General features: G+C 65.2%; 50 protein-coding genes and 1 pseudogene (1 of these 51 running past the window's edge). 27 read left to right on the forward strand and 24 right to left on the reverse strand.

All coding sequences use genetic code 11. The features are described from left to right. The first annotated feature begins 127 nt into the window (after positions 1–127). The 6 genes from LJ655_RS26915 to LJ655_RS26940 all read left to right on the forward strand — a co-directional run bounded on the left by LJ655_RS26915 (position 128) and on the right by LJ655_RS26940 (position 5,703). Complete coding sequence (locus LJ655_RS26915) at positions 128–1,609, forward strand: NCS1 family nucleobase:cation symporter-1 (protein WP_230564207.1); 1,482 nt, start codon at positions 128–130, stop codon at positions 1,607–1,609. 59 nt (positions 1,610–1,668) lie between these two features. After that, the gene (locus LJ655_RS26920) at positions 1,669–2,451 is read left to right on the forward strand and encodes an aspartate/glutamate racemase family protein (protein ID WP_230564208.1); all 783 of its coding nucleotides are present in this window, start codon (positions 1,669–1,671) and stop codon (positions 2,449–2,451) included. A gap of 197 nt (positions 2,452–2,648) precedes the next feature. Next, positions 2,649–3,599, forward strand: a complete 951-nt coding sequence (gene puuE, locus LJ655_RS26925) for an allantoinase PuuE (protein WP_230564209.1) — start codon at positions 2,649–2,651, stop codon at positions 3,597–3,599. Continuing rightward, positions 3,596–4,117 (forward strand): 2-oxo-4-hydroxy-4-carboxy-5-ureidoimidazoline decarboxylase, encoded by a 522-nt coding sequence (uraD, locus tag LJ655_RS26930; RefSeq protein ID WP_230564210.1) that lies wholly within the window; start codon positions 3,596–3,598, stop codon positions 4,115–4,117. The genes puuE and uraD overlap by 4 nt, the downstream gene beginning before the upstream one ends. A gap of 66 nt (positions 4,118–4,183) precedes the next feature. Then, positions 4,184–5,194: an allantoicase gene (alc, locus tag LJ655_RS26935; protein WP_230564211.1), complete on the forward strand. Its 1,011-nt coding sequence runs from the start codon at positions 4,184–4,186 to the stop codon at positions 5,192–5,194. After that, positions 5,191–5,703 carry an ureidoglycolate lyase gene (locus LJ655_RS26940; RefSeq protein ID WP_230564212.1) on the forward strand — a complete coding sequence of 171 codons (513 nt, stop codon included), beginning with the start codon at positions 5,191–5,193 and terminating at the stop codon, positions 5,701–5,703. Before alc ends, LJ655_RS26940 begins: the two co-directional genes overlap by 4 nt. 96 nt (positions 5,704–5,799) lie before the next feature. Here the strand turns inward: LJ655_RS26940 and LJ655_RS26945 are convergent, their stop codons facing one another. From LJ655_RS26945 to uraH, 4 genes are all read right to left on the reverse strand, one after another. After that, positions 5,800–7,149, reverse strand: coding sequence for a type II toxin-antitoxin system HipA family toxin (locus tag LJ655_RS26945; RefSeq protein ID WP_230564213.1), 1,350 nt, complete (start codon positions 7,147–7,149; stop codon positions 5,800–5,802). Further along, positions 7,146–7,412: a helix-turn-helix domain-containing protein gene (locus tag LJ655_RS26950; RefSeq protein ID WP_230564214.1), complete on the reverse strand. Its 267-nt coding sequence runs from the start codon at positions 7,410–7,412 to the stop codon at positions 7,146–7,148. Before LJ655_RS26950 ends, LJ655_RS26945 begins: the two co-directional genes overlap by 4 nt. A gap of 268 nt (positions 7,413–7,680) precedes the next feature. Continuing rightward, on the reverse strand, positions 7,681–8,874 hold the full coding sequence (locus LJ655_RS26955; RefSeq protein ID WP_230564215.1) for a urate hydroxylase PuuD: 1,194 nt from the start codon (positions 8,872–8,874) through the stop codon (positions 7,681–7,683). 42 nt (positions 8,875–8,916) lie between these two features. Continuing rightward, positions 8,917–9,270 carry a hydroxyisourate hydrolase gene (gene uraH, locus LJ655_RS26960; RefSeq protein WP_230564216.1) on the reverse strand — a complete coding sequence of 118 codons (354 nt, stop codon included), beginning with the start codon at positions 9,268–9,270 and terminating at the stop codon, positions 8,917–8,919. Between the two features lie 354 nt (positions 9,271–9,624). On the opposite strand from uraH, the gene LJ655_RS26965 reads away from it, so the two are divergent. Then, positions 9,625–11,007, forward strand: coding sequence for an 8-oxoguanine deaminase (locus tag LJ655_RS26965; RefSeq protein ID WP_230564217.1), 1,383 nt, complete (start codon positions 9,625–9,627; stop codon positions 11,005–11,007). A 30-nt stretch (positions 11,008–11,037) separates the two neighbouring features. Here the strand turns inward: LJ655_RS26965 and LJ655_RS26970 are convergent, their stop codons facing one another. Next, a complete protein-coding gene (locus LJ655_RS26970) occupies positions 11,038–11,970 on the reverse strand; it encodes a LysR substrate-binding domain-containing protein (RefSeq protein ID WP_230564218.1) in 933 nt (310 codons plus the stop codon). A gap of 211 nt (positions 11,971–12,181) precedes the next feature. Here LJ655_RS26970 and LJ655_RS26975 point away from each other — a divergent pair, with 211 nt between their 5' ends. The 4 genes from LJ655_RS26975 to LJ655_RS26990 all read left to right on the forward strand — a co-directional run bounded on the left by LJ655_RS26975 (position 12,182) and on the right by LJ655_RS26990 (position 17,114). Next, positions 12,182–13,780, forward strand: coding sequence for an ABC transporter ATP-binding protein (locus LJ655_RS26975; protein WP_230564219.1), 1,599 nt, complete (start codon positions 12,182–12,184; stop codon positions 13,778–13,780). 111 nt (positions 13,781–13,891) lie between these two features. Further along, the gene (locus tag LJ655_RS26980; protein WP_230564220.1) at positions 13,892–14,998 is read left to right on the forward strand and encodes an ABC transporter permease; all 1,107 of its coding nucleotides are present in this window, start codon (positions 13,892–13,894) and stop codon (positions 14,996–14,998) included. 27 nt (positions 14,999–15,025) lie between these two features. Continuing rightward, positions 15,026–15,955 carry an ABC transporter permease gene (locus LJ655_RS26985; RefSeq protein ID WP_230564221.1) on the forward strand — a complete coding sequence of 310 codons (930 nt, stop codon included), beginning with the start codon at positions 15,026–15,028 and terminating at the stop codon, positions 15,953–15,955. Positions 15,956–16,019: 64 nt separating this feature from the next. Beyond that, positions 16,020–17,114, forward strand: a complete 1,095-nt coding sequence (locus LJ655_RS26990; RefSeq protein WP_230564222.1) for a BMP family ABC transporter substrate-binding protein — start codon at positions 16,020–16,022, stop codon at positions 17,112–17,114. 91 nt (positions 17,115–17,205) lie between these two features. Here the strand turns inward: LJ655_RS26990 and LJ655_RS26995 are convergent, their stop codons facing one another. Next, positions 17,206–17,415, reverse strand: coding sequence for a dodecin (locus LJ655_RS26995; protein WP_230564223.1), 210 nt, complete (start codon positions 17,413–17,415; stop codon positions 17,206–17,208). Between the two features lie 310 nt (positions 17,416–17,725). Here LJ655_RS26995 and LJ655_RS27000 point away from each other — a divergent pair, with 310 nt between their 5' ends. After that, complete coding sequence (locus tag LJ655_RS27000) at positions 17,726–19,318, forward strand: ABC-F family ATPase (RefSeq protein WP_230564224.1); 1,593 nt, start codon at positions 17,726–17,728, stop codon at positions 19,316–19,318. Between the two features lie 75 nt (positions 19,319–19,393). On the opposite strand, the gene LJ655_RS27005 is transcribed toward LJ655_RS27000, so the two are convergent. The 3 genes from LJ655_RS27005 to LJ655_RS27015 form a co-directional block, all read right to left on the reverse strand. Then, positions 19,394–20,167, reverse strand: a complete 774-nt coding sequence (locus tag LJ655_RS27005) for a uracil-DNA glycosylase (protein ID WP_230564225.1) — start codon at positions 20,165–20,167, stop codon at positions 19,394–19,396. A 93-nt stretch (positions 20,168–20,260) separates the two neighbouring features. Then, a complete protein-coding gene (locus LJ655_RS27010) occupies positions 20,261–20,464 on the reverse strand; it encodes a DUF1289 domain-containing protein (protein WP_230564226.1) in 204 nt (67 codons plus the stop codon). A gap of 118 nt (positions 20,465–20,582) precedes the next feature. Beyond that, a complete protein-coding gene (locus LJ655_RS27015) occupies positions 20,583–21,884 on the reverse strand; it encodes an Nramp family divalent metal transporter (RefSeq protein WP_230564227.1) in 1,302 nt (433 codons plus the stop codon). A 523-nt stretch (positions 21,885–22,407) separates the two neighbouring features. Here LJ655_RS27015 and LJ655_RS27020 point away from each other — a divergent pair. The 4 genes from LJ655_RS27020 (at position 22,408) to LJ655_RS27035 (ending at position 26,513) form a co-directional block, all read left to right on the forward strand. Then, complete coding sequence (locus LJ655_RS27020) at positions 22,408–23,508, forward strand: polyamine ABC transporter substrate-binding protein (RefSeq protein WP_230564228.1); 1,101 nt, start codon at positions 22,408–22,410, stop codon at positions 23,506–23,508. A gap of 91 nt (positions 23,509–23,599) precedes the next feature. Beyond that, a complete protein-coding gene (locus LJ655_RS27025) occupies positions 23,600–24,769 on the forward strand; it encodes an ABC transporter ATP-binding protein (protein WP_230564229.1) in 1,170 nt (389 codons plus the stop codon). After that, the gene (locus tag LJ655_RS27030) at positions 24,766–25,698 is read left to right on the forward strand and encodes an ABC transporter permease subunit (protein WP_230564230.1); all 933 of its coding nucleotides are present in this window, start codon (positions 24,766–24,768) and stop codon (positions 25,696–25,698) included. Before LJ655_RS27025 ends, LJ655_RS27030 begins: the two co-directional genes overlap by 4 nt. Continuing rightward, positions 25,695–26,513 carry an ABC transporter permease subunit gene (locus tag LJ655_RS27035; RefSeq protein WP_230564231.1) on the forward strand — a complete coding sequence of 273 codons (819 nt, stop codon included), beginning with the start codon at positions 25,695–25,697 and terminating at the stop codon, positions 26,511–26,513. Before LJ655_RS27030 ends, LJ655_RS27035 begins: the two co-directional genes overlap by 4 nt. Before the next feature lie 219 nt (positions 26,514–26,732). Here LJ655_RS27035 and LJ655_RS27040 read toward each other — a convergent pair whose 3' ends face one another. The 4 genes from LJ655_RS27040 to LJ655_RS27055 all read right to left on the reverse strand — a co-directional run bounded on the left by LJ655_RS27040 (position 26,733) and on the right by LJ655_RS27055 (position 31,519). After that, positions 26,733–28,220, reverse strand: a complete 1,488-nt coding sequence (locus LJ655_RS27040) for a flavin-containing monooxygenase (RefSeq protein ID WP_230564232.1) — start codon at positions 28,218–28,220, stop codon at positions 26,733–26,735. Between the two features lie 185 nt (positions 28,221–28,405). Further along, positions 28,406–29,590, reverse strand: coding sequence for a tetratricopeptide repeat protein (locus tag LJ655_RS27045; protein ID WP_230564233.1), 1,185 nt, complete (start codon positions 29,588–29,590; stop codon positions 28,406–28,408). 161 nt (positions 29,591–29,751) lie between these two features. Then, positions 29,752–30,432: a PspA/IM30 family protein gene (locus LJ655_RS27050; RefSeq protein WP_230564234.1), complete on the reverse strand. Its 681-nt coding sequence runs from the start codon at positions 30,430–30,432 to the stop codon at positions 29,752–29,754. A 460-nt stretch (positions 30,433–30,892) separates the two neighbouring features. Next, the gene (locus LJ655_RS27055; RefSeq protein ID WP_230564235.1) at positions 30,893–31,519 is read right to left on the reverse strand and encodes a hypothetical protein; all 627 of its coding nucleotides are present in this window, start codon (positions 31,517–31,519) and stop codon (positions 30,893–30,895) included. A 562-nt stretch (positions 31,520–32,081) separates the two neighbouring features. Here LJ655_RS27055 and LJ655_RS27060 point away from each other — a divergent pair. Continuing rightward, positions 32,082–34,583: a penicillin-binding protein 1A gene (locus LJ655_RS27060; RefSeq protein WP_230564236.1), complete on the forward strand. Its 2,502-nt coding sequence runs from the start codon at positions 32,082–32,084 to the stop codon at positions 34,581–34,583. An 86-nt stretch (positions 34,584–34,669) separates the two neighbouring features. Here the strand turns inward: LJ655_RS27060 and LJ655_RS27065 are convergent, their stop codons facing one another. The 4 genes from LJ655_RS27065 to LJ655_RS27080 form a co-directional block, all read right to left on the reverse strand. Next, entirely contained in the window at positions 34,670–34,948 is a 279-nt protein-coding gene (locus LJ655_RS27065) for a hypothetical protein (protein WP_230564237.1), read from the reverse strand. A 105-nt stretch (positions 34,949–35,053) separates the two neighbouring features. Further along, positions 35,054–36,604, reverse strand: coding sequence for an efflux transporter outer membrane subunit (locus tag LJ655_RS27070; RefSeq protein ID WP_230564238.1), 1,551 nt, complete (start codon positions 36,602–36,604; stop codon positions 35,054–35,056). A 14-nt stretch (positions 36,605–36,618) separates the two neighbouring features. Beyond that, positions 36,619–39,747 carry an efflux RND transporter permease subunit gene (locus LJ655_RS27075; protein WP_230564239.1) on the reverse strand — a complete coding sequence of 1,043 codons (3,129 nt, stop codon included), beginning with the start codon at positions 39,745–39,747 and terminating at the stop codon, positions 36,619–36,621. Then, the gene (locus LJ655_RS27080) at positions 39,744–40,892 is read right to left on the reverse strand and encodes an efflux RND transporter periplasmic adaptor subunit (protein ID WP_230564240.1); all 1,149 of its coding nucleotides are present in this window, start codon (positions 40,890–40,892) and stop codon (positions 39,744–39,746) included. Before LJ655_RS27080 ends, LJ655_RS27075 begins: the two co-directional genes overlap by 4 nt. Positions 40,893–41,109: 217 nt before the next feature. Between LJ655_RS27080 and LJ655_RS27085 the strand changes: the two genes are divergently transcribed. Then, positions 41,110–41,727, forward strand: coding sequence for a TetR/AcrR family transcriptional regulator (locus tag LJ655_RS27085; protein ID WP_230564241.1), 618 nt, complete (start codon positions 41,110–41,112; stop codon positions 41,725–41,727). Between the two features lie 78 nt (positions 41,728–41,805). Here LJ655_RS27085 and LJ655_RS27090 read toward each other — a convergent pair whose 3' ends face one another. Beyond that, entirely contained in the window at positions 41,806–42,018 is a 213-nt protein-coding gene (locus LJ655_RS27090) for a hypothetical protein (RefSeq protein WP_230564242.1), read from the reverse strand. A 269-nt stretch (positions 42,019–42,287) separates the two neighbouring features. Between LJ655_RS27090 and LJ655_RS27095 the strand changes: the two are divergent. Further along, positions 42,288–43,179, forward strand: a pseudogene (locus LJ655_RS27095) (LysR family transcriptional regulator); the annotation flags it as partial. A 197-nt stretch (positions 43,180–43,376) separates the two neighbouring features. Here LJ655_RS27095 and LJ655_RS27100 read toward each other — a convergent pair. From LJ655_RS27100 to LJ655_RS27125, 6 genes are all read right to left on the reverse strand, one after another. Then, complete coding sequence (locus LJ655_RS27100) at positions 43,377–43,607, reverse strand: DUF2795 domain-containing protein (protein ID WP_230564244.1); 231 nt, start codon at positions 43,605–43,607, stop codon at positions 43,377–43,379. A 110-nt stretch (positions 43,608–43,717) separates the two neighbouring features. Continuing rightward, positions 43,718–43,972 (reverse strand): hypothetical protein, encoded by a 255-nt coding sequence (locus tag LJ655_RS27105; protein ID WP_230564245.1) that lies wholly within the window; start codon positions 43,970–43,972, stop codon positions 43,718–43,720. A 219-nt stretch (positions 43,973–44,191) separates the two neighbouring features. After that, positions 44,192–45,529, reverse strand: coding sequence for a C45 family autoproteolytic acyltransferase/hydrolase (locus tag LJ655_RS27110; RefSeq protein ID WP_230564246.1), 1,338 nt, complete (start codon positions 45,527–45,529; stop codon positions 44,192–44,194). 157 nt (positions 45,530–45,686) lie between these two features. Beyond that, a complete protein-coding gene (locus tag LJ655_RS27115; protein WP_230564247.1) occupies positions 45,687–47,420 on the reverse strand; it encodes a ClcB-like voltage-gated chloride channel protein in 1,734 nt (577 codons plus the stop codon). Positions 47,421–47,532: 112 nt separating this feature from the next. Continuing rightward, complete coding sequence (locus tag LJ655_RS27120) at positions 47,533–48,270, reverse strand: glutathione S-transferase (RefSeq protein ID WP_230564248.1); 738 nt, start codon at positions 48,268–48,270, stop codon at positions 47,533–47,535. Between the two features lie 202 nt (positions 48,271–48,472). Beyond that, the gene (locus LJ655_RS27125) at positions 48,473–49,549 is read right to left on the reverse strand and encodes a YeiH family protein (protein WP_230564249.1); all 1,077 of its coding nucleotides are present in this window, start codon (positions 49,547–49,549) and stop codon (positions 48,473–48,475) included. Between the two features lie 125 nt (positions 49,550–49,674). On the opposite strand from LJ655_RS27125, the gene LJ655_RS27130 reads away from it, so the two are divergent. From LJ655_RS27130 to LJ655_RS27165, 8 genes are all read left to right on the forward strand, one after another. Beyond that, positions 49,675–50,568: a LysR family transcriptional regulator gene (locus tag LJ655_RS27130; RefSeq protein ID WP_230564250.1), complete on the forward strand. Its 894-nt coding sequence runs from the start codon at positions 49,675–49,677 to the stop codon at positions 50,566–50,568. Between the two features lie 161 nt (positions 50,569–50,729). Then, positions 50,730–51,524: a sugar phosphate isomerase/epimerase family protein gene (locus LJ655_RS27135; RefSeq protein ID WP_230564251.1), complete on the forward strand. Its 795-nt coding sequence runs from the start codon at positions 50,730–50,732 to the stop codon at positions 51,522–51,524. A 58-nt stretch (positions 51,525–51,582) separates the two neighbouring features. Beyond that, positions 51,583–52,566, forward strand: coding sequence for a sugar kinase (locus LJ655_RS27140; protein ID WP_230564252.1), 984 nt, complete (start codon positions 51,583–51,585; stop codon positions 52,564–52,566). A 108-nt stretch (positions 52,567–52,674) separates the two neighbouring features. After that, positions 52,675–53,964 carry an MFS transporter gene (locus LJ655_RS27145; RefSeq protein ID WP_230564253.1) on the forward strand — a complete coding sequence of 430 codons (1,290 nt, stop codon included), beginning with the start codon at positions 52,675–52,677 and terminating at the stop codon, positions 53,962–53,964. Further along, positions 53,964–54,929 carry a 2-hydroxyacid dehydrogenase gene (locus tag LJ655_RS27150; RefSeq protein ID WP_230564254.1) on the forward strand — a complete coding sequence of 322 codons (966 nt, stop codon included), beginning with the start codon at positions 53,964–53,966 and terminating at the stop codon, positions 54,927–54,929. The genes LJ655_RS27145 and LJ655_RS27150 overlap by 1 nt, the downstream gene beginning before the upstream one ends. 68 nt (positions 54,930–54,997) lie before the next feature. Beyond that, positions 54,998–56,086, forward strand: coding sequence for a LacI family DNA-binding transcriptional regulator (locus tag LJ655_RS27155; protein WP_230564255.1), 1,089 nt, complete (start codon positions 54,998–55,000; stop codon positions 56,084–56,086). 97 nt (positions 56,087–56,183) lie between these two features. Continuing rightward, the gene (locus LJ655_RS27160; RefSeq protein WP_230564256.1) at positions 56,184–57,083 is read left to right on the forward strand and encodes a YhfC family intramembrane metalloprotease; all 900 of its coding nucleotides are present in this window, start codon (positions 56,184–56,186) and stop codon (positions 57,081–57,083) included. Positions 57,084–57,182: 99 nt separating this feature from the next. Continuing rightward, positions 57,183–57,278 carry the beginning of a DUF3022 domain-containing protein gene (locus LJ655_RS27165; RefSeq protein WP_230564257.1) on the forward strand. 270 nt of this gene lie beyond the right edge of the window, so only the first 96 of its 366 coding nucleotides appear in the window; the start codon lies at positions 57,183–57,185; its stop codon lies off the right edge, out of view.

Raw genomic sequence — 57,278 nt, forward strand, 5'->3', positions numbered from 1 at the left:
AGCGGATTTCATAGGGGCCCGCAGCCGCAGCACCGACTGCAACAAGGCCGGATATAGAGCTGCAGCCCATCCTGTCTGTCGGAACACACGAAAACTGTTGCAAACGGGACGCGTTCATATAGGAATCATGGCTCAGTTAAGTGCAGCGCCAGGCAGTCATCCCATCTCCAGCTACCCGGACGGTACGACGCAAGCCGATCCATCGATGCCGGCCGGCTACAGCGAGCGGCTCTACAACGCAGACCTTGCGCCGCTACGCGCGCAGAACTGGACCGCGTACAACATTTTCGCGTTCTGGATGTCGGACGTGCATAGCGTCGGCGGCTATGTGTTCGCGGGGAGTCTCTTCGCGCTCGGCCTGACGAGCTGGCAGGTGCTGGTGTCGCTGCTCGTCGGCATCACGCTGGTGAACGTGCTGTGCAACCTGATCGTGAAGCCGAGCCGGTTGAACGGCGTGCCGTACCCGGTCGCGTGCCGTGCGACCTTCGGCGTGCTGGGCGCGAACGTGCCCGCGGTGATCCGCGGCCTGATCGCGGTCGCCTGGTATGGCATTCAGACGTATCTCGCGTCGAGCGCGCTCGTGATCGTCGTGCTGAAGTTCATGCCGCAATTGATGCCGTATGCGGACGTGCACCGGCATGGCCTGCTCGGTCTGTCGACGCTCGGCTGGGCCGGTTTCATGCTGCTGTGGGTGCTGCAGGCGCTGGTGTTCTGGCACGGCATGGAGACCATCAAGAAGTTCATCGATTTCGCCGGGCCGGCCGTCTACGTCGTGATGTTCATTCTCGCCGGCTACATGGTGTATCGCGCGGGTTGGCGCAACATCGGCATCAATCTCGGTGGCGTCAAATATCACGGCATGGAAGTGGTGCCGGTGATGATTACGGCGATCTCGCTGGTGGTGTCGTACTTCTCCGGACCGATGCTCAATTTCGGTGACTTCTCGCGCTACGGCAAGAGCTTTCGCAGCGTCAAGAGCGGCAATTTCTGGGGCCTGCCGGTCAACTTCCTCGCGTTCTCGCTCGTCACGGTGATCACGACCGCGGCCACGCTGCCGGTGTTCGGCGAACTGATCACGGACCCGGTCGAGACGGTGGGCCGCATCGACTACCCGCTGGCGGTGATTCTCGGCGCGCTGACCTTCACGATCGCGACGATCGGCATCAACATCGTCGCGAACTTCGTGTCGCCGGCCTTCGACTTCTCGAACGTGGCGCCGGGCCTGATCAGCTGGCGCGCGGGCGGCATGCTCGCGGCGGTCGCGTCGGTGTTCATTACGCCGTGGAATCTGTTCAACAATCCGGCCGTGATCCACTACACGCTCGACGTGCTCGGCAGCTTCATCGGACCTTTGTACGGGGTCCTGATCGTCGACTTCTACCTCGTGAAGCGTCAGAGGATCGTACTCGACGATCTGTACACGGTCGCCCCGAGCGGCTCGTACTGGTATCGCAACGGTGTCAACTATCGCGCGGTGGCCGCGCTGTTGCCGGCCGCGCTGATCGCGGTGATCTGCGTGATGGTGCCGGGACTCGACGGCCTGGCGAATTTTTCATGGTTCATCGGTGCGGGACTTGGCGCGTTGTTTTATTGGCTGCTCGCACGCTGAGGCGCGCCGGGTTTTCGCAAGCTTTCGCCGCTGCAAAAACGAGTCGAACAGGAGTCGCCATGCGTATCAAGCTGATCAATCCGAACACGACGCGCCGCATGACCGAGGCGATGGGGCGCTGCGCGCGCGAAGTCGCCGCACCCGGCACCGAAGTGGTCGCCGTCAATCCGACGATGGGCCCGCCGTCGATCGAAGGCTATTACGACGAAGCGCTCGCCACGCCCGGTCTGCTCGCCGAAGTCGCGGCGGGCGAGCGGGAAGGCTGCCACGGCTACGTGATCGCGTGCTTCGGCGACCCTGGTCTCTATGCGGCTCGCGAACTCGCGCGCGGCCCGGTGATCGGCATTGCCGAGGCGGCGATGCATGCGGCGAGCGTGCTTGCCCCGGGCTTCTCGGTCGTGACGACGCTCGCGCGCACCTGCGGGATGGCCTGGCATCTGGCCGAGCGCTACGGCATGAAGCGCTTCTGCCGCAACGTGCGTGCGACCGACGTCGCCGTGCTCGATCTCGACAAGCCAGGCTCGGCGGCGCGCCGCATCATTCTCGACGAATGCCGGCGCGCGCTCGCCGAGGACGGCTCGGACGCGATCGTGCTCGGTTGCGCGGGCATGGCCGAACTGTGCGCGGAGATCGAGGACGCACTCGGCGCGCCGGTGATCGAAGGCGTGACGGCGGCCGTCAAATGGACCGAGGCGCTGGTCGCGCTGCGTCTCGCGACGGCCAAGCGCGGCGACTACGCGCGGCCGCTCGCGAAGCGCTACGACGGCGCGCTCGCGCCGTTCAGCCCCGGCGCGCCGCGGGTAAACGCCGAGTCGTCGGACTCGCACATACACTCGGCGTAACACGCACTATCTGCCCGGCCGTATGGGCGCGCCGGGGTGTTTTCGCTACACTGGCTCAACTCGGTGCGGCGGCTTCGGCCAACGCCGGAGCCGCCGTTCGAACGCTTGCACGAGCCGATCCCGCCGCCGTTGCCGAGCGCTTGTGAGCCCGAGCTGCAAGCGAATTCCTGGTCCCGTCATTACGCATCCGTCAAACCATGCCACTCGACCCGAACTACCCACGCGATCTGATCGGCTACGGCCGCCACCCGGTGCAGGCGAACTGGCCGGGGCGAGCGCGTGTCGCGGTGCAATTCGTTCTCAACTACGAAGAGGGCGGCGAAAACTGCGTGCTGCATGGCGATGCCGCTTCCGAGCAGTTTCTGTCGGAGATCGTCGGCGCGGCGGCGTATCCGGCGCGGCACATGAGCATGGAGTCGATCTACGAATACGGCTCGCGCGCGGGCGTGTGGCGCATCCTGCGCGAATTCGAAAGGCGCGACCTGCCGCTGACGGTGTTCGGCGTCGGCATGGCGATCGAGCGGAATCCCGACGTCGCGCAAGCGTTCGTCGCGCTCGGGCATGAGATCGCGTGCCACGGCTACCGCTGGATTCACTATCAGAACATGTCGCCGGAACAGGAAGCGGAGCACATGCGCCTCGGCATGCAGGCGATCGAGCGCGTGACCGGTGTGCGGCCGCTCGGCTGGTACACCGGCCGCGACAGTCCGAACACGCATCGGCTGGTCGCCGAATACGGCGGCTTCCTCTATGACTCCGACTACTACGGCGACGACCTGCCGTTCTGGATGGACGTCGAAGTATCGGGCGGCAAGACCGTGCCGCAACTGATCGTGCCGTACACGCTCGACACCAACGACATGCGTTTCGCCACCCCGCAGGGCTTCAACGCCGCGGACCACTTCTTCACCTACCTGCGCGATGCTTTCGACGTGCTGTACGAAGAGGGCGACGAAGTGCCGAAGATGATGTCGATCGGCATGCACTGCCGGCTGCTTGGGCGGCCGGGGCGTTTTCGCGCGCTGCAGCGCTTTCTCGATCACATCGAGCGGCACGATAGCGTGTGGGTGTCGCGGCGCGTCGATATCGCGCGGCACTGGCACGCAACTCATCCTTACCGGCAAGACAGCCGCGAGGCTGCCGCATGAAGGCGATGCAATACACCCTCGATCAACTGAACGGCATCTCGGGCGACGCGTTCGTCGCGGCGCTGTCGGGCATCTTCGAGCACTCGCCGTGGGTCGCCGAAGCCGCGGCGCGCGAGCGACCGTTTGCGAGCGTCGACGAACTGCATAGACGGATGTCGCAGATCGTCGAAGCGGCGGGCGAGGACAAGCAGCTCGCGCTGATCAACGCGCACCCGGAGCTGGCCGGCAAGGCGGCGGTGCGCGGTGAGCTGACCGCTGAATCGACGCGCGAGCAAAGCGGCGCGGGTCTTGCGCAATGCACCCAGGAAGAGTTCGACAAGCTGCATGAATTGAACCGCGCGTATCGCGAGAAATTCGGCTTTCCGTTTATTCTCGCGGTGCGCGGCTACGACCGCCACGGCATCATCGCGAACTTCGAATCGCGCGTGAACAATAGCCGTGCCGACGAAATGCGCGCGAACCTCGATCAGATCTATCGCATTGCACGCTTGCGGCTCGACGACCTGATCGGCGTGTGAGGCGCGCAGCGTCAGGCAGCGAGCCGCACCATTTTTCCGCACCAATCGATCTCAAGGACGACCAGGATGGCACTTCCGATTCTCGACCCCAACGCACCGGAATTTACGCGCCGTTACGTGAATCTGGCGGACCCGCGTCTGGGCGCGCAGGCGCTCGAGGCCAGCGACGAATTCTTCGCGCCGAAGGACCGCATGCTGAATCCGGAACCGGCCGTCTTCATTCCGGGCAAGTACGACGACAACGGCAAGTGGATGGACGGCTGGGAAACGCGCCGCAAGCGCACGACCGGCTACGACTGGTGCATCGTCAAGCTCGCGCGGCCGGGCGTGATCAAGGGGCTCGACCTCGACACGAGCCACTTCACCGGCAATTTCCCGCCGGCGGCGTCGGTGGAAGCGGCACGCATCGTCGATGGCGTGCCGAACCAGGCGACGCAATGGACCGAGATCGTGCCGTCGACCACGTTGCAGGGCAATAGCCATCACTACCTCGAAGTCGGCGACACGGGCGCGTACACGCATCTGCGCGTGAACATCTATCCGGACGGCGGCATCGCGCGTCTGCGCGTGTACGGTCAGCCGCAGGTCGACTGGGCCGGCGCGAGCCGCGCCGAGCTGTTCGATCTCGCCGCGATGGAAAACGGCGCGTATCTGGTCGGCGCGAACAACCAGCACTTCGGCGCGGCCTCGACGCTGCTGATGCCGGGCCGCGGCGTGAACATGGGCGATGGCTGGGAAACGCGCCGTCGCCGGGAGCCGGGCAACGACTGGGCGATCATCGCGCTCGCGCAGCCGGGCGTGATCCGCAAGATCGAAGTCGACACCGCGCACTTCAAGGGCAACTATCCGGATCGCTGTTCGATCCAGGCCGCGTATGTGAAGGGGGGGACCGACAGCTCGCTCGTCACGCAGGCGATGTTCTGGCCGGTGCTGCTCGGCGAACAGAAACTGCAGATGGACAAGCAGCATTTCTTCGAAAGCGAGCTCGCGGCGCTCGGGCCCGTTACGCATGTGCGCTTCAACATCTATCCGGACGGCGGCGTGTCGCGTCTGCGGCTGTGGGGTACGCTCGAATGAAAGCGCTCGCGATCGAACCGCTGACGAAGGAAGCATTCGCCGCATTCGGCGACGTGATCGAACTCGAAGGCGCGCAGCAGATTCCGATCAATCTGGGCACGACGATCCGCTACCACGACCTCGCGAAAATCGACGTCACCGACGAGCACGGCCGCACGCTCGTCAATCTGTTTCGTGGCCAGCCGCGCACGCTGCCGTTCGAAGTGAAGATGCTCGAGCGTCATCCGCTCGGCAGCCAGGCGTTCGTGCCGCTGAACGACAAGCCGTACCTGGTCGTCGTCGCGCCCGCGGGCGAGCTCGACGCGACGCGGATCCGTGCATTCGTCACGAGCGGCTGGCAGGGTGTCAACTACGCGAAAGGCGTGTGGCACCATCCGCTGATTGTGTTGGGCGAAGTGAGCGACTTTGTCGTCGTCGATCGTGGCGGCGAGGGGCTCAATCTGGACGAGCGGGATCTGGCCGAGCCGCTCTGGCTCACGGAAGATGCGTTGAGCGCAGTGGCGGTTTGATGGTCATGCAGCTGCCGGGTGGCCGGTAGCGTCGCGAGGTTGACGAGAAAAGCCGGCGATGCCGGTTACGGCGCGGGCTTTTGGCATGGGTACCGCTCAGTTTCTCCTGCCGAGCAGCGGCGAATGCCCGATGACCTGCCTTGAGCGTTCGGGAGGCTCAGGTGCCGAAAATCCCGCTGCTTCGATCGCTGGCTTGAGCCCCTTGAATTGCAGGCTTTTCTTCGGCGAGCGCAGCGCTGTCATACCGTCGTCCCACGCATGCAGCATCTGCTTGGCGACCGTGCGCCACTGCGGTTCGTTGCGTGCCGCCTCGATCAATTCATGGCCCACGCCGACAGCCGAGTCGCACAGCGCTTCGACCATCTGCCCGTATTGCCGCGGCGCGATGCCCATGCGGGTGTTGAAAAATCGTTCCAGCGCTTTACCGGCTGCCCAGGTTTTCCGGCCGTCGATCGGCAAGCCCGGCGGATTGGCGGCGAAGCGCGGATAAGCCTGCGTCGTCACGACATCGTAGACGGGCGTGAACGCCACATCGTCGACCGACGTATAGAACAGGGCGACGTTCTTGGTGTGGCAGTCCGCGTTGCGCACGACGTAGTTGGTGAGCAGTTGCCAGCAGAGTTGCTGGAGTTGCTCCCGTATGGTGTCGCGATCGAGCAGATAGGCCCGGGCCGCGTTGAGCATTTTCTCGCTGGTCGAATTGTATTTCTCGTGCGGCGGCAAACCGAGCAGGCCGCACAGGTCTTCGACGCCGTACGCCGGCACCCCTTGCGCATCGACATCGAAGCGCTCGACGATCAGCGCACGGCCATCGTCCGACATCTGCGTGCGCGCGACGGGCGCCACTCCTAGTCGCTCCAGCACACGCATGGAATAGAACTCGTTGAAGCCGAGAAAAGGCGTATTGTCGTCCGAACCTTTGACGATGTGACGGCTCGTTCGAAGCGTCGGCTTGCCGAGTTGCACCGGTGTCGATGCGTCGGGCGCCTGCTTCTCCGGCGCGATGAACTTGGGCACGACGCCCGAAATAGCCGCTCTAGCGTATTCACGGACGAGTTGCGCGAAATGCTCGGCGGAGTTGTCGCCGTGCAGGATGTCCTGAACGTCGAGCGCCTGGAGCTCCGTGCCCGGCGCGACACCTTCCGGCGTGACGGTGACCCGGCCAATACCCATCGAGCCCACGACGGCGAGCAGCGAGAGATCGGTTCCGTCGAGCAGCGGCCCGAATTGCTCGCGGATCAGATTCAGCAGATAGCCCTCGGGCAGGTTCTGGCGGAAAAACGGATGCAGGTCGCGCGGCCAGCGCCAGGCCTCTTCGCGCACCGGCATCGTCAGACTGACGAAGTCGGCCGCGCTCGCCTCGCGGTTGTATTTGAGGACATAGTCATCGCGCTCACGAAACAACGTCGCGACGTTTTTGCCCAGTACCTGAACGTCGAGCTTCATGGCTGCGCGTCCGGTCTGCGCTGCTCGGCGAGGATGTCCTCGAGCGTGCGCCCATGCCCGTGCGCGACGAACTTGAGGTCGTAACCGGCGGCTTCGAGCAGGCGCACGAGCACGGACACGCTCATGTCATTTTTCGCGAGCGTCTCCATGCGCGCGACGGTCGTGCGGGCAACCCCCGCGCGGCGCGCCAGTTCTTCCTGCGACAGTTTGCTGTCGCGGCGTACGGTTTTGAGCATGTCCGAGACATCGGCGAGGTTGGTCATTTGTAGCCTCAGGGCATCAAATCCAGCAAATATGGGAATATTGTAGCCCAACAGGCGCAAAGAGATTAATTGTTTTTGTGCCTCTGGGGCTACGATGGGCGCGTCATCGACTATTTTTGTAGCTCACGGGATACAAAATCACGCAAACGTTCGATTGGCTCCGCACGCCGCAATCCCCAACACTGACGGGCTTGCCGCTCACGCGACAAGCCCGCTTCACGTTCCAACCTCTACCTCGGCGCCGGCTCCGTCATTCCGGCAGCGTTCCTTACTTCGCCGCACCGCCCTCGAACCACGCGGCAATCTTCATTCGCTCGTCGTCGGTCATATGCGTGACGTTGCCGAGCGGCATCGCCTTCAGCGTGACGGCCTGCTGATAGATGCGCTGCGCGTTCTGCGAGATTTCGTCAGGCGTATCCATCAGCACGCCGGCCGGTGCGCTGCCCATCAACGTCGGATGCGCGGAGTGGCAGGCCACGCAGCGCTGCTGCAGCACCGGCGCGATGTCGGCAACCTTCAGCGCCGGCGCGTTGGCGGCTTGCGCCTGCGGCACCACCGGTCGCGGCATCGTCCACACGAGCGCGGCGCACATCAGCGCGACGCCGGCTAGCGGCAGATACCACAGCACCTGGCCGCGATGGCGCATCACGAAGAACTGACGGATCAGCGCACCGGCCAGCATGATGACGACGAGCACCGCCCAGTTGTACGGATGCGTGTAGGTCATCGCGTAGTGGTTCGACAGCATCGCGAACACGACCGGCAACGTGAAATACGTGTTGTGCACCGAGCGCTGCTTGCCGCGCTTGCCATAGATCGGGTTCGGCGTGTCGCCCTTGAGCATCGCCTCGACCATCTTGCGCTGGCCCGGAATGATCACGAAGAACACGTTGGCCGACATGATCGTCGCGAGCATCGCGCCCATGATCAGATACGCCGCGCGGCCCGCGAAGATATGGCAGGCGAGATACGCCGCGATCAGCACGTAAACGCCGACGCAGAGGCCGAGCAGCCGGTCGCGCGCGCCGAGAATCCGGCACAGCGAGTCGTAGACGATCCAGCCGGCCGCGAGGAAACCGATTGCCGATGCGATGGCGACCACAGGCCCCATGTCGAGCACGTTCCTGTCGATCAGATAGGTGCTCGGCGAGAACAGATACAGCACGGTAAAGAGACCGAAGCCCGACAACCACGTCGTGTACGACGGCCATTTCGACCAGTGCAGGTCTTCGGGCATTTCGGGCGGCGCGACCGTGTACTTCTGCATGTTGTAGAATCCGCCGCCGTGCACGTGCCACAGCTCGCCGAACACGCCGCGGCGGCGCTGGTTCGGATCGGTCGGCGGTTTCAGGCTGTTGTCGAGCGCGACGAAATAGAACGATTCGCCGATCCATGCGATCGCGGCGGTGACGTGGAACCAGCGAATCGCGAGGTTCAGCCAGTCGGTGATGAAGCATTCCATGAAACTCCTCCGCTTCTGATTCGTTGTGCGCGCGATGACGGCCTAGCTGCCCCGATACGTGCTGTAGGAAAACGGCGACACCAGCAGCGGCACGTGATAGTGCGCATTGGCATCGGCGACGCCGAAGCGCAGCACGACGAGGTCGACGAAGCGCGGCTCCGGCACCTTCATGCCGAGCGCGGCGAAGTAGTCGCCCGCGCCGAACACGAGCTCGTATTCGCCCGCGACGAGCGCGTCGCCTTCGAGCAGCGGCTCGTCGCAGCGGCCGTCGTGATTCGTGAATGTGGTTTTGACCGCGCGCCGCGTGCCGCCCGCGAGCGCGAAAAGTTCGACCTTGATGCCCGCGCCGGGACGGCCGTTCGCCGTGTCGAGCACGTGGGTAGTGAGCTTGCCCATTCGCAATTGTCCTTGTGTGAATGCGAGGAGTCGGCGGCGGCCCGATCCATGACGTTTGCGGCGGATCGAGGCTCCACGTCAGTGGCTGCATACCCGTCGGCGAATCGAAGCGAGCGCCGTGGCAGCCATTGTAAAAAGGATGCTCCGTTCAGCGCGCGAGCGATAGGCAAGATAATGGTTCGCGCATGATGGACAGCCGTTCGAAAGCCGCCCCGACTCATCGGCCGATCGTATCGGCGCCAAAAAAGCGCCACTATATTGGCGATGTGAAGTTGGGTATCGCAACCGCGCGTGTTGTCAGCGGGATTTTGGCTACCGAAGGTAAGCGCTGTGCGGGCGGAGAAACTAACGACGATGAAGGAAGCAGTGAAACAACCCGGCAAAACGATGCTCGTGAAGCATGCGGACGTGCTGGTCACGATGGATGGCGAGCGGCGCGAACTGCGCGACGCCGGCCTTTATATCGAGGACAACCGGATCGTCGCGGTCGCCCCGACGGATCAGTTGCCGCCCACGGCCGACGAGGTGCTGGACCTGCGCGGCCACCTCGTGATTCCGGGCCTCGTCAACACGCATCACCATATGTACCAGAGCCTCACGCGTGCGATTCCCGCCGCGCAGAACGCCGAGCTGTTCGGCTGGCTCACGAATCTGTACAAGGTATGGGCGAACCTGACGCCCGACATGATCGAAGTATCGACGCTGACCGCGATGGCCGAACTGCTGCTGTCCGGCTGCACGACTTCGAGCGACCATCTGTATATCTATCCGAACGGCAGCCGTCTCGACCACAGCATCGCGGCCGCGCGCAGGATCGGCATGCGCTTTCACGCGGCGCGCGGCAGTATGAGCGTGGGGCAGAAAGACGGCGGCCTGCCGCCCGATTCGGTGGTCGAGCGTGAAGCGGACATCCTGAAGGACACGCAGCGTCTGATCGAGACGTATCACGACGAGGGTCGCTATGCGATGCTGCGCGTCGTGGTGGCGCCGTGCTCGCCGTTTTCGGTGAGCCGCGACCTGATGCGCGAATCGGCGGTGCTCGCGCGCCAGTACGGCGTGTCGTTGCACACGCATCTGGCGGAGAACGTCAACGACGTCGAGTACAGCCGCGAGAAGTTCGGCATGACGCCGGCCGAGTATGCGCACGATCTCGGCTGGGTCGGCCGCGACGTGTGGCATGCCCACTGCGTGCAACTCGACGACGCGGGCATCGCGCTGTTCGCGCGCACGGGCACCGGCGTCGCGCATTGTCCGTGCTCGAACATGCGGCTCGCGTCGGGCATCGCGCCGGTCAGGCGCATGCGGCTCGCGGGCGTGCCGGTCGGGCTCGGCGTCGACGGTTCGGCGTCCAACGACGGTGCGCAGATGGTTGCCGAGGTCCGTCAGGCTCTGCTGCTGCAGCGCGTCGGTTTCGGGCCTGACGCGATGACCGCGCGCGAGGCGCTCGAAATCGCGACCCTTGGCGGCGCGCGCGTGCTCAATCGCGACGACATCGGTGCGCTCGCGCCCGGCATGGCCGCGGATTTTGTCGCGTTCGATCTGCGTGAGCCGCAGTTTGCGGGTGCGCTGCACGATCCGGTCGCGGCTCTGGTATTCTGCGCACCCTCGCAGGTCAGCTACAGCGTGATCGACGGCAAGGTGGTGGTGAAGAATGGGCAACTTGCGACCCTCGAGCTCGGGCCGGTGATCGAGCGGCATAACCGGCTTGCCCGGCAGCTTTACGAGGCGGCGGCCTGAGCGGATGAGGCATCGGCGCCGCATGGCGCCTCAGGGCTTGTCGATCAACGTCCGGGTCGCCTCGCCGACGAGACCGCGCAGCCAGCGCACTTCGTCGGAGTAATGCACGCGCTCGTGCCACAACTGGTAGTACTGCATCGGCGGAAAATCGAGCGGCGCGGGCACCACGGTCAGCGGCAGGAACTTCGCGTAGTAGTCGGCAAACAGGCGCGTCGTCGTGAAGATCAGATCGGATTTGATCAGCACGTACGGCGCGAGATTGAAGTAGGGCAGCGTGACGACCACGTGGCGCTTGAGCCGCTCGCGCGCGAGGTGAACGTCGATCGCGCCGCGCTGGCCGACCGAGTAAGGTGTCGGCGCGAGATGCGGCGCGTTCAGGTACTGGTCGAGCGTGAGCCCGCCGCGTTTGGCGAACGGATGCGTGCTGCTCATCAGGCAGACGATCTGATCGACGAACAGGTTCGACAGATGCAACTGCTCGGGCGGCTCGGGCCAGTTGCCGACGACGATGTCGAGCTTGCCGTCCTCGAGCGCGAGTTCGTAGTCGAACGCGGGGCCGAGCGAATGGAATTCGAGCGTCGCGTTCGGCGCGGCCTGGCGAAAACGTTCGACGACGGTCGGCACGAACAGTACGTTGAGGTAGTCGGGACAACCGATCCGGTAGCAGCGGATCGACGTGGCCGGATCGAAGTTGTGCTGCTGGAACCTGATGCGCTCGATCTCGCGCAGTGCGTTCTGCACCGGTTCGAGCAGGCGCAGGCCGTACTCGGTCGGCACCATGCCGGACTTGCCGCGCACGAGCAGCGGATCGCCGGTGATATCGCGCAGACGGCGCAGCGCCGCGCTGATTGCGGGTTGGGACTGGTTCAGTTTGACGGCGGCGCGCGTCACGCTGCGCTCCATCAGCAGCGTGTGCAACACGCGTAGCAGGTACGTGTCGATCGCCTCGCGTTGCTGGCTCATGGACTCTCCGGAATATATGTACTGGCTGATCGATCGGACGTAGATGCATATGCGTTCTAATATGGAAGAAAATCCGCGTCAAGGGCTGCATACCCGCGGAGCTTGTAGCGGCGTGGGTTTGCGGGAATTTTGTCAACTCGACTGAGTGGGTCGAATTAGGTATCTTCAACCGGTTGTGGTGACGGATCGTCACGAACGCATACGGAATCTCATGAGCGACACTCCACATAGCGACGGCGCGCAATTCACCGGCGGGGCGGTCCCCCGGCTCGAGCTCACGGGCATCACGAAGCAATATCCGGCCGTGCGCGCCAATGACGAGGTCACCCTCGTCGTGGCACCCGGCGAGATTCACGCGGTGCTCGGCGAGAACGGCGCGGGCAAAAGCACGCTGATGAAGATCATCTACGGCGCGGTGCGGCCCGACGCCGGCGAGATCCGCTGGGAAGGCGAGACGGTCGACATCGCGAATCCGGCGGCCGCGCGCAAGCTCGGCATCGGCATGGTGTTTCAGCACTTCTCGCTGTTCGAGACGCTCACGGTCGGCGAAAACATCGCGCTCGCGCTCGACGAACCGTTCGATCTGAAGACGTTATCCAGGCGCATTCGCGAGGTGTCGGCCGACTACGGTCTCGATATCGATCCGCAGCGGCACGTGCACAGCCTGACGGTGGGCGAGCGGCAGCGCGTCGAAATCGTGCGCTGCCTGCTGCAGAATCCGCGTCTGCTGATCATGGACGAGCCCACCTCGGTGCTGACGCCGCAGGCGGTTCGCAAGCTCTTCACCACGCTGCGCCGACTCGCCGCCGAAGGCTGCAGCATCCTCTACATCAGCCACAAGCTCGACGAAATCCAGGAACTGTGCGACACCGCGACCGTGATGCGCGGCGGCCGCGTGACCGGTCACGTGAAGCCGAAGAACGAGACGCATGCGTCGCTCGCGCAGTTGATGGTCGGCCATTCGCTGCCGGACTACACACGGCGCGAGCACAAGCCGGGCGCGGTGCAGCTCGATGTCAGGCAGCTGTCGGTCGCGAGCGACGATCCATTCGGCACGTCGTTGCGCGACGTATCGTTCAGCGTGCATGCGGGCGAGATCTTCGGCATTGCCGGGGTGTCGGGCAACGGGCAGGCCGAACTGCTCGCGGCACTGTCCGGCGAAAAACGCGCTGAAAGACGCAGCCTTCCGGCCGACGCCATCACGATCTGCGGCAAGCCCGCCGCGCGCCTCGGCGCGGGCGGACGGCGCGCGCTCGGCTTCGGCTTCGTGCCCGAAGAGCGGCTCGGCCGCGGCGCGGTGCCGGCGATGAGCCTGGCCGACAACGCGCTTTTGACCGCGCATCGGCAGGGTATGGTCAGCTCGGGCTGGATCAGGGCGGGCGCGATGCGCGCGTTCGCGAAGCGCTGCATCGATGCGTTCGACGTGCGCTGCGGCGGCCCGGACGCGCTCGCGCAAAGTCTGTCGGGCGGCAATTTGCAGAAATACATCATGGGCCGCGAAATCCTGCAGGCGCCGAAGGTGCTCGTGGTCGCGCAGCCGACGTGGGGCGTCGATGTCGGCGCGTCCGCGTTCATCCGTCAGCAACTGCTCGATCTGTCGGCGCGCGGCGTCGCGATTCTGGTGATCTCGGAGGAGCTGGAAGAGCTTTTCGATATCTGCGATCGCATCGCGGTGCTCGCGGGCGGGCGGCTCTCGCCGGTGCGCGCGACCGCTGCGACCAATGCCGAGGAAATCGGCCGCTGGATGGCGGGGCTGTTCGGCGACCGCAAGGGCGCGGCGCCCGCGGCGGACCAGCCGGCGCATGCGTGAAGCGGAGCACGGCCTGCCGCGAGCCGGCTCACCGCGCCAACAGCCAGCACGCCAACCACCCATGCGACTGCGAACCCTGAAGAACAGAAACCGAATAATCACACGCTAGCCATGATGCTTCCCTATCGACTCGAAGCCCGCACGACGCCCTCGCGCACGATGCAGCTTGCCGTGCCGCTGATCGCCGCGTTGCTGACGCTCGCGATCGGCTTCCTGATCTTCGGCCTCGTCGGCCGCGACCCGTTGCAGGCGATGCACGCGTTTTTCATCGAGCCGCTCTCCAGCATCAACGGCTGGTCCGAGCTGCTCCTGAAAGCGTCGCCGCTGTGCCTGATCGGCCTCGGCCTCGCCATTGGCTATCGCGCGAACGTGTGGAACATCGGCGCCGAAGGGCAGATGCTGCTCGGCGGCATCGCGGCGAGCGGCGTCGCGATCTATTTCGATCAGGCGAGCGGCTGGTGGATCCTGCCGACCATGATGGCAGCCGGCATCTTCGGCGGCATGGCGTGGGCCGCGATTCCCGCGTTCCTGAAGAGCCGCTTCAACACCAACGAGATCCTCGTGAGCCTGATGCTCACGTACGTCGCGACGCAACTGCTGATCTACCTCGTGAGCGGCCCCTGGCGCGATCCGCAGGGCATGAATTTCCCGCTGTCGGAGATGTTCAGCGGCGACGCGCTGTATCCGGTGCTGTACGGCGACTGGCACTGGAAATTCCTGCGCGGTACGCGCCTGAACGCCTCCGTGTTCCTCACGCTGATCGCGATTCCGCTCGTCTGGCTGTTCATGCGCAAGAGCTTCGCGGGCTACCGCATGAACGTCGGCGGACTTGCGCCGCTCGCCGCGCGTTATGCGGGATTTTCCGACACGAAAACCATCTGGACGTCGCTGCTCATCAGCGGGGGCCTCGCGGGCCTCGCCGGCATGGGCGAGATCGCCGGTCCGATCGGCCAGTTGCAGGCAACGTGGTCGCCGGGCTACGGCTTCACCGCGATCATCGTCGTATTCGTGGGGCGGTTGCATCCGCTCGGCATCGTGCTCGCGAGTCTCCTGATGGCGCTGCTGTACCTCGGCGGCGAAGCGGTGCAGACCTCGATGCAATTGCCGCAGGCGCTATCGGGCGTATTCCAGGGGTTGCTGCTGTTCTGCCTGCTCGGCGCCGACCTGTTCGTGAACTACCGCGTGCGGCGCCGCTCGGCCGCCGCGGCGGCTCGTTAAGCCCGCTCATCCGCTTTCAGAGTCATTATGGATATCCAGCAAGCCACCGCACTCACGTCGAGCGCGATCACCGCGTCGATCCCGCTGATGTTCGCGGGCGCGGGCGAACTCGTCGCCGAAAAATCGGGCGTGCTCAATCTCGGCGTGGAAGGGATGATGCTGATGGGCGCCGTCAGCGGCTACGCGGTCACGTCGATCACCGGCAGTCCGTGGCTCGGCGTGCTCGCCGCGATCGGCGCCGGTCTCGCGATGTCGCTGCTGTTCGCGTTCCTCACGCTGACGATGCTCGCCAACCAGGTCGCGACCGGTTTGTCGCTGACGATCTTCGGCATCGGGCTGTCCGCGTATGTGGGCAAGCCGTACACGTCGGCCGCGGTGCGCGCGACGATCGATACGTGGACGATCCCGGGTCTGTCGAAGCTCCCGGTGCTGGGCCCGGCGCTGTTCACGCTGACGCCGCTCGATTACCTCGCGTTCCTGATGTTCGCGGCAATCGGCTGGTTCCTGTATCGCACACGCGCGGGTCTCGTGCTGCGCTCGGTCGGCGAATCGCCGCAGGTCGCGCACTCGGTCGGCTTTCCGGTGGTCGGCGTGCGCTACGGCGCGGTCGCGTTCGGCGGCGGCATGGCGGGACTGGCCGGCGGCTACTATTCGATCGTCAATCTGCACCTGTGGCAGGAGAACCTGACTTCGGGGCGCGGCTGGATCGCGCTCGCGCTGGTCGTGTTCGCGACGTGGCGGCCTGGGCGCCTCCTGATCGGCGCGCTGCTGTTCGGCGCGGTGACGGGGCTGCAGTTTTACGCGCAGGCGATCGGCGTGCCGGTGCCGACGCAGTTCCTCGCGATGCTGCCGTACGTCGCGACGATCGTCGTGCTCGCGCTGATCTCGCGCAACCCGAACACGATCCGCCTGAATGCGCCCGCCTCGCTCGGCAAGCCGTTTTTCTCGGCGGGCTAACGACACCACACGTTTAATATCGATCCGCTCAACACCATTCGCTCATCACGACAAGGGAAAAAAGATGAAGAGAAGAAACCTGCTGACCGCTTTTGCATGGGGCGCGGCGTCGCTGGCGTTGGCAGCGCCGCTCGCGCAAACCGCGCAGGCCGCCGACGTGCCGGGCGTCGCGTTCGTCTATCTCGGCAATCCGGGCGACGCCGGCTGGACTTTCGCGCACGACCAGGGCTCGCGGGAAGCCGAAGCGAAGTTCGGCAACCGGATCAAGATCACGCGCGTCGAGAACGTGCCGGAATCGGCCGACTCCGAGCGCGTGTTCCGCGATCTCGCGAACAAGGGCAACAAGATCATCTTCGGCACCAGCTTCGGCTTCCAGGACTTCCAGCTGAAGGTCGCCAAGGACTTTCCGGACACCATCTTCCTGCACGCAACCGGCTACAAGAAGGCGCCGAACTTCGGCACCTACGACCTTCGCATGTACCAGGGCGCGTATCTGGCCGGCGTCGCCGCGGGCTACGTGACGAAGAGCAACACGCTCGGCTTCGTCGCCTCGGTGCCGATTCCGGAAGTGGTGCGCAACATCAACGCGTTCACACTCGGCGCGCGCTCGGTGAATCCCAAGGTGCATACGAAGGTGATCTGGATCAACAGCTGGTTCGATCCGGGCAAGGAAAAGCAGGCCGCCGAAACGCTGATCGGTCAGGGCGCCGACGTGCTGCTGCAGAACACCGATTCGAGCGCGACGCTCGCGACCGCATCGGAGAAGCACGTGCATGCGTTCGGCTGGGATTCGGACATGAAGAAGTTCGGTCCCGATGCGCATCTCGGCTCGGTGGTCGGTCATTGGGGCGTGTACTACACGGCGGTCATCCAGCAGGTGCTCGACGGCAAGTGGAAGAACGATCCGGTGTGGTGGGGCATTCCGCAGAAGGCCGTCAACCTCGAGAACCTGAACACGTCGGCGATTCCGGCCGACGGGCAGAAGCAGGTCGCGGCGAAGCGTGATGAACTCGCGAGCGGCAAGCGCGATGTGTTCACCGGCCCGATCAAGGATCAGTCGGGCGCGGTCAAGGTGCCTGAAGGCAAAACCCTGACCGATGCGGAGCTGCAGCGCCTGAACTGGTACGTCGAGGGTGTCGACGGCCCGCTGCCGAAGTAAGCCGGCTGGCCTGACAGCAAAAAGCTGCGTCCCACTCAGATCGGACGCAGCTTTTTTGTTTGCTGCTATCGCGTGGCGGCGCGGCCGCCGCTCAGTCCTCGATGCGCAGGCCGACCTTCAGCGTCACCTGCCAGTACGCGACCTTGCCATCCTCGATCTGGCCGCGCGTTTCCGTGACCTCGAACCAGTGCAGATTGCGCAGCGTTTTCGACGCTTTGGCAATCGCGGTGGTAATCGCGTCGTCGATCGATGTCGGCGACGAGCCGGTCAGTTCAATCTTCTTGTAGACGTGGTCTGACATGGATGTCCTCCTTGGTGTGCGTCGCGGGTCGGAAAAACGCTGCTCGGAACACGCATAAAAAAGTATAGGCGGATCAGCGGCCGCTGCCCGAACCCTTGATTGCGCACGGCGCATGCCCGGTGGCGGCGACATCGCCCGTTTGGGCGGCCGCTATCATGTACGCGCAACATAAGCCATTCAATCTGGTACGGACCGTGGCCGGCACGGCCGGCCGGCACTCCGGCGGCGCCGGACGAACTCTCAGGTCGAAATCTCCAAACCTGCTAAAATAGTGGGTTTTTCGCCGATATCACATTCAAAGGGACGCGCCGTGCTGTCTACTGCCAATATCACCATGCAATTCGGGCCGAAGCCCCTCTTCGAGAACATTTCGGTCAAATTCGGGGAAGGGAACCGCTATGGCCTGATCGGTGCGAACGGCTGCGGTAAATCCACCTTCATGAAGATTCTCGGTTCGGACCTCGAGCCGAGCTCGGGCAACGTGATGCTCGAACCGAACGTGCGCCTCGGCAAGCTGCGCCAGGACCAGTTCGCGTACGAAGACGTGCGCGTGCTCGACGTGGTGATGATGGGCCACACGGAAATGTGGGCCGCGATGACCGAGCGTGACGCGATCTACGCGAACCCCGACGCGACCGACGACGACTACATGCACGCGGCCGAGCTCGAAGCGAAGTTCGCCGAGTACGACGGCTATACCGCCGAAGCGCGCGCGGGCGAACTGCTGCTCGGCATCGGTATTTCGATCGATCTGCACAACGGCCCGATGAGCAACGTCGCACCGGGCTGGAAGCTGCGCGTGCTGCTCGCGCAGGCGCTGTTTTCGAAGCCGGACGTGCTGCTGCTCGACGAGCCGACCAACAACCTCGACATCAACTCGATCCGTTGGCTGGAAGACGTGCTCAACCAGTACAACTCGACGATGATCATCATCTCGCACGACCGGCACTTCCTCAACCAGGTCTGCACGCACATGGCCGACATGGACTACGGCACGCTGAAGGTCTATCCGGGCAACTACGACGACTACATGCTCGCCAGCACGCAGGCGCGCGAGCGTCAGCAGGCCGCCAACGCGAAGGCGAAGGAGCGCGTGGCCGATCTGCAGGACTTCGTGCGCCGCTTCTCGGCAAACAAGTCGAAGGCGCGTCAGGCCACCAGCCGTCTGAAGATGATCGACAAGATCAAGATCGAGGAATTCAAGCCGTCGTCGCGGCAGAACCCGTTCATCCGCTTCGAGTTCGAGAAGAAGCTGCATAACATTGCGGTGGTCGCCGAGGGTATTTCAAAGAAATACGACCGCTCGATCTTCAATAACTTCAGCATCAGCGTGCAGCCTGGCGAGCGCATTGCGATCATCGGCGAGAACGGCGCGGGCAAGACCACGCTGCTGCGCTCGCTGCTGGGCAATCTGCAACTCGATCACGGCACGGTGAAGTGGGCGGAAAACGCCAACATCGGCTACATGCCGCAGGACACGTACGAAGAGTTTCCGAACGACGTCACGCTGATGGACTGGATCGACCAGTACCGCAAGGAAGGCGACGACGAGCAGATGGTGCGCGGCACGCTCGGCCGTCTGCTGTTCAACGCGGACGACATCCGCAAGTCGGTCAAGGTGCTGTCGGGCGGCGAGAAGGGCCGCATGATCTGGGGCAAGCTGATGCTCGGCCGCCACAACGTGCTGCTGATGGACGAGCCGACCAACCATATGGACATGGAGTCGATCGAATCGCTGCAGATCGCGCTGGAAAAGTTCGAAGGCACGCTGATTTTCGTGTCGCACGACCGCGAGTTCGTGAGCGGCCTCGCGAACCGGATCATCGAAGTGAAGACCGATGGCACGCTGAACGACTTCGGCGGCAACTATGAGGACTTCCTGGCGAGTCAGGGCGTGCAATAAGCACCGGGTCGCGGGTCTTCAGCGATCTTCAAAGGCCCACGCCGGCGGTCTGCCGGCGTGGGCCTTTTTGTTCATTCACCGGTCCAGTGCGAGCCGTCGAATGACTTCATCCAGCTTGCCCATCGGGCGAGCCTTCCCGTGAATCGTCCCGCTTGCGGGTTTCGCGGCTCTCGCCGTAGGGTGCCTCACGAGTTCGTGTGGAGGCTGCATCGCGTGAGTTCGCAATGCGCTTTCCGCTTCGCGTCCAAGTGCAACGAACCTCACGGATCGAGGGAACAGGCTGATGAAGTCAGTCAGAATCTGGCCCGTCGCCTGTAGCTCGTGATTCGATGGGCGGCGGTTGCTCTCGGGATCGTCGTTCGCAAACGGATGAAACGGGAACGCATTCCATAGCGCAAACTCCGTCGGTCCGAATCCGTTGGCGAGCATCGTCAGCCAGACGACCGAGGCGGTTCTCTCGTAGACGCCGTATTCGCGGTCGGTCATTCGAGACAGCGCATCGCGGCAACTGGTGCGGGTTGCCGGACCCGGGAGGTAGTCCGGCAGCGGGCTGCGGTCCGATCCGGTGGTGAAGCCGTTGAGCTTCGTGTCGTTGCCGAGCAGAATCCGCTCGGAGGTCATCGCGACGCCTGTGAAGCGCCCGCCGCGGCAACTGAGCGCCTCCGCAATCAGGATCATCTTGACGCTCGTCCGGCGCGCTTGCAGGTAGGCCGCAAGCTGTTGCTGGCGAATCAGTGGCGCGTTGACGCCGGGCTGATCGCGCGCATCGGTCTGAGACCACGGATTGAACACGTTGGCCATTCGAGGCCATTCGACGAGGCACTGCACGAAGTCCCGGACGGCGATCATGGAGTCGAAGTGTTCCGAAGCAAAAAATGCCGGGAGGTCCCGGCATTCTTCAGGGCGAGCGGCATCAACCCGCAATGCGCGCTACGAACGCACTCACAGCCTGTCGTTCTGAAACCGCATCGCCGTGCCTTCCCGTTCGATCCGGGCCCAGATCGCCCGCTTTTCCTCGTCGCTGAGGAACACCCAGTTTGACACTTCGATGGCGGTGCGGCCGCAGCCCTTGCAGATCTCGTCGAAAAGCGTGGAGCACACGCCGATGCACGGGCTGTCGGGAAGATCGTGGAGATTCGAAGTCATCGGAAACCTTGGAGCGGGGAGGCAAAGTCCCGTTATGTTAACCGATGCGTGGCGCGCGTTCCGCGCCGTGCTGGTCAACGTCGCGCGAAGTTGGCGGCATTTGCGCCGGGGTCGGCCGTCACGCCCCGGACGCCAGTTGCCACAACAACGCGCCATTCAGCGCAATGATGAACGCCGCCGACAGCCACGACAGCGTGAGCGGCACGCCATGCACACGCCAGCCGCGCATCAGCGCCGCATCGGACGCATAGCGGATCAGCGGGACGACTGCGAGTGGCAACTGCAGGCTCAGCACGACCTGGCTCGCGACCAGCAGTTGATTCGAGCCATGCTCGCCGAACATTCCCACCGCCAGCAGCGCCGGTCCGATCGCGAGCGCGCGCGTGAGCAGCGCGCGTCTCCAGCGCGGCATCCGCAGCCGCAGGAAACCCTCCATGACGGTCTGGCCGGCCAGTGTGCCGGTGACGGTTGCGCTCAGCCCGCACGCGAGCAGCGCTGCCGCGAACAGGATGCTGGCCCAGCGGCTGCCGACGAGCGGCGCGATCAACCGATGCGCGTCGGCCAGATCAGTCACGTCGCGATGGCCGCTCGCATAGAACACGGCCGCCGCGACGATCAGCAGCGCCGCGTTGATCACGAGCGCGAACGCGAGCGAGACGAAGGTATCGAGATTGACGACGTGCAGCGCAACCTTGATCTGAGCGTCGCTGCCGTCCGGCGCGTGATGCTTGACGAGCGCCGAATGCAGATACAGGTTGTGCGGCATGACCGTTGCGCCGACGATGCCCGCCGCGAGCCACAGCATGCCCGCGTTTCTGAGCAGCTCGACGCTCGGCGCGGTGCCGGCGAGCGCCGCGTGCCAGTCGGGCCGCGCGAGCGCGAGCTGCACGACGAAGCACAAGCCGACGAAGCCGATCAGCGCGGCGATCACCGCTTCCAGCCTGCGGCCGCCTTTGTGCTGCAGCGCGAGCAGCGCGAAGGTGCAGACCGCCGACATCAGCACGCCGACCGTCAGCGACACGCCGAGCAGCAGTTGCAGCGCGACCGCGCTGCCGACCACCTCGGCAACGTCGACGGCAATGATCGCGACTTCGCTGGTCAGCCACAGGAACACCGTGGTGCGCCGGCTGTTGCGCTCGCGGCACAACTGCGCGAGGTCGCGCCCGCTCACCACGCCGAGCCGCGACGACAGCCACTGCATCAGCATCCCCATCAGGCTCGACAGCAGCACGATGCCGAGCAGGCGGTAGCCGTAGCCCGCGCCGGCGCCGAGCGCGGTCGCCCAGTTGCCGGGATCGATATAGCCGACCGCGATCAGCGCGCCGGCGCCGAGGAACGAAAACCAGTGCGCCGGACGCGTCGGCTCGCCCGGAACTCGCCGGCCGCGGTTGGGACGCATCGCGAAAGGATTGGTGTTCATCGGTGCCTGAGTATCGGGGAAGTGCATCCTGCTGCAAGTCACATGCCCAATGCATGCGTGCAGCGGGCGGCGGTGGCGAAACGGCGCGATCCCGCCGAAAGATCATGATACGGGCATTCGAGCCGTCGCGGCGCGGACGCCGCGGCGCACGAAATGCGCCGCTGACGCCATGGCCGACCGGCACCGCCCGCGGCCGTCGAGCACCGGTACGGACCTGCTGGCGCACCGCCCAGGTGCGCGCCAACAACGGCCTGACAATCAGTTGACAGTGACACGACAGCCCCCCGCAGCCCGCGCGTAGCCCGGCCGGCGCGTGGCCGCCGCCCGCGTATTTTTCGGTAGACACGCGCCGATAACCCGTTAAAATTGCGCCCATTTTGCAGTGGTGCGGCCACAGTCCGTACCGTTTGCACGATAGCTCCGGTTTTTTTTGAGCGAGCAATAATTGGTGGTAGTTTTCGGGGTTTTCAGGGGGCGGTGCGCGAGGCCGCGGGCTTGAGTGACGAGACGATCGGAGAACGGGATGAACAAACGGATAGTGGGGCATGCGGCGGCGCTGATCTTGTGCGCGGCGCCGTGGTTGACGGCCGCTGCGAAGGATACGCAGCTCAACGTGTATAACTGGTCCGACTACATCGCGAAGGACACGATTCCGAACTTCACGAAGCAGACCGGCATCCAGGTCAAGTACGACAACTACGACAGCGACGACACGCTGCAGGCCAAGCTGCTGACCGGCAACTCGGGCTATGACATCGTCGTGCCGACCAGCAACTACGCGGGCAAGCAGATCGCCGCGGGCATCTTCGAGCCGCTCGACAAATCGAAGCTGCCGAACCTGAAGTACCTCGATCCGTCGCTGATGGCGCTCGTCGCCGGCGCCGATCCGGGCAACAAGTACGTGGTACCCTGGGCGTACGGCACGACCGGCCTCGGCTACAACGTGACGAAGGTCCAGCAGATCCTCGGCAAGAACACGCCGCTCGATAACTGGGACATCCTCTTCAAGCCCGAAAACATTTCGAAGCTGAAGGCCTGCGGCGTGTCGGTGCTCGACGCGCCGGACCAGATGTTCGCGGCCGCGCTGCACTACATGGGCAAGGACCCGATGAGCACGAACCCGGCCGACTACCACGCCGCGCTCGACATGCTCAAGAAGATCCGCCCGTACATCACGCAGTTCAACTCGTCGGGCTATATCAACGACCTCGTCGGCGGTGACATCTGCTTCGCGTACGGCTGGTCGGGCGATGTCGTGATCGCCAAGCATCGCGCGATCGAGGCGAAGAAGCCGTACAAGATCGAGTACTTCGTACCGAAGGGCGGCGCGCCGGTGTGGTTCGACGTGATGGCGATTCCGAAGGACGCGAAGCACAAGGAAGCCGCGCTCGAGTGGATCAATTACATCGAGACGCCGCAGGTGCACGCCGCGATCACCAACGCCGTGTACTACCCGAGCGTCAATATGGAAGCGCGCAAATACGTGGACAAGGACGTCGCGAACGATCCGGCCGTGTACCCGACGCCTGAAACCATCAAGACGCTGTTCCTGTTGAAGCCGCTGCCGCAGGAAATCCAGCGGCTGCAAACGCGGCTGTGGACCGAGTTCAAGTCCGGCCGCTAAGCGCGGCAATCCACAACGGATAAGCAGCATCATGAAGCCCTCGGTGTTCACCGGGGGCTTTGTTCGTCAAACGCCGGAGTGAAGCAGCATTATGATCAGTAGTGACCAGCCGGGCGCGCTGGCCGGGGCGCCCGTCCCGTCGACGGGCCCGAACGCCGTTGCGGGCGACGCAGCGGACAATTTCATCCAGATCGTCGATGTGGTGAAGAAGTTCGGCGAGACCGTCGCGGTCAGAAACGTCAACCTGACGGTCAGGAAGGGCGAGCTGTTCGCGTTGCTCGGCAGCTCGGGCTGCGGCAAGTCGACCTTGCTGCGCATGATGGCCGGGCTCGAAACCGTGACGTCAGGCAAGATCCTGATCGATGGCGAAGACCTCGCGCACCTGCCGCCGTATCGCCGGCCGGTCAACATGATGTTCCAGTCGTACGCGCTGTTTCCGCACATGACGGTCGAGGCGAACGTCGCGTTCGGCCTGAAGCAGGAGGGCGTGCCGAAGGCCGAGCTGAAAGACCGCGTGCACGGCGCGCTCGAACTCGTGCAAATGGGCCGCTTCGCGAAGCGCAAGCCGCATCAATTGTCCGGCGGGCAGCAGCAGCGCGTCGCGCTCGCGCGTTCGCTCGTCAAGCGGCCGAAGCTCCTGCTGCTCGACGAACCGATGTCGGCGCTCGACAAACAGATCCGCCAGCGCACGCAGATCGAGCTCGTCAACATTCTCGACCAGGTCGGCGTCACCTGCATGATGGTCACGCACGATCAGGAAGAAGCGATGACGATGGCTGACCGCCTCGCCGTAATGAGCGAAGGCCAGATCGTGCAGCTCGGCACGCCGCACGAAGTCTACGAGTATCCGAACAGCCGTTTTTCGGCGGAGTTCATCGGTTCGACCAATCTGTTCGAGGGCCATACGATCGAGGACGAACCCGATCACGTGTTCATCGAAACACCGGATTTGCCGAGCCCTTTGCACGTCAATCACGGCATCACCGGTCCGCTCGGCATGCCGGTGACGATCTCGGTGCGGCCCGAACGCATCGCGCTCACGCGCAAGCCGCCCGAGGGCGCGTACAACTGGGGCAAGGGCGTCGTCACGAACATCGCGTACATGGGCGGCTATTCGCTGTATCACGTCAAGCTCGACGGCGGCAAGACCGTGATCGCGAACGTGACGAGCCTCGCGCTCACCGAGATCGAGCCGCCGACCTGGGGCGACGAGGTGTACGTGCGCTGGAGCGCCTCGGCCGGCGTGGTGCTGACGTCATGAAAGAAGCGCTTGCGTCATTCTTTGCGTGGCCGGTGCGGCGTCTGAAGCTCAACGGCCGTACCGCCGTGGTGGCGGGGCCGTTCTTCTGGCTGCTGCTGTTTTTCCTCGTGCCGTTCCTGCTGGTCGTGAAGATCAGCTTCGCCGATTCGCAGCTCGGCATTCCGCCGTACACGCAACTCGTCAAGTTCGCGGAAGGCGCGTTGCACATCACGCTCGATCTGTCGCATTACGCGTTTCTGCTGACCGACAGCCTGTACTTCGCGACCTATGTGAATTCGGTCGTGGTCGCGGCGATTTCGACCGTGCTGTGTCTGCTGATCGGCTATCCGATGGCTTATTACATCGCGCGCTCGAATGCGGGCACTCGCAATCTGCTGATGATGGCCGTGATGTTGCCGTTCTGGACCTCGTTCTTGATCCGCGTGTACGCATGGATCGGCATTCTGAAGAACAACGGATTGCTGAATAATTTCCTGATGTCGATCGGGCTGATCCATTCGCCGATCGAGCTGTATCACACGAACACGGCGGTCTATATCGGCATGGTCTATTCATACCTGCCGTTTCTCGTGATGCCGCTTTACGCGCACCTCGTGAAAATGGACCTGACCTTGCTGGAAGCCGCGTACGACCTCGGCGCAAAGCCGTGGAAGGCGTTCTGGCAGATCACGCTGCCGCTGTCGAAGAACGGCATCATCGCGGGCTGTCTGCTGGTGTTCATTCCGGCGGTCGGCGAGTACGTGATTCCCGAGCTGCTCGGCGGCGCGAACACGCTGATGATCGGCCGCGTGATGTGGAATGAGTTCTTCGACAACGCCGACTGGCCGATGGCGTCCGCCGTCACGTGCGCGATGGTGCTGCTGCTGCTGGTGCCGATGGCGCTGTTCCAGCATGCGCAGGCGAAGGCCTTGGAGGAGGGCCGCCAATGAAGCCGAATCGCATGCTGCAGCTGATCGCTCTGGGCATCGGCTTTCTGTTTCTGTATATCCCGATCGTCAGCCTCGTCGTGTATTCGTTCAACGAATCGCAACTGGTCACGGTGTGGACGCGCTTTTCGATGCGCTGGTACGCGGCGCTGTTGAGCGACGACGAGCTCATTGCGTCCGCGTGGCTGTCGCTGCGCATCGGCTTGCTGACGGCGTTCGCGTCGGTGATCATCGGCACGTGGGCCGGTTTCGTGCTCGCGCGCATGGGGCGCTTTCGCGGCTTCACGCTATATACAGGCATGATCAATGCGCCGCTGGTGATTCCGGAAGTGATTCAGGGCATCTCGCTCCTGCTGCTGTTCATCGAAATGGCGCGCTGGATCGGCTGGCCGGCCGAACGCGGCATCTTCACGATCTGGATCGGTCACGTGATGCTGTGTATTTCGTACGTCGCGATCATCGTGCAGTCGCGCGTGCGGGAGCTGCATCCGTCGCTCGAGGAAGCCGCGCTCGATCTCGGCGCGACACCGCTGCGCGTGTTCTTCTCCGTCACCTTGCCGCTGATCTCGCAGGCGCTGGTGTCGGGCTGGCTGCTGTCGTTCACGCTGTCGATCGACGACCTCGTGCTGTCCGCGTTCCTGTCCGGTCCCGGCTCGACCACCTTGCCGCTCGTGGTGTTCTCGCGCGTGCGCCTCGGCCTGAACCCGGAGATGAACGCGCTCGCGACGCTGTTCATCGCGGTCGTCACGGTTGGCGTCGTCGCGGCGAACTTCTTCATGCAGCGCGCGGAGCGCAAGCGGGCCGTGATGGCGGTTTGAGGCGACATGACGCGCGAGGCGCCGCGCGTGATCGAACCGGCTGATCGACTCACGAATCGCGGCCTTCACTCCTTCCGACACTAGCCATGATCGAGTCCCTTCTGTTCGCGCTCGACTGGGAGCCGCTTTATCGGCTATGGGAACTGCTCGTAATCGTCGTGAAGTTTCTGTGGGAGCTGCTGCAGTTGCTGAGCGGCGGGGGCTGATGAGCGTGCCGGTTCAACGCGCGAAGCGGTAATCCTGTGGCCGCACGCGCCGCGTACGTTTGCGAAAACTGAACGTAAAGCCCGGCCAGATCGCGGTGACCTTACCGCTCTTTGTCTGATACCAGCTATGGCAGCCGCTCGTCCACACCGCGTGCTGCATCTGCTGCTGTAGACGCGCGTTGAAATCGCGCTGGACGTCGGCGCGCAGGGTCATCGTGCGGGCGTTCTGCTTGCGCAGCACGCGCAGGCAATCGACGATATAGCGCAGCTGCGACTCGATCATGTAGATCATCGAGTTATGGCCGAGCCCCGTGTTCGGGCCGGCGATCATGAAGAAGTTCGGGAAGTTCGCGATGCTCGTGCCGAGATAAGCCTCGGGGCCATCGCGCAGCCATAGCGCGCTGAGGTCGCTGCCGTCGAGGCCGGTCACTTCGAACGGCGCGCGCACGTCGTTGACCTGGAAGCCGGTGCCGCAGATGATCGCATCGGCGCGGTGATGCACGCCGTCGTCCGTCACGATGCCGTCGGCGACGATCTCGCGAATGCCGCTCGTCACGACGTCGACGTTCGGCTGACAGACGGCCGGGTAATAATCGCTCGACAGCAGCACGCGCTTGCAGCCGAGACGGTAGTTGGGCGTGAGCTTCGCGCGCAGCGCCGGGTCCTTGACGCGCCGCTCCAGATAGCTGAGGCCGAACTTCATCGGCGTCTTCATCAGCTTCGGATTGACGACGAACGCGATCCCGCGCGATTCGAGCTGCCAATAGATCGCACTGCGTACGAAACGCTGCGTGAACGGCAGCGTGCGAAACAGCCACTGCGCGCGCGGGCCGATCGGCTTGTCGCGCTTGGGCATCACCCATGGCGCGGTGCGCTGGAACAGGTCAAGATGCGCGACGCGCGGCTGGATTTTCGGCACGAACTGGATCGCGCTCGCGCCGGTGCCGATCACCGCCACACGTTTGCCGTCGAGCGGATAGGCGTGATCCCAGCGCGCTGAATGGAACAGTTTGCCCTCGAAACGCTCGATGCCGGCGATGCGCGGCAGCGCGGGGCGCGACAACGGACCGCTCGCGGCGATCAGCACGTCGGCCTCGATGGTCTCGCGCGTGCCATTCGTGTCGAGCTCGACGAGCCAGACCTGCCGCGCTGCGTCAAAGCGTGCGGCGCTCACCTTCGCATTGCAGCGCACGTAGCGCTCGACGCCGTACTTGCGCGCGCAGTGCTGCAGATACGCGAGAATTTCGGCTTGACTGCTGAACGCGCGCGACCATGCCGGATTCGCCTCGAACGAAAACGAATAGAGATGCGAGGGGACGTCGCAGGCCGCGCCAGGATAGGTATTGTCGCGCCAGGTGCCGCCGATGCCGCTCGCGGCCTCGTAGACCGTGAAAGACGTCATGCCCATCTTCTGCAGACGGATCGCCATGCCGAGGCCGGCAAAGCCACTGCCGACGATCGCAATGCGCGGCGCAGTGGATGAAGAAGGGGCGGGTGTCACGGCTGTCTCCGGCACGGGTGAAAGTAGCGGGTGAAATGATAGCGGCTTGCCGCGCACGAGGAACCGCAAACCGTGCCGCATGCGCCGGCGCAACGCAAAACCGGCAGATAAAAAAACAAACAGGCTCCGGGCAGGAGCCTGTTGTTGTCATTCAACGTGAAACGGAATCCGACGTCGCGGCTCGATCAGGTATCGGTCCAGCCACCGGAGTCGTCGTTGCTGCCCATGTCGATGCCGCCGCCGTTGTCGTCCCAATCGTTCGAGCCTTGACCGAAGTCGAGGCCGCCGCCGTTTCCGGCGTCGTTGCGGCGACGGCGCAATTCGTCGTCGTCGACGATCACGTCGCGCTCGACGACGCGATCACGCCCATGACTCAGCGCCTCGCCAAGCAGCACGCCGGTCAGCAGACCGCCCATGCCGCCACCCATGCCACCGCCTTGCTGCACGATGACCTGCGGCTGCGGCTGCTGTTGATACGGACCCTGTTGCGGATAAGGCGGCTGCGGGCTGCCGAAGCGTTCGGCCTCCTGTGCGTACGCTGACTGCTGGCTGGTGCCGACGGACGCGGCGGTCGGATCGGGCCGGCCGTCGGCGCGCGCGCGCAGGCTGGCGATGCGCTGCTCGAATTCGTCGAGTGCATAAGGCGGCAGCGGATTCTTGCCGTTCGACAGCGTTTCGACGACGCCGCGCAACTGATCTTCGGTCGCTTCGACGTCTTTCTCGAGCAGTTCGTGACCCGGCGCGGTGGACAGCTTCACGTCGAGTTTGATCGAGCGCACCGTGTTGAGCATGTCAGTTGCTCGCTTCAATTGTGCGCGGCGATCCTCGTCGGCGCGCGTATCTTCCTGGCTGCGCGCGCGGCGCAAAGTCCAGCGCAGCACGAACGCGATCGCAGCGATCAGAACAATGATACCGATCCACATACCTACCCCCGGACCATGCCGTTGTTGCGCTTGCGACATCATCGCCGACTGTTGCTGCACAGCAGGCGCATTCTGCTGCACGAACGGATTCGCGGCGTGACGGGTGACGTTGCCGCCCGCGCGTTCCGCGTCGCGGCGCAAGCGCGCTTCGGTTTGCGCGAAACGGCTCGGGTCGGTGAAACGGATCTGCGGATCGAGCGTCTTCGCCTGTTGCAACTGCGCGAGCGCGTCGCCGGAACGACCTTCGCGATCGAGCACCTGGGCGTACAGATAATGCGCGCGCGCGTTGTTCGGATGGGCTTGCAACACCTCGGTGAGACCGGCGTCGGCCTGCTGCCAGTCGCCTTGCGACATCGCCGATTCGATCTGCTGCGCGCTCGGCACCGCGAACGCCGCGGCCGACACGAGCAGCAGCGAAGCGAAGGCGGTTGCGAAAAGTTTTTTCATTTGCGGACCGGGCGCGGCGCGCCCGTCTCCATCAGTCGATTGCGGTGGCTGCCTGTGGCGGCCGGTATGCCGGTGCGTTCAGGAGCGAGCGTACCGGCATGTACTGCTTGATACTGCGATTGCCGTTGCTGCGCGGAGCGCGAAGTGCGCGCCCCCGGTGTTTACTGCGCCGGCGTGTTGAGCTGCTTCTTCAGCGCTTCGAGCCGATCGTCGATCGACGGGCCGCGGTTGAGTTCGGCGAGCTTCTCGTCGAGCGCCTTGCCGCTCTTTTCGTCGGCGGAGTTCAGGCGTGCGTCCGAACGCGCGTTCGACAGCGCCACCTTGTCTTCCAGCTTCTGGAAATCCTCGGAGAGGTTCTTGCCGCCGATGCCGCCGAGTGCCGTGGCCGCGACATCCTTCGCCTGCGCGATCTCCTGCTTGGCCTGCAGGATGTTCGAGCGTGCGTTCAGGTCGTTGCGGCGCGCGCGCATGTCCTCGATCTGGCTCTTCAACTGCGCGACCGACGGCTCCAGCGAAGTCAGCTCTTTCGTCAGCGCATCGCGTTCGGCTTCGGCCGTGGCTTGCGCGCCGAGCGCTTCACGCGCGAGCGCTTCGTCGCCGGACTGCAGCGCGCGGCGCGCGCCGTCTTCATACTTCTTCGCTTTGTCCGCGGCGACATCGCGCTTGCTTTGCTGAGTGGCGACCTGCGCCTGAATCTCGATCAGCGAGTTCTCGGCCTTGCCGATGCTGTCGTCGAGTTCGCGCACGATCTGGCGCGAGTCGCGCGACGGATCCTGGACCGAGTCGGCCGCATCGTTCAGAAGACCCTTGACGGTGCGCGAAATGCTGTCAAAAAGCGACATGAAAACCTCCAGAGAATGTAAGCGGCGCCGCCGATGCATGCGCGCCCTGACTGCCTTTAACTACTACCGCTACTTTACGCCGCCGCGCGCGATGCGCAACGGTCGGACCGGAGTTCGGGGCGCACTTGCCAATTGCAATAGGGCGGCGCGTTTTTGTTGAAACGCAATGCCGGTTGACGCTGGCCCAGATGACGGAAAGCCGCGAGGGGCATGGACTTGACGGCGGATATTACACCATCGGCTGTCTTAAAGATGGCTTAAACGATGCGGCCGTCCAAGGGCCCGCGCGGGGCCGGAAATGCCGCCGATTGCGCGCGGGGCGGGCGTTGCCGAACGGCGGTTCATGCGCGTGTCGCGAATGTATCGATATGCAACGGGAGGCTCGTCGCGTGCCGTTGCCGGCACGCTCGAAGGCGTTGATTGCGGCTCGACGCGCGGTAATTTTCCGTGACGCTTTCCGTCACGCGAAGCGGCTGGCTTCGGTGCTCGGGTCGCTGTCGGGTTCGTCGTCGTCGGGGGACTTGTCGACGCGGCGGCGCTTCAGTGAGGTACGCAGCCGCAGCCGCTTCCGTTTGGGTGGCGCAGTGTCGGTTGCGGCTGCTTCAGCGTTTTCTACCGTTTCGGCGCCGCGTGCTGCCATCAGACGGGCGACCGCTTCGGCGGTGGCCGCGGCCTGTTCGTCCTGCTCTGCGGCGAGTGCAGCGGCGACGCCCGCGGGAAGCAGCGGCGGCGGTGAATCCCTAGCATCCGCCGGGCCGGCAGCCGCGCTGGCCGCAGCGGCGTCGCCAGCCGCGGCGGCACCATGCGTCTCGGGAGCTTGCAGCGACACGGGCAGGGCAGCGCGCGCATAGCGCGTGCCGCGCGCCACACGCTGCAGCGCCGCGTTCAGCGCATCGGGCGCGCGCGGCGCCCGCAACCGGTCGACGATGCTCGCGGCCTTGACCTGCTCGCTGGTCGCACCGAAGCTCAGCACTGCGCGCCGCATCAGTTCACTGACGCTGATTCCCAGATCCTCCGCGGTCGCGGTAATCGCACGTTTCTGCGCGGTCGTGACGAATACGACGATCCGCTCGCTGGGCTTGGACATGTTCGACTCGCAGTCTTGTTAGCACGGGCGGGTCGGCGCGTGCCTCCGGGGACGGTGTCGGACCCCGCCTTCGGAGCTGCCGCTGGAACCCCGCCGATGGGGTCGCCGTCGCGCGCAATGATCTTCTCGGGCGCGCGGGGTTCATCATATGACGAGTTGCGCCGTCACGGAACAAGCTCGGCGCGAAAATCCCGTGACATCAACGAGTTGTAGGGTTTGCGGGCGGTTTGTCCACAGCCCTTTCAACAGAAAATGTTGATAACCCCGCATAAGCGGCGCGGCGCGCGCAAGCCGCTCGGCGCGCTGCGCGAAATTACAGACCTGGCTGGAAAAAGGCGGCCCGCGAAGGAATTCTTACAAAAAAACTGGCTTGGACCGCTACCGATTTCTTTTAAAATGCGCTGTTACGTTGCGCCGGACATGGTCCGAGGCGTGCCGTGCGGCCGGCCGGGGGCAGGGTCCGCAGGGCGGCGTACGTCCCGGCCCGGACGTCGAACACGACCCATGCGCGCGCCGGCGCGCGTGCAGACAGGCGCGCCGTTGCGGGCCCATTATTCCAGTCATGCCAATCATCAAACGACCGCATTCCTCGAACTCTCCGGCCGGCGAAGACCGGGACTCCCACCAACGCACGCCAGGACGCAACGCCGCTTCGCGCGACGCAGAGAGCGGCCGTCGCTCGATCGGTGCGTCGCTCGTGCTGTGGTTCTTCGGCCTGATCGCGACGCTCGTCGTGGTCGGCGCGCTGATCCTCGGCTATGCACTGGTCGTGATGGGGCCGCAGTTGCCGTCGCTCGACGCGCTGACCGACTATCGCCCGAAAGTGCCGCTGCGCGTCTATACCGCGGATCACGTGCTGATCGGCGAGTTCGGCGAGGAGCGGCGCAGCCTCGTGCGCTTCCAGGACATCCCGGACCAGATGAAAAAAGCGGTGCTCGCGATCGAGGACTACCGCTTCTACGAACACGGCGGCGTCGACTTCGTCGGCATCCTGCGCGCCGGTTTCGCCGACCTTGCGCATGGCGGCGCATCGCAAGGTGCGAGCACGATCACGATGCAGGTCGCGCGCAACTTCTTCCTCTCCAGCGAGAAAACCTACACGCGCAAGATCTACGAGATGTTGCTCGCCTACAAGATCGAGCGCGCGCTGACGAAGGACCAGATCCTCGAGCTGTACATGAACCAGATCTATCTGGGCGAGCGCGCATACGGCTTCGCCGCGGCCGCGCGCGTGTACTTCGGCAAGGACCTGAAGGACATCACGCTGGCCCAGGCCGCGATGCTCGCGGGTCTGCCGAAGGCGCCGTCCGCATATAACCCGGTCGTCAATCCGAAGCGCGCGAAGATCCGTCAGGAGTACATCCTGCGACGTATGCTCGAGCTCAACTACATCACGCAGCAGCAGTACGACGAGGCCGTGAAGGAAGAGATTCACACGAAGAATCCGGGCAACGAGTACAGCGTGCATGCCGAGTACGTCGCCGAAATGGTACGGCAGATGATGTACGCCCAGTACAAGGACGAAACCTATACGCGCGGCCTGACCGTGACCACGACGATCGACTCCGCCGATCAGGACGCGGCGTATCGCGCCGTGCGCAAAGGCGTGATGGACTACGAGCGGCGCCACGGCTATCGCGGACCGGAAGGCTTCGTGCAGCTACCCGAGGCCGGCGACGACCGCGATCAGACGATCGACGACGCGCTGACCGATCACCCCGACAACGGCGAGATCATCGCCGGTGTGGTGACGGACGCGAGCGCGAAGCAGGTGGTCGCGCAACTGGTCGACGGCACGCAGGTGACGGTGTCGGGCGACGGCCTGCGCTTCGTCGCCGCGGCGTTGAGCTCACGCGCGAACGCGACGCTGCGCATCAGGCCGGGCTCGATCGTGCGCCTCGTCGCCGACGACAAGGGCAACTGGCAGATCACGCAGTTGCCGCAGGTCGAAGGCGCGCTCGTGTCGCTCACGCCGCAGGACGGCGCGATTCGCGCGCTGATCGGCGGCTTCGACTTTAACAAGAACAAGTTCAACCATGTGACGCAGGCGTGGCGCCAGCCGGGTTCGAGCTTCAAGCCGTTCATCTACTCGGCGTCGCTCGAAAAGGGGCTCGCTCCGGCGACGATCATCAACGATGCGCCGCTGTACTTCCCGGCGAGCACACCGGGCGGCGACGCATGGGAGCCGAAGGATGACGACCAGCCCGACGGTCCGATGTCGATGCGCCTCGCGCTGCAGAAGTCGAAGAACCTCGTGTCGATCCGCATCCTGTCGTTCATCGGCACCAAATATGCGCAGGACTTCGTCACGCAGCGCTTTGGCTTCGACGCCGACAAGACTCCGCCCTATCTGCCGATGGCGCTCGGAGCGGGTCTCGTCACGCCGTTGCAATCGGCGGGCGCGTACTCGGTGTTCGCGAACGGCGGCTACCGGATCAATCCGTATCTGATCAACGAAGTCACCGACGCGCGTGGCGTGGTGATCTCGCGCGCGCAGCCGCTCGTCGCCGGGCGCGACGCGCCGCGCACGCTCGAGCCGCGTAATGCCTACATCATGAACAGCCTGCTGCATTCGGTCGCGACCGCGGGAACGGGGGCGGGCACCAACGTGCTGCATCGCTCGGACCTGCAGGGCAAGACCGGCACGACCAACGACGCGAAGGACGGCTGGTTCGCCGGCTATCAGCAGTCGCTGGTGGCGGTCGCGTGGATGGGCTACGACCAGCCGAAGAGCCTCGGCAGCCGCGAATTCGGCGCGCAACTCGCGCTGCCGATCTGGGTCGAGTACATGCAGCGCGCGCTGCGCGGCGTGCCGCAGGCCGAGCCGCAGCAGCCCGACGGCGTGACGGTGATGGACGGTGAGCTGTTCTTCAGCGACAGGTTGCCGGGGCAAGGCTTCGTCGCGAGCATCGGTCTCGATTCGGGCAATCCGATGGCCGGCGCGACCGACGCGCTCGGCGGCGTCGGGCCGGCCGGCCTGACGCCGCCAGTGGCGCCGCCGCCGAGCGTGTCGACGACAGAGAAGAAGCAGATCATGGATCTGTTCGAGTCGAACAAGCCTTGATGTTGGGAGCGCAGATGTGCGGAACGTGCCCATCCTGTTCAAAGCGATTCGGGTATGCGTCCGCTCGCGCGCCGCATAGCGTCACATCAACGGCGAAAAACGTCGATGCGAGGCACCTCGTCGGAAAAGGCGGACTGAAGTGCCCAAGCCTCATAAGGTTTTGCACCGGCAAGATGCTCCGGTAACTTCATTGCAAAATCATGCCAGGCTGAATCGTCTTCGGGCACCGTCAGGGTGCGGCCATCGTTTAGCGTGATGAGCAAGACGATCGAATTCCCAATCCATTGATCTGAGCGCGTAGCGATGATCTCGCAAATCTCTTCCCAAGCAATGCGTTGCTCGCCTTGCTCCTTATTGACGAACAAATCATAGTGCGCTCAATGCATTAGCCCGTTTTTCAGACAGTTTTCAACAGGCTCATCAACACGAACTGGGGATAAGTTCGCCGCATTCCGTACGAATTTCCAAGTCTAGTTGGATGCCGCCGCGTTCGTCACCCCGACCGATGCAGGCGCAGAAGCCGAAGTCGGCGCAGTCGACGAAGCACCACCCTGATCGACCGGCGGATTCCCCATCGCCTGAAACAGCGCGGCCGTATCCGTGAGCCGCGCGCTCGTATAGCGGATCTCGTCGAGTTGCGCGTTGCGCCATTGCTGCTCGCTCGAACGCGCCGACGCGACGGGCAGTGCGCCCAGCCGATAGCGTGCCGACGTGTCCTTGAACACGCCCTGCGCCGAGCGCGCGGCAACGTTCGCGGCATCGAGCGACTGTGCGTCGTGCTCGAGCGAGGCGAGCGTATCGGCGACGTTCTGGAACGCGGCCAGCACGGTCTGTTTGTACTGCGACACGCTCGCCTCGTACGTGTGCTGCGCCGCGTGGCGCTGTGCGACGAGCGCACCGCCATGAAACAGCGGCTGCGACAGCGACGCGCCGATGCTCCAGATCGCCCCCGCACCCGACACCGCGACCGGCCAGCTAAAGCCGCCTTGCCCCATCGAGGCGGACAGCGACAGGCTCGGGAACATCTGCGCGGTCGCCGCGCCGACATCGGCCGCCGCGGCCTTCAGCGCAGCGTCGGCGGCCTCGATGTCAGGTCGCGAGCGCAGCAACTCCGACGGCACGACGACCGGCACCTGCTCCGGTACATGCAGTTGCGCAAGATTGATGTCGTCGGGCGCCGCATCGGGTGTGCGGCCGAGCAGCACCGCGAGCGCGTGCCGCGTCGTCAGCCACTGTTGCCTGAGCGCAGGCAGACTCGCCGCCACGCTCGCCGCGCTTTGCTGCGCGTTCAGCAGATCGGCATGCGAAACTGCGCCGAGCTCGAAGCGCCGCTCGGTGTCGCGCGCCTGATCGTTGGCGAGGACCACGAGGCGCTCGGTCGTCTCGATCTGCGCATGCAGCGCGGCGCTCGTGATCGTCGCGGTCACGATGTTCGCCGCAAGCGCGCGTCGTGCCGCCTCGAGCTGGTAGACCTGCACGTTCACGCGCGCGGCGAGCGCCGCGTTCGCGAGACGCGAGGCGCCGAACAGATCGAACGTGTAATGCGCCTGCAGTTGGCCGACGAACACGTTGTACAGAAACGTGTTCGGTCCGATCTCGGGAATGGCGAGCGCGCGGTTGCGGGTGGCCTGGCCGCCGGCGTCGATGATCGGCAGCAGCGAGCTGCCGATCTGCGCGCGCAATTGCTCGCGCGCGGCGGCGAGACTGCGGTCGGTCGCCTCGAGTGTCGGACTATTGCGCAGGCCTTCGTCGACGAGCGCGTTCAGCGCATCCGAACGATACAGCTTCCACCATTCGGGCACCGGCTGCGCGCCGCTCACGAACTGCTGCGTGATCCCTTGCGCGGGCACGGTTTGGGTAGGCAGCGCCTCGGCACCATAGTGCGCGGGCTGCGGCATGACGGGCGCGTCGCCGTTGGGCCCGAACGAGCAGGCGCCGAGCACACAGGTGACGCCCGCGGCAATCGTGGCACGAGCCAGCGCGTCGAAGCGTGCGCGGCGGGAGAGGGCGGAAAGGGTCATGCTCGTGCTCATGCTCAGTTACCCGTGTGCGTGGCGCCGGAACCGGTCGGCGCGGGCGGCTCGCGCTCGTCGGTGCGCACGCGGAACGACGCGGCGTACAGCGCGGGCAGGTAGAACAGCGTGAGGATCGTCGCGCTCGTGATGCCGCCCATCAACGCCGTTGCCATCGGCCCGAAGAAGTTCGAGCGCAATAGCGGGATCAGCGCGAGCACGGCGGCCGCGGCGGTCAGCGTGATCGGCCGGAACCGCCGCACGGTCGCGCCGACGATCGCATCGAAACGTTTGTGCCCCGACGCGATGTCCTGCTCGATCTGATCGACGAGAATCACCGAATTGCGCATGATGATGCCGAACATCGCGATCACGCCGAGCATCGCGACGAAGCCGAACGGCTGGCCGAACAGCAGCAAGGTGAGCACGACGCCGATCAGGCCGAGCGGCGCGGTCAGCACGACCATCAGCACGCGCGCGGAGCTTTGCAGCTGGATCATCAGCAGCGTGAGCACCGCGATTGCCATGAGCGGCAACTGCGCGAAGATCGACGTTTGACCCTTGGCGCTTTCTTCGACCGAGCCGCCGATCTCGATCCGGTAGCCGACCGGCAGCGTCGCGCGGATCGGCGCGAGCGCCCGGTCAACCGCGTGCGTAACGTCGATGCCTTGCGCGCCGGGCATGACGTCCGACTGCACGGTGATGGTCGGCTGACGGTCGCGTTCCCAGATCACGCCGTACTCGAGGTCGTTGCGCAGAGCTCCAAGCGTGCCGAGCGGCACCGGGCCGTTCGGCGTCGGCATCGCGAGCGCGGTCAGCAGCGACGGATCGACGCGTTCCGCGCGCGGCGCGCGCAGATCCACGCTGATCAGCTTGTCGCGCTCGCGATACTGCGTGACCGTGTAGCCGGACATCGTCATCGCGAGGAAGCTGGAGATGTCTTCGGATGTCACGCCGAGCTCGCGAGCGCGTTTCTGGTCGATTTCGAAGCGTGCCGAGCGCTCGGCGGGTTCATCCCAGTCGAACTGCACGTTGCGTGTGCCGCGATCCGCGCGCATCGTCGCGGCGACGCGTTCGGCGATCGAGCGTACGGTCGCAATGTCGTCGCCACTCACGCGGAACTGCACCGGATAGCCGACCGGCGGTCCGTTCTCCAGGCGCGACAGGCGCGTGCGGATCGCCGGAAAGTTGTTGAGCAACTCCGGCTCGAGCCACTGCGCGAGCTTCTCGCGATCCTTGACCGACTTCGCGGTGATCACGAACTGCGCGAAGTTCGGCTGCGGCAGTTGCTGGTCGAGCGGCAGATAGAAGCGCGGCGCGCCGGTGCCGACGAAGCTGACCGTGTGACCGATCTCGGGGCGGCCCTCAAGCACTTTCTCGAGGCGTTGGGCCTGGCGCAAGGTGGCGTCGAACGACGCGCCTTCGGGCAGCCGCACATCCACCAGCAATTCCGGCCGGTCCGAACTCGGGAAGAACTGCTGCGGCACCAGCGAGAATCCGGCCATCGCGAGCACGAACAGCAGCACCGTGATCGCGAGCACGACGAAGCGCCGCTCGATGCACCAGCCGATCCAGCCGCGCAGGCGCGTATAGAAGCGCGTGTCATAGATGTCGTGCTCGTGGTCGTCGGGCTCGTGCGCGTGGCGTTTGCGCTCCGGCAGCATGTGATAGCCGAGCAGCGGAATCAGCACGACGGCTGCTAGCCACGACGCGATCAGCGCGATCGCCGACACCTCGAAGATCGAGCGCGTGTACTCGCCGGTGCTCGATTTCGCGAGCGCGATCGGCAGGAAGCCCGACACGGTCACGAGCGTGCCGGTCAGCATCGGAAACGCGGTGCTCGTGTACGCGAAGGCCGCGGCGCGCGCGCGATTCCAGCCTTGTTCGAGCTTCACCGACATCATTTCGACCGCGATGATCGCATCGTCGACGAGCAGCCCGAGCGCGAGCACGAGGGTGCCGAGCGATACCTTGTGCAATCCGATATCGAACACGTACATGCACAGCGCGGTGACCGCGAGCACCACCGGAATCGAGATCGCGACGACCATACCCGTGCGCACGCCCAACGACACGAGACTCACGATCAGCACGATCGCAACGGCTTCGGCGACGGCTTCGAGGAAGTCGTTGACCGAGCGCGCGACCGCGTGCGGCATGCTCGATACTTCGACGAGATTCAGACCGACAGGCAGTGCGGCGCGCAGTTGCGTCATCTGCTGATCGAGCGCGCGGCCAAGACGGATCACGTCGCCGCCCGGCTGCATCGTCACGCCGATGCCGAGCACGGGCTTCCCGCCGAAGCGCATCTGCGTGACGAGCGGCTCGTCGTAGCCGCGCCTGATCGTGGCGATGTCGCCGAGACGGAACGTGCGGTTGTTGATGCGGATCAGCATGTCGGCGAGCGCGTTGACATCGTTGAACTGTCCGCTCGGACGCACGAACACGCGGTCGTCCGTGGTGGTCAGCGTACCCGCGGGCGCGATCGCGTTCTGCGCGTTGATCGCCTGGCCGAGCTGCTGCGGCGAGATGCCGAGGCGCGTCAACTGCGTGTTCGCGATCTCGATGTAGATGCGCTGATCGGGGTCACCGAAATAATCGACCTTGCCGACGCCCGGCACGCGCAGCAGCACCGTGCGCAACTGGTCCGCGTAGTCGTGCAGTTGCGCGGCGGAAAAACCGTCGCCTTCGAGCGTGTAGATGTTCGTATAGACATCGCCGAACTCGTCGTTGAAGAACGGGCCCTGGATGCCCGGTGGCAAGGTCGCCGCGATATCGCCGACTTTCTTGCGCACCTGGTACCACGTCTGCGGCACCTGGCTTACTGGCGCCGAGTCCTTCATCGTAAAGAAGATCAGCGATTCGCCGGGGCGCGAGTAGCTGCGCACGAAATCGATGTACGGCGTTTCCTGCAGCTTGCGGCCAATGCGGTCGGTCAGTAGATCCTGTACCTGGCGCGCGGTGGCGCCCGGCCAGTACGTACGGATCACCATCACACGGAACGTGAAGGGCGGGTCTTCGGACTGCGCGAGCCGCGTGTACGCGAGGATGCCGAACGCGGTGGCCAGCGCGATCAGGAAGACCACCAGCGCCTGATGACGCAGCGCCCACGCGGACAGGTTGAAGCGTCCCTCGTCGTGCGGCGTGCTCATGAAGCGAAATCCTCGGGATGCAGCGGCGCGATCACGCGGACTTTCTGGCCGGCGCTCACCGTGTGCACGCCTTGCAGCACGACGCTGTCGCCATCTTTCAGGCCCTCGCTCACGATGAACGTGCGTTCGTAGTAGCGAGTGACCGTCACGCGACGCAGTTCGAGCGTATTGTCCGCGGCTCGCACGACCCAAACGGCCGGCTCGCGCCCCTCATGGAACAGCGCCGTGACCGGCAGCGTAAACATGCCGCGCTGCGCGGCCGCCTGAGCGAGCGGCACGTCCGGCGTGACGTCGGCGGTCATGCCGAGACGCACGTCGGCGCCGGCATCGATCAGCGTCAGACGCGCGCGCCACGTGCGGCTTTGCGGATCGGCGGCCGGCGACAGCTCCCGCACGCGCGCGCTGAACCTGCGACCCGGCAACGCCGCGAGCGTGACGCTCGCGTTCTGGCCAACCGCGAACGCCGCGAGCGCGCTTTCGGGCACGTCGCACAGCACGTCGACGTCGCCGCTCCACGCGAGGTTGTAGACGGCCTGGCCCGCCGACACGTTCTGGCCCGTGTCCGCCTGTTCGGCCGTGATGACGCCCGCATGACCGGCCACGAGCGTCGTGTACTGCAACTGGTTGTTCGCGAGCGCCGCCTGCTGTTGCGCCTGATCGCGCTGTGCGAGCGCGGACGCGTACGCGTTGGTGGTCTGCTCGAGCTGCGCCGGCGCGATGAGATTCTCTTTGGCCTGCGCCTTGTCGCGGTCGAGCTGCTGTTGCGCATAGACGAGCGTGTGCTGGGCGGCGTCGAGCTGCGCCTGCGTGGCGGCGGCGTTTTTCTGTGCATCGGCCGGGTCGAGCAGCGCGACGACTTCGCCGCTCTTCACGGTGTCGCCGAGCCGCACCCGCCGCTCGATGATCTTGCCCGCAATGCGGAACGACAGCGGCGTGGAGTAGCGCGCCTGCACTTCGCCGGGCAGCGACGCTGCCTGCAGCGCATGGCCGTCCGCGTGCACGGCGAGCGCGACCACCGGGCGCGGCGCGGGCGCGGCGGCTTCCTTCCTGGAGCAGGCCGCGAGCGCGAGCGCGCCTGCCAGCGCGAGCGCGCACGTTTGCCTGGAGAAACCGTGGTGAGAGGATGGAGGAAACTGCTGGCGCATCGCTGACGATGCGGTCGAACCGGGACGCTTCACAATTACCCCAACTGGAGACAGCGAACGAACACGGCAAGCCGCACGGCCCGCCAGCGAAGACCTGCATGCCGTATCATGCTATTTGCATACAGGTGTGGCTTTGAATGATGAAGCGCATTCTAATACACTCCTGTATTTGAATGGATAGGTGAATTAGAATTCTTTTCGAGCTAGACTGGCGGCCATGAAACGGCAAAGACTAACGAGAGAGCAGAGCAAGGACCAGACGCGAGAGCGCCTGCTCGACGCCGCGCAGGCGACCTTCATGAAGAAAGGCTTCGTCGCGACGAGCGTCGAGGACATCGCGGCGGCCGCCGGCTATACGCGCGGTGCGTTCTATTCGAACTTCCGCAGCAAGACCGAGCTGTTTCTCGAGTTGCTGGGACGCGATCACGAAGCGATGCAGGCGGGCCTGCACGCAATCTTTGAAAATGCGGCGTCGCGCGAAGAGATGGAGGCGCGTGTGCTGCGTTACTACAGCTCACTGCATCGCGAGAACAAGTGTTTTCTGCTGTGGGCCGAGGCGAAGCTGCTGGCGGTGCGTGACGGGCGCTTCCGGTCGCGCTTTAACGCCTTCATGCACGAGAAGATCGAGCAATTGAGCGCTTATGTGCGCGAGTTCTCGGAGCGCGTGGGCACACCGATTTCGATGCCGCCCGAGCAGTTCGCAATCGGTCTGATAGGCCTGTGCGACGGCGTGCAGTTCTTCTACGCGGTCGATCCGCAGAACGTGCCCTCGGAGATGGCCGAAAAGGTGCTGGCGGGATTTTTCTCGCGCGTGGTGTTCGGGCGCGATGCGTGAGAACCGGCGTTGAGCCTGGATGCGCGAACGCGCGACCCTTGCGGATCGCGCGTCAGATACGGCAAAAAAACCAGAAAATCAGTCGATCGGCAGTGGCGCGCAGGTATCGACAGCGGGCGCCGCACAGGCGAACGCATAGCGGCTGCTGGAGCTGAGAATTTTCTCCCCGGCGTGCAGCGCGGCCTTCATATCCGGGCTGCGCTCGTAACCGATATACGCTGAACTCGCGGCAGCTGACCAGCAAACCAGCGAGAACGCGATTTTTTCCAGCAGTTGAAAACGATGTGGCATGGCGGTGGAGCGGTCGTTTCTTTGGCCTGTATGGTACCAGCATATTAGGGTTTATCCCTAGTCGGATTCCACGATGTACTCCGCGATAGCGGCAGGGCGGACACGCCGCGTCGAACGTGACCGGAATGTCATTTCCGGGTCAGTGTTGGGACATGTCTGATCGATAGAATCGGATGCATAGGGCAAACCCGCAGGCGCCCATGCCGCGCGGGGCAATACTGGCGCCAACAGTTGCGCCGGCCCGGCTCGATCGAGGCAGGAGTCGTCCCATGAATCAACTGCAGTCGATGCGCGTGTTCGTCAAAGTGGCGGACCTCGGTAGTTTCGTCGGCGCGGCGGGCGCGCTGGATCTGTCCACCGCGGTCGTCACACGGCACGTCGCGGATCTCGAAGCGCGGCTCGGCACGCGACTGCTGAACCGCACGACACGGCGTCTGTCGCTCACCGAATCCGGCGCGACCTACCTGGAGCGTGTCCGCCACATCCTCGCCGATCTAGAAGGCGTCGAGCAGATGGTGGTGGCGCGCAATCACGAGCCGGTCGGCACCCTGCGCATCGTCGCGCCGGTCGTGTTCGGACTGCATAGTCTGGCGCCGGTCGTGCAGTCGTACGCGGCGCGCTATCCGGAAGTCGTGCCCGATGTCACGCTCGCCGACCGCCACGTCGATCTCGTCGAAGAAGGGTTCGACGTCGGCATCGTGGTTGCGCGGCATATGCGCAGCGCGAGCATCGTCACGCGGCGGCTGACGACCGGCTATATGACGGTGTGCGCGACGCCCGGCTATCTGGCGCAGCACGGCACGCCGAGGCGCCCCGAAGATCTGCTGCGGCATTCGTGCCTGAGCCGGCCGGCAGAACAGGGCGGCGGCGAGGAACGCGTGTTCATGGGTCCGGATGGCGAGGTGCGGGTGCGGCCGACCAACGCGATCGCGGCCAACAACGCCGAGATGCTGCGGCAATTCGCGCTGTTGGGCATGGGCGTGGCGATCCTGCCGAGCTACCTGATCGGCCGGGATCTGAAGGCGGGGCGGTTGGTACGCCTGCTCGACGAGTACAGTCTGCCGCCTATCGAAATCACGATTGCGTATCCGAGCCGGCTGCATCTGCCGGCGAAGGTGCGCACGTTCATCGACCATGTGGTCGAGCATTTCCAGCCGGACAGCAGGCTGTCGAAGGGGTCTCACGGCGTGGCGCAGGTGCGGCGGCTGGCGGAGGTGGCCGGGTCCGATGACGTGACCGCGCGAGAGGTGGCCGGCGACGCGCTCGAAAACCGCGGCACGACGCGCCGTCTGACGCGTGTGCCGCGCACGCGGATCGCGGCGTCGCAGTTCTAACGTGTGAGGTGGCGCGCGGCGCGTCTAGATTCCCAAGCCGGGACCGTAATTGCCGCTGATCAAGCGCGTGACCGACTCAATGTCGACATAGTCCTGCTCAGGCATGCCATCGAGCATCGCCAGCACCTCGTTGCTCGCGCCCGCTTCGCGCGCCGCGGCGACGAGCGCATCCTTGTTGGTCGGGAATTCGACTTCGCCAAGAAGATCGGCGATCTGCAGATCGATCGATTCGCCGGGAATGTCCGAGGCTGTCATGCGTGCTCCTGTCGTGCTCAAGTTAGTCGAATCTTTATTATCGCCGCGAAGAGCCACAGTCTGGCCGCGGTGAGCCTCTCGCAGTCCCGCGCATTGTGCAGCGCTCGTCCTCAGGTGGTCAGATGCTCGTTCTGCCCGGTCAGGCTGCGCTCCAGATGCCGGGACTTCGGCAGCGCAATATGGTCCCATTGCTGCGGATGGTTCTCGTCGATGCTCGAAACGTCCGGCGCCGGCGGCGCGACCGGCGCGGCGTTCGCCCGTTGCGCGAACCTGGGGGAATCCGCGCTGTCCGGCGCGGTATGGACCGGCGCGGCAAAGCACGAGGCCGACAGCGTCACCATGGTCAACAGTGTCGAGGTTCTCATCGCCCGACCTCCTAAAGCTCACGCGGCGCTGACAATGGAGCAAACCCTGTGCCGTCCCGCGTCGAAAGGACGGAGCAAGCTACCGGCCGCGTGGCGCTGCGCGGCCCATGCTCTTTACCATCTTAGATGGCAAATTCTGCAACGCGCGCCCATTTGCCACAAAACCATATTGCATAGATTCCATGATGGCACGAACGGCACTCATGCGTCGGCCAGGCGTTAGCGCAGCACGTCGAAGCGCGTCCACGGCCACGACGGGCGGTCGCGCATATAGCCGTTCAGCCAGTTCCACTGCGGATGCCGCTTCATGAACGCCTGGGCGTCGAACGGGCGGCCGCATGGATGACCCCAGCGCGCGGTGAACGCCATCTCGCGCGCCATTTCGCTATCGGCCACTTTGCCGTCGTTCGCGCCCCACGGATTGAACGGTCCATGATCGGTACCGCCGAAGCGCGCGTCGTCGAGCTCCAGATGCCCGCAGATCGTGCGCGAACACGGGTTGTCGTTGCGATCGAGATAGACGTCATGATGATCGGCGATCATCCGCTTCGCGAGCTCAACGTCGATCCTGCCGCGATGCATTTCCTCGAGTTGCATGAAGCGCAGACGCCGCGCACCGTTCTTGCGCACGTCGGTATAGTCCTCGCCTTCGCCGATGCATTCCTGGTTGCGGATCTTCAGATCCGTCGCGGTGTTGTAGCCGCTATAGAAACCGTCCCTGGTGGTCTCGAAGCCCGAGTAGTGCAGCCCGAGTTCGTAACGCGCGATCTCGCCGGTCTTCGTGTCGCCGAGCAGCCAGCTGTTCGCGTAGCCGCCGTTGTTCGCGAGCGAGAACATATCGCACCATTCCTTGATGCTGTTCGCGTATTGCGACGCGCGCCGCGAACGATAGAACTCGGGCGCGCCGGCCGCGTTGTAGCCCGCGAAGCTCGAGATCGTCGTTTCGGTGATCATCAGGCCGGCCGCCGTGACCCAGAAATCGGTCAGGCTCGAGATGCAGCCCGGCAAGCCCTGCATCAGGATACGGTTGCCACGATCCGGCACGATGTCGAACACGACGTTGAAGGCGTCGCCCGCGGCGTAGCGGTCCCACGAGTTGTGCGCCATCACGATGCGGCCGTCGCGCGTTGCGTTGCCGGTCGCGATGAATGCGCTGCAATGATGGCCGCGCCGGCCGCGCCACAGTTTTGCGCCCAACTGCGGCTGCTGCTGCGCCGCGTGCGTCGGCCACCAGCTTTGCAGCAGATCCATGTAGCCGTTCCACGCCAGCACTTCGGCGAACGGCAGCTTCGCGCCGTCGGCGATGCCCTGGATTTCGTCGGCGAATTCGGTATCGAGCTTGCTCGCGAACTGGCTCGTCGCCGCGTTGACGAAGACGTCGAACTCCTCGCCGGTGTCCCACTTCGCGAGATAGCGCGCGGTGCGGATCGCGTTCCTGATTTCGTCGGCGAGCAATTGGCCGTGCTGCTCGCCGCGATCGTACGGCTCGCCCTCGATATGCACGAAAATCCAGCCGGCCTGATCGCGGCGTACGGCCTCGGGGTCCGGTTCGCTCATCTTCGCTCCGACGATACGGTGCTCGCTGTTGCTGCGCCCATGCTGGCTTCACGCATGACGGCTGCACGAGGGGCGGGCGCTCTGTCCATTGTAGAGAATCCGCGCGGCTTTGCATTGCGGCCGCGAAGCGCTTGTGTGCGGACGTCGGGCGACTGTTTTAGCGCGACGGATTCATGCGGAAGTACGCATCGAGCAGCGACGTCTTGTAGACGACGCCGGTGAGCTTCGGATGCGCGGCGCTTTCGATCACGGGCAAGCGCTCGCCCTGAAACGCCAGGAAGTGCTGCAACGCGACGCCGAGCGACATGTCCGGCGTCAGCACGTCGAAATGCGGCTGCAAATAATCGGCGGCGGTCTTCGTCGCGGTGTCGCGCGCTTCGAGCAGATCGGACGTGATGTCCTTCAGCGCGACCACGCCGAGAAACGCGCCCGAGTCGTTCGCGACGTACAGATACTTGACCGGATATTCGAGGAACACGCGCGTCATGTCGTGCACGGTCGCGTTCGGCGGCACGACCGTCTGCGCGGGACGGATCAGCTCGCGCATCTGCGTCGCTCGCAGACGTGCGCGCTCCTGCTCCTCGCGATTGCGGCGCAGCGTGATCTCATACATCGAGGTCTTGCCGATCGCACGCGCGATGAAGTACGCGACCACGCTCGAGAGCATCAGCGGCAGCACGACCTGGTAGCTCAGGGTCATCTCGAAGATCATCAGGATCGCCATCAGCGGCGCCTGAGTCGCGCCCGCGAGGAATGCGCCCATGCCGACCATCGCATACGCGTAGGCGGCCGACGTCGCCTCCGGCCACAACGCGTGCATGCCCTGGCCGAACAGCGAGCCGACCGCCGCGCCGACGAACAGCGTCGGCGTGAATACCCCGCCGACCGCGCCGGAGCCGGCCGTCGCCGCGGTCGCCGCGAGCTTGCAGACGAGCACCACCACGAGCGCGGACCATGTCCACGGCGAATGCAGGATCGAGTTCACGACGCTATAGCCGTTGCCCCATACCTCGGGCTCCGCGACCGAAATGATGCCGACCACGAGACCGCCGAGCGCGAGCCGCATCGGCAGCGGCACGGGCAGTTTGCGAAAGGCCGCCTTCGACGCGTCGAGCAGCCGCAGAAACTGCGGCGCGGCCGCGCCGCACAGCCCGCCGAGCGCGACGAACAACAGCACCTCGAGACCGGTCACCGCCGGGAACTCCGGCATCTCGTAGGGCGGCTTGTAGCCGGCGAACTCGCGCATCGTGATGTTCGCGACGACGGCGGCGACCAGCACCGGCCCGAAGCTTTCCATCGCAATCGAGCCGAGCACGATTTCGGTGACGAAAAACGCGCCTGCGATCGGCGCGCTGTAGGCGGAGGTGATGCCGGCCGCCGCGCCGCATGCGACGAGCAGGCGCAGCCGCGGCGGATCGAAGTGGACCCAGCGGCCGATCAGCGACGAGGCGAGCGCCGCCAGCTGCACCATCGGACCTTCGCGGCCGATCGAGCCGCCGCTCGCGATCGTGAACAGCGACGACACGCTGCGCCACAGGCTCAGGCGCACCGGCACGACGCCGTCGCCGATCGCGACCGCTTCCATGTAGTCGGTGTGCCTGTTGTCGTCGGCGTGGCGCTGCGCGATCAGCAGAAACACGCCGGCGACGAGACCACCGGCGGCCGGCAACCAGATGCGCATGGTCCACGGCAGGCTGCGCGCCAGTTCGACGAAGCTGCCGGAGTGGCCGGTCATCGTCAGTTGGAGCTGTTCGATGCACCTGCGAAACACGACGGTCGCAAACGCGCCGACGATGCCGACCACGACCGACCAGACCAGCATCGTGTGGGCTTCGGAGAGCCGGAAAAGGCGTTGGGCGCGGGTGCGCAGCTTCAGCAGGAATGAAAGCACGTCGATGGTACGAGGCGTGAAGGCGGGTTGAAAAAGACGCGGCACAACAGCCGCGCGCCCGCCTCGAATGGCGGGCGCGCTATGGCGGGCGGGCGGGTGCGGGCCGCGCGGATCAAGCTGCCGCCTTGTCGAGTTCGGGGTAGTGGCGGAAGACACAACTTTCGTTATGGCCGATGCGCCGGTCCGAGTCCAGATATGCGGCGATCTTCGGTCTGGCGATCACGCTGTCGTGCAGCGCGGCGAGCCGCGGATAGTGTTCGCCAAAGCGCTTCAGCGCGCGCGGAAACGCGTACAGCAGACCGTCGATCAACTGAAACATCGACAGGTCGACGTAGGTCAGCGTGTCGCCGACCATGAAGCGGTCGCCGGCCGGATTCTGCGCGAGCACGCGCTCGAAGTACGACATGAACTTCGGAATCCGGTGGTCGATGAAATCGTGCGCGCGCACCTTCGCCGCGTCTTTCTGATCCTCGTAGTAGAGGCCGCTCGCGAGCGGATGGTGGGTGTCGTGCGCTTCGGTGACGACGTCGGCGATCGTCAGCTGCAGACCGTTTGCGACGTAACGCAGGCTGTCGACCGCGGGCGCGAGATTCAGCCGCGGGCCGAGATAGAACAGGATGTTGGCGGTCTGTGAGATCACCAGATCGCCGTCTTTCAGGAACGGTGGCGCGAACGGCGGATACGGCTCGTCGGGGCTTTGCATCACCGTCATCATCGCCTGGGTGCCGAGGCCCTTCGAAGGCTTGCCGCGCGCGACTTCGACATAGTCGACGCCGGCTTCCTCCAGCGCGAGCCGCACGAATTCACCGCGCCCTTGCAGGCCGTCCCAGTAATACAGTTCCAGGCTCATCGATCGATCCTCATGGCGGTCGCCCGGACGCGTCGCGGCAACGCGGTTTTATCGTTGCCGGCCGATGTCGCGCGCGGGCGGGTTGCGGGAGCAAAATTCGCAGCAACGAGTATGCCGTGTGATCGGCCGGGATGGGGCGCGAGAAAGCGCAAAACCCCGCGCGCGGCGGGGTGTCGGGGAAGGCGGGCAAGTTTGCGCCGGCTTACCGGAGCAGGTGCTGGACGGCCCATGTGATGCCCAGACCGCCGGCGATCAGCCATACGTACAGAATCAGGCCGGTGGTGAGCGCGCGCGGACCCGCTTCGCGAATCTGCGAGATGCGCGTTTCGATGCCGAGTGCGGTCATTGCCATCGTCAGCACGAAGGTGTCGAGCAGGTTCAGCGTCGAGGTGGCGCTTTCCGGCAGCACATGCAGCGAATTGACGACGACGCAGGCGAGGAAGCCGAGCGCGAACCAGGGGATCGCGAGCTTGCGCGGGGCCGCGCCCTCGGCGCTGCCGTGCTGGGTACCGCGCGCCGCACGGTTCACCCAGAGGCCGACCACCAGCAGCACCGGCACGAGCAGCATCACGCGCGTCATCTTGACGATCGTCGCGATGTGCGCCGCTTCCGGGCTCACGTTGCTCGCCGCGCCGACCACCTGTGCGACCTCGTGGATCGTGCCGCCGAAGAAGAGGCCCGCGCCGACCGTATCGAGATGCAGCCAGCCCGCCTTGAACAGCAACGGGTACAGGAACATCGACAACGTGCCGAACAGCACGACGCTGCCGACGGCCATCGCACTCTTGTGCGGCTTCGATTGCAGCGTCGATTCGAACGCGAGCACCGCGGCCGCGCCGCAGATCGCGCTGCCGGCCGCTGTCAGCAGCGCGGTGTCGCGATCGAGCTTCATGATTTTCATGCCGGCCCACGTGCCGAGCGCGAGCGTGCTGACGACGATCAGCACCGACACCGCGAGACCGGGCAGACCGACGTGCGCGATTTCCTGCAGGCTCACGCGCAGACCGAAGAACGCGACCGCGATGCGCAGCAGCTTGCGCGCGGAGAAATTGACGCCGGCCGCCCAGCTGGCCGGCATGCCGTCGCGCAGCGCGTTGCCGTAGATCGCGCCCGCGACGATGCCGACGATCAGCGGACTGAGGCCGAGGCCGGCAATCGCCGGAATCTGCGCGATGCGCGTGACGGCGGCGGCGAACAGCGCGACGAACAGCACGCCGTTGAGCTGGCCGCGCGTGGACAGCGCGGGGGATGCGGTGAGCGGGGCGGTGGGGGTGGACATATCGGATGCCTGTCTTCCTGGCGGACTGCGTGGGCAGCAATGGGGCTAATCCTAAATTAGATATATCGATATGAAAAATCATGATTTAGAATGTAAAGTATCGGCCAGTCGGATACTTTATCGACATGACCCCGGATCAGCTTATAACGTTCGCGGCGGTCGCCGAACATCGCAACATCAGCCGGGCCGCGGTGGCGCTGCATCTGTCGCAGCCGGCGGTGTCGGGCCAACTGAGACAGTTGCAGGACGAGTTTGGCGAGCCGCTGTATCAGCGTGATGGCCGCGGCGTGCGGCTGACGCCCGCGGGCGAGCAGCTCGCCATCTACGCGGCGAGGTTGCGCGATACGTGGCGGCAGGCGCACGCCTATCGCGACGCGCTGCGCGGTCTGGAGCGGGGCACCTTGCGGATCGGCGCGAGCACGACGCCGGCGAGCTACCTGCTGCCGTACCTGATCGCCGAATTCCATCGCCGTTTTCCGCACGTGAGCGTCCATACCGCCCACGGCAACACGGCGGAGATCGTCGGTGCGCTGGGCTCGGTCGATATCGCGATGATCGAGGGCCCGGCCGGCGCCGATCTGCCGCCGGACACGCTCGTCCACGCGTGGCGCGAGGACGAAATCGTCGCGATCATGCCGCGCTCGCATCCTCTTGCGCAGGCGGACAACGGCGGGCGCATCGAACTGGCCGCGTTCGGCGCTTATCCGCTGGTGCTGCGCGAGGAGGGCTCCGGCGTGCGGCAGACGGTCGAGCGCGAATTCGCGCGCGCGGGCGTGCCGATGCGCGTCGCGCTCGAAATCGCGGGCGTCGAAGGGGTGAAGGAGGCGGTGCGGGCCGGCATGGGCGTCGGCTTCGTATCGGCGATGTCGATGCGGCACGAGGACGGCGCGCTTTGCCTGCTGTCGCTGAGCCCGCAGCCGCTGACGCGGCGATTCTCGATTCTGGTGCGGCACGCGAGTGCGCAGTCGCGCGTTGTGGAGCAGTTTCTGGCGATGTGTGTCGCTGACGAAGCGGGTTGACCCGCCCGCCGCACGCCGCCGCGCCTGGGGATTTTCTCTATGGTGCGTGATGGCTGGCCCGCGCACTATTCGCACATCGGAGCGCCTCGGCGCTTTTTTAAGAAGCGCGTCTGGAACCGGTTCCAATTTCCATTCTTCGAACGAAATCGAGCGAATTCAACATGGCTGATGCAGTGGAGATCGTGATCGTCGCCAGCGCGTTCGGTGTGAATGCGGTGCGCGCCGACGGCCATCTGAAATGGGCCCGGGCGGCAAGGCGTGCCGGCGCGGCGGGTTTCGAGGTGCGCCGCGAGCTGTTCGCGAGCCACGCGGAGGCGGAGCGGCAGCGGCTGCGCGCGCTCGGCGGGGCGCTGGCCGATCTCGGGCTGTGGTCGGTGTTTTCGACGCCAGCATCGCTGTACGAGACGCACGGCCAGCTCGATACCGGCGCACTGCGTCTCGCGCTCGACGAAGCAGCCGCGCTCGGCGCGCGCTTCGTCAAGCTGCAGCTCGGCGGCTTCGCTGGCGAGGCGCACGGCGCGGCGATTGCTGCGCACCTCGCGAGCGGGAAAGGCAGCGCGGGCGACGCGCAGCCGCGGCTCGTCGTCGAAAACGGGCAACTGGCGCAGGGCGGCTCGCCCGCGCAGTTCGCCAGGCTGTTCGACGCGCTCGTACGCGAAGGCCACGCGGGCGTGCTCGGCATGACCTTCGATATCGGCAACTGGGCGTGGCTCGGCGTCGCGCCGCTGCAGATCGCCCCACTGCTCGCGCCATACGTGGAGTACATCCACTGCAAGACCACGGCGGGCGAGGGCGCGCGGCGCTTCGCGCTCGCGCCGGCCGAGGACGACGCGCAATTCCGCGCGGTCCTCGAGCGCCTGCCGCGCGACGTGCCGCGTGGCATCGAGTTTCCGTTCGACACGAGCCGGATCGACGCGCACGCCGCGCGCTGCGTGAGCTGGCTCGCGCGCGTGTAGAGGCGCGACACGACACATCACGAATCGATACACCCGATTGCACCTCCCGGAGCCCAGCATGACCCACCCGCACCCCGCCCTCGACGTGATCACCTACGGCGAGGCCATGGCGATGTTCGTCGCCGCCGAAACCGGCCCGCTTGCGGGCGTCGGGCACTTCACGAAGCGCATCGCCGGCGCGGACCTGAACGTCGCCATCGGCCTCTCGCGGCTTGGCTTCAAAGTGGGCTGGATGAGCCGCGTCGGCGACGATTCGTTCGGCCAGTACGTGCGCGACACGCTGACGAAAGAGGGCATCGACCAGCGCTGCGTCAGCACCGATGCGCGCTATCCGACCGGCTTCCAGCTCAAGTCGAGGAACGACGACGGCAGCGATCCGGCGGTCGAGTACTTCCGCAAGGGCTCGGCGGCGAGCCATCTGTCGCTCGACGACTACGTCGCCGATTACGTGCTGCCCGCGCGTCACCTGCATCTGACCGGCGTCGCGCCGGCGATCTCGGCCAGCTCGCGCGAGCTGGCGTTCCACCTGGCCCGCGAAATGCGTGCGGCTGGCAGGACGATCTCGTTCGACCCGAATCTGCGCCCGACGCTGTGGCCGTCGCGTGTGGCGATGGTCGAAGGCTTGAATGCGCTCGCCGCGCTGGCCGATTGGGTGCTGCCCGGCATCGGCGAGGGCAAGATTCTGACCGGCTACACGCAGCCGGAGGACATCGCGAAGTTCTATCTGGAGCGCGGCGCGCGTGGCGTGATCGTCAAGCTCGGCGCGCAGGGCGCGTATTACCGTACCGCGACCGAGGCCGCCACGATCGCGGGGCAGCCGGTCGCGAACGTCGTCGATACGGTCGGCGCGGGCGATGGCTTCGCGGTCGGCGTGATTAGCGCGCTGCTCGAAGGGCGCACGCTCGCGCAGGCGGTCGCGCGCGGCAACCGGATCGGCGCGCTCGCGATTCAGGTGATCGGCGATTCGGAAGGTTTGCCGGGCCGCGCCGAACTCGACGCGCTCGAGCTGGCCGAGGGGCCGGGCGTCGCGAGCGCGGCCTGACGCAGATCGAGCCGCATCGAGAACGACCTTCACGACAACAAGAGCGCCGGCAGCGCGCCCAGATTTTTTCATCATTGATTCGGGACGACGCCGTCCAGGGAGACTTCCATGACCTCATCGCTTGCGATTCGCCGCTGGTGGACGATCATGCCGATCGTGTTCATCACCTACAGCCTCGCGTATCTCGATCGCGCGAATTTCGGCTTCGCGTCGGCGGCCGGCATCAATCAGGATCTCGGTATCGGCAAGGGGCTCGCGTCGCTGATCGGCGCGCTGTTCTTCCTCGGCTATTTCTTCTTCCAGATTCCGGGCGCGATCTACGCCGAGCGCCGCAGCGTGAAGAAGCTCGTGTTCTGGAGCCTCGTTCTGTGGGGCGGCTGCGCGGCGTTGACCGGGATGGTCAGCAACATCCCGTCGCTGATGGCGATCCGCTTTTTGCTCGGGGTGGTCGAAGCCGCGGTGATGCCGGCCATGCTGATCTTCATCAGCAACTGGTTCACGAAGAGCGAGCGCTCACGCGCCAACACGTTCCTGATTCTCGGCAATCCGGTCACGGTGCTGTGGATGTCGGTCGTGTCGGGCTATCTCGTGCATTCGTTCGGCTGGCGGCAGATGTTCATCGCCGAGGGCGCGCCCGCGATCATCTGGGCGATCTGCTGGTGGTTCCTCGTGAAGGACAAGCCCGAGCAGGTGTCGTGGCTCACGCAGCAGGAAAAGGACGCGCTCGCGCAGACACTGCGCGCCGAGCAGGCCGCGATCAAGCCGGTGCGCAATTACCGCGAGGCGTTTCGCACGCCCGCGGTCATCAAGCTGTGCGCGCAGTATTTCTGCTGGAGCATCGGTGTGTACGGCTTCGTGCTGTGGCTGCCGTCGATCCTGAAGAACGGCTCGTCGTTCGGCATGGTCGAAACCGGCTGGCTGTCGGCGCTGCCCTATCTGGCCGCGACGATCGCCATGCTTGCAGCTTCATGGGCATCGGATAAACTCAACCGCCGCAAGGTGTTCGTCTGGCCGTTCCTGCTGATCGGCGCAATCGCGTTCGCGGCGTCGTACGGGCTCGGCTCGACGCATTTCTGGCTCTCGTATGCGTTGCTCGTGATCGCGGGGGCCGCCATGTATGCGCCGTACGGGCCGTTCTTCGCGATCGTGCCGGAACTGCTGCCGAAGAACGTCGCGGGCGGCGCGATGGCGCTGATCAACAGCATGGGCGCGCTCGGTTCGTTCGTCGGCTCGTACGTGGTCGGCTATCTGAATGGCGCAACCGGATCGCCCGCGGCATCGTATGCATTCATGAGCGTGGCGCTCGTCGCGGCGGTGATCCTGACGCTCGCCGTCAAGCCGGCCGCCGCCGCACAACGCGACCCCGCTCGCCCCACCGTCGCAAGGAAGATGAGCTGATGAAGAAGATCGTTGCCTGGAAGTCGCTGCCCGAGGATGTCCTCGCGTATCTGCAACGGCATGCGCAGGTCGTGCAGGTCGATCCGTCGCAGCATGATGCGTTCGTCGCCGCGCTGCGCGATGCCGACGGCGGCATCGGCGCGAGCGCGACGATCACGCCCGCGATGCTCGAAGGCGCGAGCCGGCTCAAGGCGCTCTCGACCATCTCGGTGGGCTACGATCAGTTCGACGTCGACGACCTCACGCGGCGCGGCATCGTGCTCGCGCATACGCCGGACGTGCTGACCGAATCGACCGCCGACACCGTGTTCTCGCTGATCCTCGCGTCCGCGCGGCGCGTCGTCGAACTGGCCGAGTGGGTCAAGGCGGGCCAGTGGCGCGCGAGCATCGGGCCTGCGCAGTTCGGGCTCGACGTGCAGGGCAAGACGCTCGGCATCGTCGGGCTGGGGCGCATCGGTGGCGCGGTCGCGCGCCGCGCGGCGCTCGGCTTCAACATGAAGGTGCTGTATACGAACCGCAGCGCGAACCACCAGGCGGAACAGGCGTATGGCGCGCGGCGCGTCGAACTGGCCGAGTTGCTCGCGCAGTCCGATTTCGTCTGCCTGCAGGTGCCGCTCACGCGAGAGACGCGGCATCTGATCGGCGCAGCCGAACTGCGCGCAATGAAGAGGAGCGCAATCCTGATCAACGCGTCGCGCGGCGCGACCGTCGATGAACCCGCGCTGATCGAAGCTTTGCGCAACGGCACGATTCACGGCGCGGGCCTCGACGTGTTCGACACCGAACCATTGCCGGCCGACTCGCCGTTGCTCTCGATGCCGAACGTGGTCGCGCTGCCGCACATCGGCTCGGCCACGCACGAGACCCGTCATGCGATGGCGCTCAACGCGGCCGAGAACCTGGTCGCCGCGCTCGACGGCACGTTGACGACGAACATCGTCAACCGCGAAGTGCTGGCGAAGTGAGTCGCGGCGGGGCGCGTGAGCTGCCGCGCCTCTGCCGGCACGAGCATACCGACACGAGCAATCAGCGAATGAGCACGACCCCGCCCAGCACGCCACCCGATCCGTCTCCCCCGCCGAGGCGCCGTGCGACGATCACCGATGTCGCGCGCGAAGCCGGCACCGGCAAGACCAGCATCTCGCGCTATCTGAACGGTGAGATGAGCGTGTTGTCGCCCGAGCTGCGCGCACGCATCGAGGCCGCGATCGCGCGGCTCGACTATCAGCCGAACCAGATGGCGCGCGGCCTGAAGCGAGGCCGCAACAGGCTGATCGGCATGCTGCTCGCCGACCTGACCAACCCGTACTCGGTCGAAGTGCTGCAAGGCGTGGAGGCCGCGTGTCACGCGCTCGGCCTGATGCCGCTGATCTGCCACGCGGCGAACGAAGTCGAGATGGAGCGGCGCTATCTGCAGTTGTTGACCACGTATCGCGTGGAAGGCGTGATCGTCAACGCCATCGGCGTGCGCGAGGAGACGTTGCGGCCGGTCGGCGGCGGCGGGATTCCGGCGGTGCTGGTCGATCGGCGGGTGGAGGGGCTGGCTGCCGACATGGTCGGTCTCGACAATGGCGCCGCCGCCGAACTGGGCACGCGGCATCTGCTCGAACAGGGCTTCGAGCACATCTGGTTCGTCGTGCAGCCGTTCGAGCAGGTCAGCTCGCGGCAGCTGCGCGTCGCAGCGTTCGATCGCGCGATGCGCGACGCTGGCCGCGCGCGCGGTCATACGCTGGTGCTCGATCTCGCCGACATGGACACGCTCGCGCGTGGCCTCGCGGAACTGGACCGTGCAATCGACTCATCGAGCGGGGCCGGTGCGAGGCTCGCCGGTGCAATGTCGCGCATCGCGCTGTTCGCGGCCAACGCACCGGTCGCGTTGCGCCTCGCGCTGCATCTGAAAGCGCGTTACGGCGCGAACTGGCAGACCCGTGTCGCGCTGCTTTCCATCGACGACCCGGATTGGGCCGAACTCGCGGGTATCACGACGATCCGTCAGCCGACCTACGACATCGGTTATCGCGCGGTCGAGTTCCTGCACGAGCGCATCGAAGGCGTGCACACGCGCGCGCGCGACTGCCTGCTGCCCGGCGAGCTGATCGTGCGCGCGTCCACGGCGCGCTGAGATCGCGAACGATCCGCGGGCAATCTGCGATCATTCGTGGTTGCGGCGCGCAGCAGTCGCGCGCCGGGGATCGCACGAAACACCCGCAAGGATACTCATGGTCGTCGCACCGCTTACCCTCGCGAGCCTCGCGCTCGCCACGCTCGTCATCGCCGCCTTACCGTTTCTGATTTACCGGCAGTTGCGCGAACCGCTCGCGCTCAGGCCGCGCGACGCGATTGCCGGTGTCGCGGTATTCGCGCTGTTCGCGATGGTGATCGAGCGTGCGCTGAACGACTATCTGCTGCGCGGCAACGAGACGACGGCGGCGTTGCTGGCGCATCCGCTCGCGTTCGTCGTCTACGGTGCGCTGGCCGCGGGCGTTTGCGAGGAAGTGGGGCGGTTCCTCGGCATGCGGCTGCTCATGAAGCGCGCCGCGGCGCGGCCGGGGGTGCGAAGCAAAGCGAGCGCGGACTCGAACGCAGGCGTTGACGCAAGCGCGGATACCAGCACCGTTGCCAGCACGGCGGCCAAGGCGCGCACGGCCGCCATGCGTGCCGACGATGGCGCCGCGCTCGGCTATGGTCTCGGCCACGGCGGCGCGGAAGCGTGGATGGTCGGCGTGCTCGTACAGCTGCAGTGGCTCGTGTTCGCGGTCCTCGAAAATCGCGGCCAGCTCGGTGACTATCTCGCCAATCTTCCGTCCGAAGCGGTGATGCGCGTGCATCTGATTCTCGCGAGCCTGACGCCGCAACTGGCCGGCATTTTCGCGCTCGAACGCATTGCGGCGCTGGTGTTCCAGATCGGCCTGTCGGTGCTGATGTGGCGTGGCGTGCGGGCCGGTTCGCGCGCCATCCTGCCGGTTGCGATCGTGGCGCACGCGTTGATCGACGTGCCCGCCGCCATGACCCAGGCGCGGCTACTGCCGCTCGCGGCGGCCGATACGATCTATGCGGTGGCAGCGGTGTTCGTCGTGGGACTGCTGATACGGAATTACCGGCGGCCGGACGCGGCATGAGCGGATGGGGGCGTGGACGCAGCCACGCGCCTCGCTATCCAACGAGCGTTTCTCTAAAATGCGCCTACGTTTCAGGATCTTCAATTCCCGGCAGCCTTCATGGAAGCTTACCAATACGACTGCGCGCATCCGGAGTTCGGCGAGCTCGCGCGCGTCATCAGCGATCTGTTTCCCGAGCAGACGCAATTCATCGAG

Origin of the sequence: Paraburkholderia translucens (assembly GCF_020881035.1) — a bacterium.
Taxonomy (GTDB): domain Bacteria; phylum Pseudomonadota; class Gammaproteobacteria; order Burkholderiales; family Burkholderiaceae; genus Paraburkholderia; species Paraburkholderia translucens.

Bases quoted from the DNA above. Each gene is read 5' to 3' on its own strand.
- LJ655_RS27015 (WP_230564227.1), bottom strand. From the start codon at position 21,884: ATGAACACCAATCCTTTCGCGATGCGTCCCAACCGCGGCCGGCGAGTT.
- LJ655_RS27025 (WP_230564229.1), top strand. From the start codon at position 23,600: ATGATCAGTAGTGACCAGCCGGGCGCGCTGGCCGGGGCGCCCGTCCCG.
- LJ655_RS26980 (WP_230564220.1), top strand. From the start codon at position 13,892: ATGATGCTTCCCTATCGACTCGAAGCCCGCACGACGCCCTCGCGCACG.
- LJ655_RS27010 (WP_230564226.1), bottom strand. From the start codon at position 20,464: ATGACTTCGAATCTCCACGATCTTCCCGACAGCCCGTGCATCGGCGTG.
- LJ655_RS27105 (WP_230564245.1), bottom strand. From the start codon at position 43,972: ATGAGAACCTCGACACTGTTGACCATGGTGACGCTGTCGGCCTCGTGC.
- LJ655_RS27090 (WP_230564242.1), bottom strand. From the start codon at position 42,018: ATGCCACATCGTTTTCAACTGCTGGAAAAAATCGCGTTCTCGCTGGTT.
- LJ655_RS26975 (WP_230564219.1), top strand. From the start codon at position 12,182: ATGAGCGACACTCCACATAGCGACGGCGCGCAATTCACCGGCGGGGCG.
- LJ655_RS27060 (WP_230564236.1), top strand. From the start codon at position 32,082: ATGCCAATCATCAAACGACCGCATTCCTCGAACTCTCCGGCCGGCGAA.
- LJ655_RS27160 (WP_230564256.1), top strand. From the start codon at position 56,184: ATGGTCGTCGCACCGCTTACCCTCGCGAGCCTCGCGCTCGCCACGCTC.
- LJ655_RS27145 (WP_230564253.1), top strand. From the start codon at position 52,675: ATGACCTCATCGCTTGCGATTCGCCGCTGGTGGACGATCATGCCGATC.
- LJ655_RS27140 (WP_230564252.1), top strand. From the start codon at position 51,583: ATGACCCACCCGCACCCCGCCCTCGACGTGATCACCTACGGCGAGGCC.
- LJ655_RS26950 (WP_230564214.1), bottom strand. From the start codon at position 7,412: ATGACCAACCTCGCCGATGTCTCGGACATGCTCAAAACCGTACGCCGC.
- LJ655_RS26920 (WP_230564208.1), top strand. From the start codon at position 1,669: ATGCGTATCAAGCTGATCAATCCGAACACGACGCGCCGCATGACCGAG.
- LJ655_RS27155 (WP_230564255.1), top strand. From the start codon at position 54,998: ATGAGCACGACCCCGCCCAGCACGCCACCCGATCCGTCTCCCCCGCCG.
- puuE (WP_230564209.1), top strand. From the start codon at position 2,649: ATGCCACTCGACCCGAACTACCCACGCGATCTGATCGGCTACGGCCGC.
- LJ655_RS26990 (WP_230564222.1), top strand. From the start codon at position 16,020: ATGAAGAGAAGAAACCTGCTGACCGCTTTTGCATGGGGCGCGGCGTCG.
- uraH (WP_230564216.1), bottom strand. From the start codon at position 9,270: ATGGGCAAGCTCACTACCCACGTGCTCGACACGGCGAACGGCCGTCCC.
- LJ655_RS27020 (WP_230564228.1), top strand. From the start codon at position 22,408: ATGAACAAACGGATAGTGGGGCATGCGGCGGCGCTGATCTTGTGCGCG.
- LJ655_RS26995 (WP_230564223.1), bottom strand. From the start codon at position 17,415: ATGTCAGACCACGTCTACAAGAAGATTGAACTGACCGGCTCGTCGCCG.
- LJ655_RS27070 (WP_230564238.1), bottom strand. From the start codon at position 36,604: ATGACCCTTTCCGCCCTCTCCCGCCGCGCACGCTTCGACGCGCTGGCT.
- LJ655_RS27050 (WP_230564234.1), bottom strand. From the start codon at position 30,432: ATGTCGCTTTTTGACAGCATTTCGCGCACCGTCAAGGGTCTTCTGAAC.
- LJ655_RS26970 (WP_230564218.1), bottom strand. From the start codon at position 11,970: ATGAGCCAGCAACGCGAGGCGATCGACACGTACCTGCTACGCGTGTTG.
- LJ655_RS27005 (WP_230564225.1), bottom strand. From the start codon at position 20,167: ATGATCGCCGTCCGGGACTTCGTGCAGTGCCTCGTCGAATGGCCTCGA.
- LJ655_RS27150 (WP_230564254.1), top strand. From the start codon at position 53,964: ATGAAGAAGATCGTTGCCTGGAAGTCGCTGCCCGAGGATGTCCTCGCG.
- LJ655_RS27035 (WP_230564231.1), top strand. From the start codon at position 25,695: ATGAAGCCGAATCGCATGCTGCAGCTGATCGCTCTGGGCATCGGCTTT.
- alc (WP_230564211.1), top strand. From the start codon at position 4,184: ATGGCACTTCCGATTCTCGACCCCAACGCACCGGAATTTACGCGCCGT.
- uraD (WP_230564210.1), top strand. From the start codon at position 3,596: ATGAAGGCGATGCAATACACCCTCGATCAACTGAACGGCATCTCGGGC.
- LJ655_RS27045 (WP_230564233.1), bottom strand. From the start codon at position 29,590: ATGAAAAAACTTTTCGCAACCGCCTTCGCTTCGCTGCTGCTCGTGTCG.
- LJ655_RS27135 (WP_230564251.1), top strand. From the start codon at position 50,730: ATGGCTGATGCAGTGGAGATCGTGATCGTCGCCAGCGCGTTCGGTGTG.
- LJ655_RS26940 (WP_230564212.1), top strand. From the start codon at position 5,191: ATGAAAGCGCTCGCGATCGAACCGCTGACGAAGGAAGCATTCGCCGCA.
- LJ655_RS27075 (WP_230564239.1), bottom strand. From the start codon at position 39,747: ATGAGCACGCCGCACGACGAGGGACGCTTCAACCTGTCCGCGTGGGCG.
- LJ655_RS27100 (WP_230564244.1), bottom strand. From the start codon at position 43,607: ATGACAGCCTCGGACATTCCCGGCGAATCGATCGATCTGCAGATCGCC.
- LJ655_RS27130 (WP_230564250.1), top strand. From the start codon at position 49,675: ATGACCCCGGATCAGCTTATAACGTTCGCGGCGGTCGCCGAACATCGC.
- LJ655_RS26945 (WP_230564213.1), bottom strand. From the start codon at position 7,149: ATGAAGCTCGACGTTCAGGTACTGGGCAAAAACGTCGCGACGTTGTTT.
- LJ655_RS27125 (WP_230564249.1), bottom strand. From the start codon at position 49,549: ATGTCCACCCCCACCGCCCCGCTCACCGCATCCCCCGCGCTGTCCACG.
- LJ655_RS26965 (WP_230564217.1), top strand. From the start codon at position 9,625: ATGAAGGAAGCAGTGAAACAACCCGGCAAAACGATGCTCGTGAAGCAT.
- LJ655_RS27030 (WP_230564230.1), top strand. From the start codon at position 24,766: ATGAAAGAAGCGCTTGCGTCATTCTTTGCGTGGCCGGTGCGGCGTCTG.
- LJ655_RS27085 (WP_230564241.1), top strand. From the start codon at position 41,110: ATGAAACGGCAAAGACTAACGAGAGAGCAGAGCAAGGACCAGACGCGA.
- LJ655_RS27110 (WP_230564246.1), bottom strand. From the start codon at position 45,529: ATGAGCGAACCGGACCCCGAGGCCGTACGCCGCGATCAGGCCGGCTGG.
- LJ655_RS27080 (WP_230564240.1), bottom strand. From the start codon at position 40,892: ATGCGCCAGCAGTTTCCTCCATCCTCTCACCACGGTTTCTCCAGGCAA.
- LJ655_RS27055 (WP_230564235.1), bottom strand. From the start codon at position 31,519: ATGTCCAAGCCCAGCGAGCGGATCGTCGTATTCGTCACGACCGCGCAG.
- LJ655_RS26985 (WP_230564221.1), top strand. From the start codon at position 15,026: ATGGATATCCAGCAAGCCACCGCACTCACGTCGAGCGCGATCACCGCG.
- LJ655_RS26915 (WP_230564207.1), top strand. From the start codon at position 128: ATGGCTCAGTTAAGTGCAGCGCCAGGCAGTCATCCCATCTCCAGCTAC.
- LJ655_RS26955 (WP_230564215.1), bottom strand. From the start codon at position 8,874: ATGGAATGCTTCATCACCGACTGGCTGAACCTCGCGATTCGCTGGTTC.
- LJ655_RS27120 (WP_230564248.1), bottom strand. From the start codon at position 48,270: ATGAGCCTGGAACTGTATTACTGGGACGGCCTGCAAGGGCGCGGTGAA.